Raw genomic sequence first — 57,671 nt, 5'->3', positions numbered from 1 at the left:
GTGAAATCACAAGTCAAAACCATGGATTCGTTGTGTCTCGTTCTAGTGCAGAAGGTAATGACAATATCGAAATTACACATTCGCACTTGAATGATAATACCGTAGCAGGAATTGCTTTGAAAGATAAGTCTGTATTCTCTGTACAATATCACCCAGAATCATCGGCTGGACCACATGATTCTAGGTATCTTTTTGACGATTTCATTGCAAACATGAATTCAAATAAGAAATCTTAAATAATTACTTTTTATAAAACCTATATCATGAGTTATATTGCCAAAATTTTTGCACGTCAGATTCTAGATTCTCGAGGGAATCCAACACTTGAAGTGGATGTTTATTCTAATCAAGGTAGATTGGGAAGAGCTGCTGTTCCTTCTGGAGCATCTACAGGTGTTCACGAAGCTGTTGAATTAAGAGATGGAGACGATGAGCGTTACCTAGGGAAAGGTGTTCAAAATGCTGTTGCTAATGTGAATACAGTCATTAACGACGCTTTGAAGGGAACTTATTTATTTGATCAAAAAGCAATTGATCAAAAGTTGATTGAAATTGATGGTACAGAAAATAAAGGTCGTATTGGTGCAAATGCAATTTTAGGTGTTTCTTTAGCTGCGGCAAAGGCTGCTGCAGCAGATGCTGGTTTGTCATTCTTTAAATATGTTGGTGGATTAGGCGCAAACACAATGCCTGTTCCAATGATGAACATTTTAAATGGTGGTTCTCACGCTGATAATAAAATTGACATTCAAGAATTTATGGTGATGCCTTTTGGTGCAAGTTCTTTTTCAGAAGGATTGAGAATGGGTACTGAAATTTTCCACCACTTGAAAAAAGTATTGCAAGAAAAAGGATACTCTACAAATGTAGGTGATGAAGGAGGTTTTGCTCCAAATCTTGGTTCAAACGAAGAAGCAATCGAATTTGTTTTAGAAGCAATCGAAAAAGCAGGGTATAAACCTGGAGAAAATGTTTGGATTGCCTTAGATGCTGCGAGTTCGGAGTTCTATGACAAAGAAAAACAAAAATATGTTTTTGAATCTACTGGAACAGAAATGAATTCAGAAGAATTTGTTGATTATTGGAAAGAATGGACAAGCAAATATCCAATTATTTCAATTGAAGATGGTTTGGATGAGGACGACTGGAATGGTTGGAAATTATTAAATGATGCTATTGGAGACAAAGTTCAATTGGTAGGTGACGATTTATTTGTGACCAACACAAAACGTCTAAAACGTGGTATTGAAGAAGGTTCTGCTAACTCAATTTTGATCAAAGTTAACCAAATTGGAACTTTAACAGAAACAATTGAAGCAGTTCAAATGGCGACTCAAAACTCTATGACTTCAGTAATGAGTCATAGAAGTGGAGAAACTGAAGATACAACTATTGCTGATTTAGCAGTGGCTTTAGGTTGTGGTCAAATCAAAACAGGTTCAGCTTCTAGAAGTGATAGAACAGCAAAATATAACCAATTAATTCGTATTGAAGAGGAATTAGGAGGAAGTGCTTACTATCCTGGATTAGATTTTAAATATATCACAAAATAATATATTTTAAACTTTAGCATAAATCAAACATAGTTTCACTAGATAGAGTGGCTATGTTTGTTTTATGCTTTTTTTTTGCTAACGCTACTCTTATATCAAAATCACTTTTTAACGTTTTGTTTTTCTCATATAAAGTGATGAATTTAATTAGTTTTGATTCTGATATTTTAATTTCTTGTATTTATTCTTAGATTTAAAGAAAAGAATGGCAACGTTCATTTGTTTCTATTCGTTTAATCAATGAACTATATCGTTTATTAGTTTAAATCTACTTAATATGAAAAATTACACATGCTTATCAACAGTTGTAAAGCTGTTCTCTTTTTTATTTGCTTTTTTACTATCCAATAGTTTGATGGGGCAAATCACCTTAACAAATCCCAATATTACACCTGCTTATGCAGTGAATGATGTTCTACTTGGTGCCGGAGTTACAGCAACAAACATAACCTATAATGGAAGTCCGTTGGATGCACAAAATCCTCAGGCCTCCGTTATTGAATTTGCAAATACTTCTCCTGTTTTTCCATTAGATTCAGGAGTTTTGTTACAAACATCCGGAGCTCCAAATATTATAGACCCCGATTTATCGGCAATTACCACAAATAATGTGACCAACGGAACAATCATCGAATTCGATTTTATTCCAGATGGAGATTCGCTTTCTTTTAATTATATTTTTAGTTCTGTAGAATATCAGGGTTATACATGTTCTAATTATAATGATGTGTTTGGATTCTTTATTTCAGGACCAGGGATTTCTGGACCTTATACCAATAATGCGAAGAATATTGCAGTAGTTCCAGGTACAACCAATATTCCAGTTGGAATTAATTCCGTAAATAGTGGAAGTCCTTCATTTGGTGGGTCAGCAGCAAATTGTGCCGCAGTAGATCCAAATTGGACATCAAATTCAGTTTATTTTACGCAGTCTTATAACACCCTTTTTAGCAATTCATCTTTACCTGGTTTTTCATCTTTTAATGGGAGTACAGTTGAGTTAACAGCTAATACTAGTGTGATTTGTGGTCAAACGTATCATATTAAATTGGCAATTTCCAATGTTATGGATACAGGTTTCGATTCTGGTGTGTTCTTGAAGGCCGGATCTTTTGCTTCTGAACCTGCTTTTCAATTAAGTGCAAGTAATCTAACTTCTACATTCTCTGATTCTGTCATTGTTGAAAGTTGTCATACCGGGACTTTCTGTTTTGATCGTACAGCAGCTCAAAACTCTAATCAGGCTGTCGTTTATTTTCAGACTTCAGGAACAGCCACGAGAGGAGTAGACTATAATTTAACCAATACTCAAAATTCTGGTGATAGTGTAGTTCTAGGTATTGGGGTTAATTCGGTTTGTCTTAACGTCGTTCCAATTGATGATGGAATAACAGAAGGACCAGAAAATGTTGAGATAGTAGCCTATTCAGTGAATCCATGTGGAGACACAACATTTAGTACTGGTGAAATTTGGATTGCGGATAGTCCGGTTGATTTAGTACCAAACGCTGGAAATGATACCGTAATATGTAATGGAGGACAAGGAACACTTAATGGAGCTTCAACAATTTCATCTAATGAAATTCTATGGACCTATAGTGGGCCAGGTAACGTTACTTTTACACCCGATGATCAGACTTTAAATGCCGATGTGGCTTTTGATACACCAGGTCAATATATAATGTATTTAACAGAATCAAATGATAGTTGTAATACACAAGTCATGGATTCAATAATTGTAGATTATGAGGAGGTGACTTTAGGTGTGACAAATGATACTACAATTTGTGAAAACGGAACGGCAACTATGGTGGCAACTGGAAGCGGAAGTAGTTCATTTGTTTATAATTGGAGTCATAGCTCTGATTTAAATGGAACGCAGGTGATTACACCAACAAATCAAGATACTTATTCTGTATTTGCTGAATCTGTTCTTGGTTGTTTAACTGATACCTTGGATATAGAGGTTGATGTACTTCCTGAAATTACACTTGTTACTTCAGACTCCTCAACAATTTGTCCAGGAGAAAATATAAAAATTACGGCCAGTGCCTCGGGTGGTGATGGTGGACCGTATAATTATGTCTGGACTGATGATAATGGAGTGACTGTTGGCAATGGAGATCTTATTGATGTTTCTCCAAGCGTTACAACAACGTATACTGTTGAAGTAACAGATGGATGTGAATCTACTCCTAAATCGTCAACGGTTGAAGTTGTAGTAGCAGGCCTTCCAGATATCGTTTTTGATGTTGTTGATGGAGAAATTTGTACTCCTGCGGAGTTCGTGCTATTTAACCAGACTGCTGATTCATTAGTAAATGAAACTTATTGGAATATTTCTAATGGAATGACATTTATGGACAATGACACAATTGAGGTGAATATTGAAAATCAAGGAACCTACGATGTACAAATGGTGGTAGTCACGCCAGAGGGCTGTGTTGATTCTGCCTCAGTAAATGAAATGCTTAGAGTTTATCCAAAACCATCTGCCGATTTTACTTTCTTCCCAATGCCAGCAACAATATTAAATCCGAATGTTACTTTTCAAAATGAAAGTGTAAATGGATATTCATATGAATGGAATTTTGAAGAAGGAGATCCGATTTTTGCTACCTCAGTAAACCCAACGTCTACTTTCCCAAATGATAAAACAGGTGAATATGAGGTGGAGTTGATTACAACTTCAGAGCATGGATGTAAAGATACAAGTACAAATATTGTGGAAGTTATTCCTGATGTAACAATCTTTGCTCCAAATTCATTCACTCCAAATGGGGATGAGTTAAACCCAACTTGGAAACCTATGATTCAGGGTGTTGATAATATGAATGTAACCATTGAAATCTATAATAGATGGGGTGAAAAAGTTTGGGAATCTCACGATCTTAACGTAGGATGGGATGGAACCTATGGTTCTGGAAATATCATCGTGCCAGCAGGTGTTTATGTGTGGAAAGTTAAAGCAAGTAATATGATCAACGACGATAAGTATGTTTGGGATGGAGTACTTAATGTTATAAAATAAAATTGAATTATAAAAAAATGGGTTCCTTATTGGGAACCCATTTTTTTTAAAAATTATATTGAATTAGTCTTTTGTGATCGATTCAATTCCAGGTAATTCTTTTCCTTCTAAGTATTCTAGCATTGCACCACCACCTGTTGATACATAACTTACTTCATCAGCTAACCCAAGAAGATTGATTGCAGCTACAGAATCACCACCACCAATTAATGTGAAGGCTCCGTTTTTTGTAGCATTTACCAAAGCATTCGCAATGGCTACTGTTCCTCCATTAAATGATTCCATTTCAAAAACACCCATTGGTCCATTCCATAAAATAGATTTAGAAGACTGAATAACTTTATTAAACAATTCAATAGAATCTGTTCCGATATCTAAGCCCATCCATCCTTCAGGAATACTATTGATGTTACAAGTTCTTGAATTCGCATCATTGGCAAATTTATCTGCAATAACAGTGTCTGAAGGTAGATGAATTTGAACTTCTTTGTTTTTAGCCATTTCTAAAACTTTATTGGCAGTTTCAATATAGTCGTCTTCTACAAGAGAGTTTCCTACTGAACCTCCAAGTGCTTTAACAAATGTATAGGCCATTCCTCCTCCAATAATAATTTGATCCACAGAATCCATTAGCTTCTCAATTATTGTAATTTTGGAACTAACCTTAGCACCACCAATAATTGCTGTTGTTGGCGGTTTTGGATCGTGTAATAGAATGTCAATATTCTTGATTTCTTTTTCTAGTAAAACCCCGAAATATTTGTCATTCGGAAAGTAATCAGCAATAATAGCTGTACTTGCGTGAGCTCTATGTGCGGTACCAAAAGCATCATTGATATAAATGTCACCATGTTGAGCTAGTTTTTCAGCAAATTCTTTATCACCTGCTTTTTCTTCATCATAAAAACGTAAATTTTCTAATAATACGACCTCTCCCTTTTTAATATTTTTGGTGTATTCAGTGGATTTTTCACCGATGCAATCTTCTAAAAACATAAGTTCTGAACCAACAAGTTGTTCTAATTCAGGAATAATGTGCTTTAAAGAAAGTTTTTCCTCATATCCACCTTTAGGTCTACCAAGATGTGACATTAATACAACACTACCTCCACCTTCTAAAACTTTTTTAATTGATGGAATGGCAGCTTTGATTCTTGTGTTGTCAGTGACCTCTCTTTTTTCATTTAGGGGCACATTAAAATCTACACGGATTAAAGCACGTTTGTTTTCAAAGTTAACGTCTGCTATAGTTTTCATGATGTTGAATTTTTTTACAAAAATAATACAATCTTTAATATAGGATATTGATTCGTATTCACGGTTATACTTAAAATTATGATTGATTGGACTTTAAATAATTGATGCCGTTTTTTAAGGATAATTCACGCTATTTATAAGGAATCTAAATAAAAGCAAAATAGAAGTGTTTAATAATTTGCAATTGTTTATTTTTTGTATATTTAGGATAGAAAATTAGTTAAATATGTCAGTTTCAGGAGTTTCTGAGTTAAATCTTGCGTTACGTAAGTATTTTGGATATGATCAATTTAGAGGTGATCAAGAATCTATTATTAAAAGTATCTTGGCAAAAAAGAACACTTTTGTAATTATGCCAACAGGCGGTGGAAAATCGATGTGTTATCAACTTCCAGCATTGTTGTCTGAAGGAACAGCAATTGTCGTTTCTCCGCTGATTGCACTAATGAAAAATCAAGTAGACGCCATTAGGAATGTAAGTGAAGATGATTCTGTGGCTCACGTTTTGAATAGTTCTCTATCAAAAACAGAGGCTAATAGGGTGAAAGAAGATATAAAAGCAGGGAAAACAAAATTGCTTTATGTTGCACCTGAATCATTAACAAAGCAAGCGAATATTGATTTTTTTACTTCCGTAAAAATTTCATTTTTTGCCATAGATGAAGCCCATTGTATTTCTGAGTGGGGACATGATTTTCGCCCTGAATATAGACGATTACGTGAGATTTTTGAAGCAATTTCAAATGTTCCAATTATTGCCTTAACCGCAACAGCAACACCAAAAGTTCAACAAGATATTCAGAAAAACTTGAATATGTTGGATGCGCATTTATATAAGGCTTCATTTAATCGAGATAACCTATATTATGAAGTGCGTCCAAAGCAGAATGTTGAAAAGGAAATCATTAAATATATCCGAAATCGGAAAGGGAAATCCGGTATTATCTATTGCCTTTCTCGTAAAAAGGTTGAGCAATTATCCGAGGTATTACGTGTAAACGGAATTAATGCACTTGGATACCATGCTGGAATGGATGCCGCAACACGTGCAAAGCATCAAGATGCCTTTCTTATGGAAGAGGTTGATGTGATTGTTGCAACCATAGCTTTTGGTATGGGAATAGATAAGCCAGATGTGCGTTTTGTAATCCATCATGATATTCCAAAATCCCTTGAAAGTTACTACCAAGAAACAGGTCGTGCTGGTCGAGATGGTGGAGTAGGAGAGTGTGTTGCTTTTTATGCGTATAAAGACATTGAGAAACTAGAGAAGTTTTTACAAGGTAAGCCTGTAGCAGAACAAGAGGTCGGAAGACAACTACTTTTCGAAATTGTTTCTTATGCTGAAACTTCAATTTGTAGAAGAAAATACCTCTTACATTATTTTGGTGAAGAATATGACGATTCAAATTGTGCAGAAATGTGTGATAATTGTCGTAATCCTAAAGAGAAAACAGAAGGAAAACAAGAGGTTACTTACCTCCTTAATGCAGTTCTAGAACTTAAGGAAATGCAAAGAGCAACGCATATTTGTTCTTTCTTAAACGGAGAAGACACCACAGAAATTAATTCATACAAACACAATACGCTTCCGCATTTTGGTATAGGTAAAGAAAATGATAAAGTATTTTGGAATGCTGTAATACGTCAAGCACTTGTTGCAGGATTAATATCTAAAGATATTGAGTCTTATGGTGTAATTAAAATGACCGAAAAAGGACGAGATTTCTTAGAAAACCCGCATTCATTTACTTTGGTGAAAGAGCATGATTATACTAAATTTAGTGATGATACCGATGCTTCGATGGGTGGTGGAATGAAGGATGCTTTTGATGAAGTACTTTACCAGAGTTTATTAGATTTACGTAAACAAATTTCAAGAGATAAAGACATTCCTCCTTTCGTGATTTTCCAAGAAGCAAGTTTGAAAGATATGTCTTTCCAATATCCTATTACAAAAGAAGAATTGACAAATATTCAAGGTGTTGGACAAGGTAAAGCAAGACGTTATGGTGCGCCATTCTTAGCTTTAATTAAAGAATATGTTGAAAGCAATGAAATAGAGCGTCCACAAGATATGGTGGTAAAATCTTTGGTAAATAAATCAGGATTAAAAGTTCAATTGATTCAAAATATTGACCGAAAACTTCCATTAGAGGATATTAGCAGTTCACAAGGAAAATCCATGGATGAAATTATTGATGAAATAGAAATGATAGTTAACTCTGGAACAAGAGTGAATATTAATTATTACATCGATGAAATTTTAGATGATGATAATCAAGAAGAGATTTACGATTATTTTTCAGAAGCAGAAACAGATTCTCTTCAAGAAGCATTTGATGAGTTTGATGGAGATTATACTGAAGAAGAATTGCGTTTAATGAGAATTAAGTTTATGTCAGAGATGGCCAATTAATAATTTCAGTTAGAAATGAAAAAAGCACATTCAAAATAGATGAATGTGCTTTTTTTTGAATCAAATATTGCTTATAAACACGACATAACCATCATCTGCATTCCTGTTTTTAATGCTTCATGATCAATGTCGAATTTGGAATTATGAACTCCGTGAATAATACCTCTTTCTTCATTTCTTACACCTATTCTAAAGAAACACGTAGGAATTTCTTGAGCGTAAAACGAAAAATCTTCAGCCGTTAAACGAATAGGAAGGTCATGAACATTTTCTTCTCCAAGCCAATCATTGGCCTTTGAAACAAAATTTCTGGTTAGGTCTATGTCATTCTCCAAAAAAGGATATCCTTTGCTGATGTTTACCTCTGCTTTGGCACCGTGTGCCTCAGCAATTCTCTCAGACTGATGAATAATTTGCTCCAATGCTTTTGCTCGCCATTCTTCATTCATTGTTCTAAAAGTCCCTTTGATATGAACCTTTTCCGGAACTACATTTGTCGTTCCAATGGCTTCAAAATGACCAAAATTTAGAGCGCAAGGAATTTTTGGGTCACATTTTCTGCTGACAATTTGTTGTAAAGAAGTTACTATTTCTGCGCCAACCAGTATACTGTCAATTGTTTCGTGTGGAGTGGCACCATGTCCACTCTTTCCTGTAATATCAATATATACTTCATCACATGAAGCCATGTATAGTCCTTCTTTTGTCCCAACTTGGCCTACGTTGAAATCCGGGAATACATGTAAAGCATACATTTCTTTCACAGTAGGGTTTTGAAGACATCCTGCTTGAATCATTAAACTTGCTCCTCCAGGGTTTTTTTCTTCGCCTGGTTGAAAAATTAACTTTACAGGATCTTTTAACTCATTTCTCATGCTGAACAGGATTTCTGCAGCACCAAGAAGTACAGATGTATGTACGTCATGACCACATGCGTGCATTACACCCTCGTTTTGTGAAGCATACTCAACATCGTTTTGCTCTTGAATTGGCAATGCATCAATGTCAGCACGTAATCCAATGCAACTTTGCTCTTTCGTATGATGATCTCCCTTAATCATTGCCATAATTCCAGTATCAGCTATACCCGTTTCATGCGGAATACCAATTTTCGTAAGCTGTTCCGAAATAAATTTCATGGTCTCAAATTCTTGGTAAGACAACTCGGGATTTTTGTGTAAATGCTTTCGGTAAGCAACTACTTTTTCAAAAAGCTCCTCTGACTTTGCAATGACTTGATTTTTTATGCTTTTATCCATGAATCTATATTTTTGATGTTGTGAATTTTAATTTTTACTTAAAATCTATACTTTACAATTACAAAGATGCTAATTTTGGAGTTAATTCACTAAAGTTAAAGCGCAACACTTTGTTTGTTGTCATGATTAAAATAGCGTTATGAAAATAGTTAAGTTCACTTTTAACCCGATTCAAGAAAATACCTACTTGGCAATAGATGACAATAAAAACGTTGTAATTATTGATCCAGGTTGTTACTTCGAAGAAGAACGGCAATTACTTAGAGATTATATCAGTAAAAATGAGTTAAATGTCAGAGCATTGCTAAATACGCATGGGCATTTAGATCATATTATGGGTAATGACTTTGTTAAACGTGAATATAATGTTGATTTATATCTACACGAAAAGGATGTCGTCACTCTAGAAATGGGAGAAAGAAGTGCACAAATGTATGGACTAAATCAATTTCAAGCCTCTCCTTTACCAGATGTATATATCAAGGAAGGTGAAACTTTAACTTTTGGAGATATTTCTTTTGAGGTCATATTTTGTCCAGGTCATGCTCCAGGTCATGTCGTTTTTTATAGTGCTAAAGATGAGCTTGTAATTAATGGAGACGTGCTATTTAAAGGAAGTTATGGTAGAGTGGATCTACCAGGAGGAGACTTCAATACATTAAAACATTCTATAACGGAAAAGATGTTTAACCTTCCAGATCAAACACTCGTTTATACGGGACATGGTCCGGAAACAACTATAGGAGAAGAGAAAAAAAGTAATCCTATTCTCTGGTAGTGTATTAAGCTGATTTAGAAAGGTAAATTTCTCTTTTGACAAGTTGAAATGGTTTGTTTTTAACCTTTGATATTAGCCAAACATGAAAATCAAAATAGTCGAACGCTACAGATTCAAAAGGATCTTCTTTTAGCGCTCTAATTTCATCATCAACATTAAGTAATAAGTCTTCGATTTCATATTGACTTTGTGCATTTGAAATTTTAGAAAGCTGCTTTAAAAACAAGGTTTCAAATTTATATGTTCTCTTTCGCTTTGAAAGAAATCTTTTTGTGTTTTTTATCGCATAAGGAAGAAGTTTGGTATTCTTCAACTCAAAATGAATAAGTAAGTTTAATAAATGAGAAAATGATATAATGTCATCTTTTTGATCAAGTTCTTTATCATTAAGAATTAAATTAATCCATTTTAAACTTTCACTGAAGTCTTCATTTCCGAAAAATGCAATGGATATATTGAAGGCAAGATATGCCTTGCGGAAAGGGGTGAGTTCTTCACTGTATTTTGTAATTCCTTCTGAAATTATTGGGGCAAGTGCTGTCGCTTTTTGAAAATTTCCTTCGTGATTTAATATTTTAAGTTCAATACTATTGATACTTGAGAAAAGTTTGATTTTTAAATCTACTGTAAGGTTTGATTTTAATTGACTTGGAAATGCTTTTAATTCATTCAAATGATTATGAATGATTTTTGTATTTCCTTTTTTCGATTCAAGGTGAATGATATTCGTTAGGATAGAAAAGTATTGATTAGGATAGTTTTTAATCTTGTTTTTGTGATCTTTAAAGTGTTGAAGATTTTGTTTGAGAACTTCAAGTGACTTTTCATGTTTAAGCACTGCAAAAGCATAAGCACTTTCAAAATGGTATATCAAATATTGATTTTCAAATGTTAAGTCCTTAGGTTTATCTAATACCTTGAAGGTGTTGTAAATTTCTTCAAATGCTTCTATGTCTGATTGTGACCTTGCTTGACCACTTTTATTGAGTTGAATAAACAACTTGTTTTTAAGCATCCAAACATCATGATGTAATTTATATTGTTTAACTAATTCTGTTACTTCAAGATCATGTTTATTATGTTCATCTGTTTTTGAATTTTGACTACCTTGTGTTTCAATGATTTTCTTTTCCTCGTTTGTGATTTGAAGAAGTATCGCTAACTTATTATGTTTCTTAGCTAATTTTTTAGCTTTTTTCAGCTCCCTTAATGCATGGTCATAAAGTCCCTTTTCGTAAAGTATTTCAATACTGTGAAGCATTTTATACAATTGAGCCAATTGGCTTTTTGAAGAATGAAAAGCATCAAGTGAACTAATGATTTGATCGTATAATCTATTCTTTGTTATCGGAAATTGGTTTAAGAAAGCTTCACCTTTAAAAAAGTCAAATAACTCCTCCTCATTAAACTTGTCTTGTTTATCAATAAAGTCAAATATGCGAATGCCATTATTTTTTTCGCCTATAGTATGTCTAGAAGCGTATATCTTAAAATAACGTTTTTCACTTTTTGTAAGACTTTTTACTAACTCAAATAATGCAGGAGAAGCTGTTTTAGACATGTCTTTTAATATTAGTTCTTTACTAATATACTTCTTATATTTCTAGTTAGTTAGAATAAATTTTGAAACGTCAATTTTGTTTATTGACCTGTTTATTTTAGAGATTATAATTGATTCGTTCTATTTGATATTTTGATTTCGAATTATAAAGAAAAAAGTTGGGGTAAAAAAAAGAGCTACAAATGCAGCTCTTTAAATAATTATATAATTTTATTTTGAGTTATTTTCTCTTAACTTTTCTTTCTTCATCTTCATCGCGATTAGGGTCTGTAATGATGTCGTTTGTGTCTAAGATTTTTTTGGTCACTGTATTACCTCTATTCTTTTCTTCTTCATCGTTACAATTGTTAAGAACGTATTCGCTGTCTACTCTACGTAACTCAGAAGTTTCGCTATTAACATCCTGTTGAGGCTTAATATCTTCTTTGTCACAAGAAACAACTGCGAAGATTAAAAGTCCCATAGTAAATATGTAAATTAAATTTTTCATGTTCTTAAATTTGAAACCCTACAGTCAAATGTATAAATTTTATATTGTTATTCCAAATATTGTTTCATGATTTTGAAAGTAACAACAGTTCCGTTGACTAATCGGTTATTTTCCTTGATTTGATGGGGGCCAACCATTTCTATTGATCGCGCAGATATTTTTTGAAGTAATTCAATTCTTCCTTTAGCAATCATCATTCCTTGAGATTGATGTTCGTGTCCTTCATCCTTTATTTTGAGTGAATTTTCTATTCCAATACCATTGTCTTTTATCTCAATTCGAATGTGGTCGAAATGTTCGCTAATATTGATTGAAATCTCCCCAATTCTATCTTTTACGGGTAAAATACCATGAATTATACTGTTCTCTACGAACGGTTGCAAAAACATTCCAGGAACTTTTAAAACATCTGCTTCCACGGCCTCTTCTACATTAATAGAATAGGTAAATCGATTATTGAAACGCATGGTTTCTAATTCTAAGTAAAGTTTAAGTCTTTCTACTTCTTCTGACAAGGCGACCATTCCATCTTCGTGATATGAACTGTCGAGATTTTTACGAATCAATTTGGCAAAGCGCGATAAATATTTGTTTGCAGATTTATTGTCCGAAGAATTAATGTAATATTGAATAGAATTTAAGGCGTTAAAAATAAAGTGTCTATTCATACTTGCATTTAGTGACTGCTGCTCAAATTTTGATAACTTATTTTGAAATTCCAACTTCACTTGATAATTTTTATTTTCAAGTTTTTTTCTTCTCATTTTATCAATCGTATAAATGATGATCGTAACTATAATGGTGATAATTAAATAGAACCACCATGTATTATAGAATGGAGGAAAAACGATGATTGGTAAATGAAATTCTTCGGATTTAATTTCACTTCCATTATTGACTTGTATTTTGAAAAGGTATTCTCCTGCAGGCAAATTGGTATAGCTAGCTGTTGAATTTTTACTTGGTGGTGACCATTTTGAAGAGAATCCTTCAAGGAAGTAACTATATCGTAAACTACTTGGGTTGGTCATGTAGATGCCATCAAAATTTAAGGTAATATTGTTGTTTTTATAGCTCATGGATAGGGCTAAATCTTTCGATCGATCGTTGAAATGTTCTGTTTGTTTGGAGTTTATTTTTTCATTATTAATGCTTATTCCTGTTAATTGGATTTTTGGCAGAGCTTTCTTCATTAATGAATTCCTATTCTCTAAATCCATTCTCATTAATCCTGATGCCGTTCCAAACCATAAATACCTGTTTTTTTCTAGATAATTTGAATTTAAATTGGTCTCCAAATCTATCAATCCGGAAGTGATTCCATAGTGGTATTTATGCTTCATGGAAACACCAATTTCATAAAGTCCGTTATTTGTTCCTACAAACATGAGTGTATCATATTTTTGGAGGAAATTGACAAATTCCAAATCCTTTTCTTTATCTAAAATATGGCGTATGTATTTGCCATTGCGTTTGATGTATAGTCCGTTTTCTGTACCAATCCATAACTGTTCAGACTGGTCTTTTTCAATACAGTTAATACCCGAATCGAAGTAGTCTTTCTTGATGACAAAATCGTCTCCAAATGAAAAAATTCCGTTGGGAGCTGCTGCATAAATTCTGTCATTTTTTGTGTCAAAATCACGAACTCCTCTTATTACCTTTAGTAATGGATCTCCTTGACGTATTTCTTTACTGTTTTTGTCAAATAAGACACTTCCTTCTGTTGTACTTATTATGTATGTACTATCGTTGAGTTCGTAAACTCCTTTGATTCGGTTTGAAGGCAAATTGTCTTCTTCTTTATAATAGCTTCTAAATTTTTTATAATCGTATACAAATAAACCAAAATTGGAAGCGAAGATGATCATGTTGTCTGCATTTACAATTTGCCAAACAGCACTAGGGATAAAATTGATTTTGTGAATGTCACCTTTATTATCAATTCTAAAAACCCCTTGATCGATGGTTGAAATCCATTTATTTCCATATTTATCCATTTCCAAGGAAATAATTAAATCACTAGGCAAGCCACTGCTTTTATTGTAATAGGTAAAAACTTCATCCGTAAATCGAATAAGTCCTTTTCCATTTGTTCCTAGCCAAATATTGTCTTCGTCATCTTCAAATATTTCATAAATATCATTGGTAGGCAAACCTTTCGATTCAGTGATTTCAATAGTATCGTTTTCTTTCACTAGTAGTATTCCATTTCTTGAATTCAACCAAAAATGATCTTTATGATCAGAAAGGATATTTCTAAACATAAGAAAGTCATTAGAGAAAGTTTCTTCTATTATTAAATCATTGACATTGAATTTGAAAATTATTCCATTAAAAGAGCTGGCATAAATTACATTTCCTTTTCTCTCTAGGCCTGAAAAAGAATAATTTTCTGAGTTTTCAATTGACTTTATTTCATTACCGTCAAAAGTGTGTAATCCCGTTCGTGTTGCTAAATAAATTAGGCCTTTGTGTTCAATAATATCTCGTATTCTTGATGGACTCTTCGGAATAGATATAATTTTTTCGTTTTCTCTGTCAAGTTCATATAATCCTCCACCATTCGTAGAGATATAAATTGTTGAATCAATAACTGAAAAACCAGATATATCATTTAAAACTGAATCTTGTTGATGTGGAATCGATTGGAAAGTATTGTTAGGAGATTTAATAGAAATTCCTTGAGGGTGACCAATGAAAAGTTCTTCATTAATCATTTTTAACTTAGTTATTCTATTGTTTAAAAGTCCGCTGTTTCTCCCGAAATTGGTAAAATTATTTCCATCAAAACGAGCTAATCCACCATATGTACCAACCCAAATATAACCTTTGTAATCTTGCGTTATACTGTTAATCTGAGACTGTGGAAGTCCCTTGTTGGTATTGTATTGGATGAAGGAAAACTTCTGCGCAAAAGAAAATTGAAAACATCCAAAAATCAAAAGCGAAAATATAATCAGCAGCTTCATGCTTTACCTTTGATGGTTTTCAAAAATGCACTCACTCTATTTCTTGCAACAGGAAGTTGAACATCATTTTTTAATTGTATAATATAACCATCTTCGCTGATATATTCTTTAATCATATCTAAATTGATGATGTATGATTTATGGATACGGTAAAACTTATTACTGTTTAAAATTTCTTCGTAAACTTTTAAAGTACGCGTATCTAGATAACGTGTTCCATCTTTGAAATATATCATAGAACAGTTTCCACTTGCTTCGAGGTAAGCGATATTGTCATCTTCAACAATTTTTACACCTTTAGTATGTGAAATGGCAATTCGGTTATTTACCTTGTTATGAACTAGGCGGTCTGCAAGATTCTGTAATGCATTAAAATAGTTGTCGTAATTTTCTGGATGCTTGGTAAAAGTCTCCTTCGTGGCAATTAACTTGTCAACTGCTGTACGAAGATCCTCGTCATCTATCGGTTTTAAAATATAGTGTACAGCATTGGTTTGAAATGCGCGAATGGCATAATCTTTAAATGCAGTAACAAAAACAACAAGGAAATTTCTGTCTTCTAAACGTTCAAGTAAATCGAATCCTTCAGAACCTGAGGGCATGCGAATATCTAAGAATACAACATCAGGTTGCAATTCAATAATCTTCTCTTCGGCTTCATTGATATCACCAGCTTCTCCAACTATATCAATCTCTGGACAATAGTTGTCAAGCATAATTGCTAGGTTTTTTCTAGCTAAATCTTCGTCATCTACAATAATAGCGCGTAGTTCCATAAATATATATTTTGATCTAAATTAATAATAAAAATTTGGCCTGTTAAAATAAAATTAAATTATTCATTTTTTTTGAGTGAAACCAGAATATTAATCAAATGTCATCTTTAATTCAAATTTGAAATATTCTTTGATTTCTAGAAATACGTCTTCCCGAAAAAAGTGAAATTTCAACTTTTAACTCAATAGATATGTTTATTTAAATTTTATTTGAGTTTTGAACACTTATTGCCCCTATATTGTTATGGAATTATAAAATTAATATTATGAAAAAAATAATTACAGTAGTTAAAACAACAGATTTGTGGGTTTTTAATGATAATGGAAGTTGAGTTTATAATTAAATTTTACTTACAAAAGAATTCACTAATCTAGCCACCTCAATTTTATTTTCGTGATGTCCCATGTGACCAATTGACCTTATCAAGTTAAATTCATTTCCATTTTCCTCTGCCAATTTTTCAAGTTTTTGAGCGTCAATTAACGAATCAAACTCTCCTTGAATAATTGAAATTTTATCTTTCCAATCCTCTAATACCTTTACTTTTTCTTCCCTGTCTCTCATAGCAATTAATGTTTGAATTATTGCTTGTTCTGACATTTCATTTGCCTCTTCGATTAACTGATTAATTTTCGTTTCGAAAAATTGTGGTTCGTAATATAAACTAGGTATTGCCTCGTTTAAAAACATCAGTTTATTGTATTCAACGATCTTGGCAACTCTATCTCTATCTCTCTTTTTGTTTTTAGGATCAGCCCAAGGATGGGAGTGAAGTAGGGTAAGGCGGTCTATGTTTAAATTTTTATCCTCTGCAAGATGAAGGGCTACATATCCACCAAGCGAGTGTCCAACGATTGAGAATTGTTCAATATTTAAACTTTTGATGGTTGATTTTACAGAATCAGTAATCGTTTCAAGTTGTAATGGAGTAGACAATAACGGAGATTCTCCATGACCAGGTAGTTCAATACAAATAGCTCGTATTTTTTCTAATTCAGGTAAAAGTGATTTCCACATGGAGTTTGATTCCAAAAAGCCATGTAAAAAAACAACAGGATAGCCATTTCCGACTATCCTGTAATTCAAAATATTTTGATTTTTAATCATTTATTTCTCTTTGATTAACTGTTCATGTAATCTTCTACTTCCTCAATTTCTAAAGGAATTCCAGACATCATGTTTTTGGCAGGTTTTCCATCCTGAATGATTAAATCATCTTCCAATCGAATACCTAGATTTTCTTCTGGAATATAGATTCCTGGCTCACATGTAAATACCATTCCTGCCTCAATAGGTTTGTGGTATAAACCAGAATCATGTGTGTCTAAACCTATAAAGTGAGAAGTTCCGTGCATGAAGTACTTTTTGTATGCTGGCCAATCTGGATTTTGGTTTTTAATGTCTGTTTTGTCAAGTAATTTCAAATTGACCAATTGCTCTTCCATTAATTTACCTACCTCTTGGTGATATTCTGGAATTAAAGTTCCAGGAACAAGCATTTTCTCAGACTCTTTCTTAACATGAAGTACAGCGTTGTATACCTCTTTTTGTCGGTCTGTATATCGTCCACTCACTGGGATGGCTCTTGTTTGGTCGGCAGCGTAATTAGCATATTTCGCTCCAAAGTCCATCAAGATTACATCTCCCTTTTGACATTGTTGATTGTTCTCGATGTAATGCAATACACATGCATTTTTACCCGACGCAATAATTGGAGTGTAAGCAAAACCATTTGAACGATTTCTGATGAATTCATGGATGATTTCAGCTTCAATTTCATGCTCATAAACACCTGGTTCAACAAATTTCAATACACGTTTTACAGCTCCTTCAGTGATGTCACATGCCTTCTGCATTAAGTCTAATTCAATATCTTCTTTTACACTTCTAATGCGGTGTAAAATTGGTGCACTTTTGTGAACTTGATGAGCTGGGTAGTCTTTTTTCCATTGTTTTATAAATCGATCTTCACGTGTTTGTGTTTCTGTATTTGCACGTAAATGTTCATTTGTGTTGATGTAAATCCCTTCTGCTTCAGCCATTAATTGCTTAAGAATTGTATCAAATTCTTGTAACCAATAAACAGTTTTTACTCCTGTAGTTTCAAAAGCCGCTTCTTTCGTTAATTTTTCTCCTTCCCATACAGCAATATGGTCGTTTGTTTCTTTTAAGAATAAAATTTCACGGTGTTTCGGGTTAGACGCATCTGGAAATAACGCCAAAATACTTTCTTCTTGGTCAACTCCAGATAAATAAAACATGTCTCTGTTTTGTTCAAATGGAATAGTACTGTCTGCACTAATTGGATAAATGTCATTTGAGTTGAAAATCGCAACAGTGTTGGCTTTCATTTGTTGCATGAACTTCGTTCTGTTTCTTTCAAATAATCTTTTGTCGATTCTTTCGTATTTCATTGTTTGTATTTTTCTATTGTATTATCGCTTTTATCGCGTGTTGGCAAGATAGGAAAACTCTTGGTTTTTATAAAGTATTTAACGGGAATTTAATGCAGACTATATAAATAAATTCCTGAAGCTCTAGCTAAAAAAAATCACTACGTAAATAGATTACGTTCTAGACTTCTACATTTGTAGTGTAATTAAAAACAAGAGTTATGAAAAACGTATTTAAAAAAATGACAATTCAGCATATTCAAATAGAAGAACGTACAAATCTTGCAGAGGTGGAGGTACAAACAATTCAAGGTAAAATCTTAATTGAAACTGTTTTAGTTCTTGGTCCAACGGATTTAAATCAACTATTGGCAAAATTGAATGCTAAAGGAATTGCCCTTTCTTTGACAGAGGATTTCGAATACTATCCAACAGATGAAGGATTAATCTATACCCTGAATTTTGAGAAAAAAGGATTGGATCATATAGAAATTGAAGAATTTACACCACTTCACCGCGTTAAACAAATCCGTGCTTAAAAGATAGATGTGTGGATTAACTTTTGGTTTTGACCATTGCAATGAGGTCTTTAAAATAGACCAAACCTAAAGCTATCATTAGGACAAAACCGATACCCAAAGTGAGAATAATGTTCCATGAATTTTCAATGTTTTCATGCGCAAAATAAGCTACAGGGATAAAAACTACTGCCAACATTATTAGTTTTAATAAACTATTCCAATGAACTTTAAATTGGAAAACACGCATCACTAAAATAAGTTGTAGAAACGCCGTTAATGATTGTGTGCATAAGGTAGCGACAGCGGCACCTTCGGCTTCAAATCGAGGAATAAGATAGTAGTTCATTCCGAAATTGAGCACTACACCAAATATAGCCATTTGATTCAAAATCCTTAAACTGTGATTTGCAGTAAGTAATGTTCCAAATATATGTGATATTGATAACGGAATAAAACTTAGAATCAACCAGAAAAAAACATTTCCAGCATCTTCAGTATTATTATGGTAAATGGTTTCAATTGTCAAATTTGCATTGAAAGCCATACCAATACCAACGATCAAAGCTACGCCAACAAGAAATTTACCAGCCACTTGTAAAATTGGCCGTACATTTTGTTTTTCTCCAATTAGCCTCGAAAAAATGGGAAGTAATAGTCCAGCAACTAAAAAAGCAAACATATTTACAGCGTCCAATAACCTGAAACCTTGTGCGTAGATTCCTGATTGTGCTTTTCCGTCAGGTAATAATCTTTCAAGCATTACGGCATCCATTCTTGTGTATAAGGACATCAATAAGATTAATATCGCAAATGGTGTACTTTGTTTTAAAATGGCCCATGACAAAACACGATTGGCTTTGGTTTTGATTTTACCGATTTTTCTAATGGTCAAAATTAGTGCTGTCAATAAAGAAACACCGTAGGCAAAGGTTTGTGCATAGATGAACCATTCTATTTTAAAGCTTCCTTCAAATGAAAAACCATAGATTAGAAATGCTGAAATAAGTATTAAGAGTAAACGATCGAGCACTGAGATGATAGCATCGAGTTTAAACATGTGTAAACCAGCAAAATTACTTCTCAAATATTGAATTAACCCAATGAAAACTTGATTGAGAATGAAAAAACTAAGCAGGTACATCTCCTTATCAGAGTAGCCTAATATTAAGGCAAAACCTATTGTAATAATGGAATATAAAATGCCTAGCATTATTTTTAATCCGAAAAAAGAGCCAATGTATTTGCTAACGGTGCTCGGATTTTGGGCGGTGTTTTTAGTGTTGTAATTGGTTATTCCAATGTCTAAAAACATATTGAGTAAAAATGAGAAATTTAGTAAGGTAAAGTATAGTCCATAATCTTCTGCGCCCACAATATTTTGAACCTGTACATCAATTCCAAAAATATAAAATGGCTTGATAAGCAAGTTGAGCAGAACGATGAAAAATAAATTACTGAAAAATTTCTTTTGCATGAAAACTCCTTAGAATAAGTTCATAAATATAGTAAAATGAATGATTATTCTACTCTAAACCCATGAATTGAAAGAATGATAATGGAACAATTTTACTGATTAGTATGTTTGTCATTAAATATTTATACTTTAGAGTATGCAAAGTCAAAATTTACATCAATTAGTCGCAGATCAAAATTCTTTTTTTAATACGAATTCATCTAAAGAAATTGGATTTAGAATTAAACAATTAAAACTGCTGAAATCGATACTGAAAGCAAATGAAGAAGCAATGAATGCTGCTATTTATGCTGATTTTAAAAAGTCGAAGTTTGATACTTTTACCAATGAGTTAGCCTTATTGTATTTAGATATTGATGAAGCCATTTCTAAAGTACGAAAATGGTCGAAGCGTAAACGCGTGCGCACCAATATGATTAATTTTCCTGCAAAAAGTTTTATTTATCCTGAACCTTTAGGAACCTGTTTGGTTATTGGCGCGTGGAATTATCCAATTCAACTTTCTTTTGCGCCAGTTATTGCAGCAATTGCTGCTGGAAATACTGTTGTCTTAAAACCGAGTGAGGTCCCTTCAGCGACAAGTGAAATTATCGCAAAAATGATCAACGATAATTTTGATGCTTCTTTTTTTCATGTTGTTGAAGGTGGAGTAGAGGTAACAACTAATTTGCTCGAATTAAAATGGGATAAAATATTCTTCACAGGAAGTGTCAATGTTGGTAAGATTGTATACAAGGCGGCGGCGCAAAATCTGACTCCAGTTACATTAGAATTAGGTGGGAAGAGTCCTGCTTTTATCACTAAAAGTTGTAATCTAGATGTAGCTGTAAAACGCTTGGTTTGGGGTAAGTTTTTAAATGCAGGTCAAACGTGTATTGCTCCAGATTATGTAATGGTGGATGCCTCGATCAAAGATGAATTTCTTGAAAAGTTAAAGCAACGCATCATTGAGATGGATTTTGCCTTTAAAAATGAAAATTACGTTCAAATCATTAATGATAAAAATTATCAGCGTTTAAAAGAAATGATAGATGAGGAAAAGCTTTATTATCAAGGTGATTTTGATGAAAGCAATCGTTATTTCCCTCCAGTGATCATGCATGATGTGACATTTGAAGATGATGTTATGCAGGAAGAAATCTTCGGTCCAATTTTACCCGTTATCACCTATGATAATATTTCTGAAGCCATTTCAGCAGTGAAAAAATTACCTAAGCCTTTAGCATGTTATGTTTTTACAGGTCAGCGCTCAGTGAAACATAGAATCATTGATGAACTTTCATTTGGTGGAGGAGCTGTTAATGATGCAATAATGCACATTGTGAATAGTAATCTTCCGTTTGGAGGAGTGGGGAATAGTGGAATAGGAAATTACCATGGAAAAGCAGGTTTCGATACATTTAGCCATCAAAAAAGTGTCTTGGACAAAGCAACCTGGCTTGATCCGAGTATAAAATATCCACCTTATTCCTTAAAGAAATTGAAAATTATTCGCTGGATTATGGGAGTTTAACTCTGTAATGGTGTTTTTATGACCAATCTCGATCAGAAATATGTACCGTTCCTTTGAACAAGGAAATGATTTTATCAGCTTGGTTTTTTATTTTAACTTCGTAAATTCCGATGGTTTTACCTCTGTTTAATTCTGTACAGGTAACCATTAATTCATCTCCAATTTTGGCTGGTCGAGTATGGGAAATAGAGGTTTCAATACTCACACATTGTTTCCCGTATGCATTGGCAGCAAAGGCCAAAGCAGAGTCAGATAAACTATAGGAAATTCCGCCGTGCGCAATATTAAAACCATTTACCATTTCCGGAAGAACCGAGGTTTTTAATTGACAAAAACCTGGATTAATTTCAAGGATTTCGATGTTCAACCATTGAGAAAAAGCATCCTTTTCCATCATTTTGTTAACAATCGCCTTGGCTTCCATAATTATTTTAGTCTTTGATAATTGCTCTATTCATCAATGCAATCATTGCAACTCCCACGATAAATACATGAGAAGCAAGATCTTCTTCCATGACAGCTCCGGTTTCGTCTTCACCAGTTATTTCGTGAATTAAGAAAGATACCATCATTGGCTGATTACACATACTTGCAATTAAATCCTGATCATCAGTCTCCATATATTCATCTAAAGTTTGAATATATTCTTCTTGAAAACCATCAATCATTTCTTCGTCAATCTTTTTCATTTTAACACCTTGCATAGAGAATGCTTCTGAAAAAATATTGAAATAATAAATCAAATAATCGAGTAAGGCATCGTTTTCATACTCTACTGCAGATGAAAGTATGTATCCAACAAATACATCTTGTGCCAAGACATGTGCCTCAGAAATTCGTTCTAGACTGTCTTCTGTTAAACCATCAATTTTTAATGTTGCTTCAGTGATGTATTTTTCGGTAATCTGTGTCATTTTTTACTTTGTTTAGTTGTATATCGCCTTTAGGCTTAAGTCCATTGATTTTACAGAATGAGTAAGTGCACCTGAAGAGATATAATTTACCCCAGATTCTGCATAACCAACAATATTGTTTTTATTTATTCCTCCAGAAGCTTCCGTCTCAATGTTCGAAGGGATTTTAGAAAGAACTTCTTTAATTTTTTCAGGCGTAAAGTTATCCAGCATGATTCTATCCACATTTCCAATGGCCAAAACTTCATCTAGTTCCTTTTCATCACGTACTTCAATTTCGATTTTGATGTCAAGATCTTTATCTTGTATATATTGATTAGCTTTAGTTATAGCCGCTTCAATTCCACCAGAATAATCAATGTGATTGTCTTTAATCATGATCATGTCATAAAGTCCAAATCTGTGATTGTGTCCACCACCAATTTTCACCGCCCATTTTTCAATGGCTCTAATTCCAGGTGTTGTTTTTCTTGTGTCTAATAATTTAGCATCTGTATGTTTGATACTGTCAACCACCGATCTTGTTTGTGTTGCAATTGCACTCATTCTTTGCATAAAATTGAGAACAATTCTTTCTGTAGCTAAAATGGATTGTGATTTACCCTCAACTTCAAAAGCAATTTCACCAACTTTTATTGTATCTCCATCTTTCTTAAATGCTGTGATTTTAAGATCGCTATCGTAGTAGTTGAAAATTCTTTCTGCCAATTCCATTCCTGCAAGAACTCCATCTTCTTTTACCAATAGCTTGGCTTTTCCAGTTGCATTTTCTGGAACACAAGACAGTGAAGTATGGTCTCCTTCTTGAATGTCCTCTTCGAATGCAAATTTTATTATTTGATCAATCATGTTGCAAAATTAATGAGATATTTGAAACGTATTATATTTTGACTTTCTCTTTCCATTTGATATCTGTCAAAACTCTATATTCCGGTGTATTGTTTCCTCCAACTACTGTAAATTGAATATAAACGGGTCTGAATTTATATTCATCCAAGTTTTGAAGTAAATCCTCAATAAAAGGCGTCATTTCATCAACACGAACCGCAGTGGTATATCTTTCTTCAGTTTTTGGTTTAGCCTCTCCTAATAATAGATAAAGTTGGTCGGTTTTAATTACACTTATAAAATGCGTTTGGAATTGACCTTCGCCAGATAAAATATTATTGACTTTTTCAATTGAATGGTGTTCCAAACCAATGTCTTTCCATTTTTTTTCTTCAATTTCTATGTATGATTTGGCAGAACGAACTTGTGTTAATACAGGCGCATTGTCTTGATAAATCGTTCTCTTTTCCGTGTACATTGTGTTTAATGAATCAATCCAAGTGTCTTTTTGTTCTTTAAAAGCGATCATATTATTGTCTTCTAAGAAATAATGTCTTTGGCCTTGAGGTTGGAAATTTCCATCAATAAAGTATTCTGTAATTTTCATTGGTTGTCCATCATCATTGATGAAGGCAGCTACTTTTGTAAATTGCGACCCGTTTTTTGTTTGTTTTTCCCAGTACAAAGATTCCACACGATTATTGGGATCAATTCGCTCCTCAATTTCCTTCATTTTTTTTGCATTCGGGTGGTTGGCAAAAAGTTCATCCTCGCTTGTTTTTTTGTATTCAGTAACTAAAGAGTCTTGAAGCTCCGTCGTTGGAGATTCATTAGATTTTTCTTTTTGATCACATGAAAATAATGAAATCATCATTACGAATAATAGTAAGAATTGACTTGTATTTTTCATTCTGTAGGAATTTTATAGTTTACTTTTAAAACAAATAATCGATTGAGAAATTATAGTGTAAGTGTATAACGTTTGATCGTATTTGTTATAGGCACTGAAAGATAAATTACGTCCTTCTTTCGGATAGTCCTTTAACTCATCTCCAGTTTTGTTATACGCATGTATCTTGTTTTGTAGATAATCTAGTACAATTGTAGTTGATTGCGATTCAACAAATTCAAAACTACCAACTTCATTAAACGGTAATTGTTTGCTGTAGATAATATCATGATGGTGGTCAAGCACCTTAAAGTAATTTCCTTTTGAAATGATTAAATGTTGTTCATTAACATCAAATATTTTTCCTTCTTCAATGAGCTTCACTTTTTCGAGTGTTCCGTTTGATTTCGTTTTTTGGCTATATATTTTTCCATCTTTTTCAAAGTAGGAGACTACTTTTCCGTTGTGTTTAATAGCTGTTTGCCCACTAGTTTTGCCTAATCTTTTTGCTTTGGCGGGAGTTTCAAGATAACCTAATAATTGCTCAAGTGAAGCATTTAATCCCCAAACACGTAAATTTCCCTTTATATTTAAGGCAAAAGGTGTCGAAATAATCGCTTCACTTCCAAGTTGTATAATATTTAGTTCTTGTCCTGCACTGTTCAACATTATGATTTCTCCCTTTTCATTTCCAATTAAGAAACGTTTTGTTCCATTCCATACAAAGTCGCTGAAACCAGAAGTTAACACATGTTGTGACTGATATGGAAAACCTCCAACTGTATTTCCATTCAAATCAATTAAGTGAACTTGCTTATTGGTTTTGAAAATGAATTGATGTTTATTATTGTCAAATACATCAATCACTTTTACTTTTCCTTTAATTGGTGTCTTTAAATCACCTTTCCAGATGGTGTTACCATTAGGTCCAATTAATTCATATTTTCCTGATTGATTGTAACTCAAAACAGAGGTTCCTTTACGCAGATGATCTGTTATTGGAACTAAATTGTAGGGTTCGAAATCTGCTGAGGCCGACCAAGTGGTTTTGTCTTTTATGTTCAATTGTTCGTTTGGTGGTTTTGTATTCACCTCAAAAAGTAATTTATTTTTCCATGTTAAACTTGCTTTTTTATCTGTAGAAATGTCTCTTAAGTTTACATGGGAAGGAAGTCCACCAAAAAATTGATCTTGCCTTTCTGGACTTAAAGCTAGGGTTTTTCCCAATTGATAATCAACTAATATTTTTCGGGCCGTATTTTTTGATTCAACCAATAAAACCTTGTCTTCAATTTCTATGACATAAATTCGACTGTTTTTTACGGTTGGAAAGTCTTTGGTGAATTGAAATCCACTAAAAGAATGCATGTCATCCATTACGAATACAGAGTCTTCGTTCTGGGCTTGTTCAATTAAGATTAAACTTGGTTTTTGCTGTGAACGATAATCACTCACAATAACAGGTTTTCCATTGTAATTTAATTTAACAAATCCTTTGTCAACCCAAGCATTCATAGGTCCATTTTTAAAAACACTGTCATTTTCTGCAGCGTAAAATCGTTCCTTAAATGAATAAGTTGAACTTGAATACGGAATTACGGAAGAAAACACAGGAATATCTTGAACAGCCTCTCCATAAATTGCTTCAGGATCACTTGAGCGGTATTCGAAAAATCCTTTGTTTAAATTATAAACGTCTGTTCTTTTCCATTGGTCATTTTCTTTTTTCCAGAAATTAGCGGAGGCTTTTTTATCTCCATCAATTAGGAAATCTATTCTTGAATCATCAGTTTCCTCGTTTTTTTGACATGCTTCGAAGTTTTGTGAAACCATAAAATGACCACCTTTTTTCGTGAAATCAAGTTGTGTTAGCTTGAAATGGCTTTTGATGAGCAGTACTTCTTCATCTTTCCATTTGGTTTCTTTTTCGAAAATAACAATTGGACGATTTCCACTGGCATAAATTTTTAACTCTAATTGACCAATTGAATCTAAATTACTTAAAGAATTGGCAAGTGGATTCTTCTGAATTGCATTAAAATAATTTGCACTTTTTGTTTCATCAAACTTGTTAATCAAGAGAATGGACTCATCTTGATCGCAAAAAACATATTCAGGAGATATGGTATTGTCGGTATTTAACCACAGTTCATAGGTAGAATAGCCAATCCATGCAATGGCAGCGATAACAATGCTAATAAGAAGAAAACGTTTCATTCATCTATTTTTTTCAAAGCTAAAGCTTAAAAATAAATAATTGTAAGGCATTTGTGATTTTTATTAACGATTTATTGTTGTAAGCGCTAATAAATCAATCATTGTAAGTTTATTTTTGATTCGGAAATAATTTAAAGGACTTTCTATGATGTTTGCTAATTCCATTTTGAAGAATGGCTGCTTTATGTGCTTTTGTTGGATAACCTTTGTTTTTTTGCCAATTATAGTGAGGCAATTCAAGATGTAGGTTCCTCATACTGTCGTCTCTTGATTCTTTTGCGAGAATGGAAGCGGCAGCAATACTTTGATAAAGCGTGTCTCCTTTAATAATACATTGATGCTGAATATTGGGGTATGGATTAAATCGATTCCCATCAATTAACAATAATTCGGGGTGTACAACAAGTTGATCAATGGCTCTATGCATAGCCAAAAAGCTGGCATTCAAAATGTTTATTTCATCAATTTCTTGTGGAGTTACATATCCAATACCATACGCAATTGCTTTTTCTTTAATAATAGGTACTAAGGCCTGACGCTTCTTTTCACTTAATTGTTTGGAATCGTTCAGGGCATCAATACCATGATTTAATGGTAGAATAACTGCAGAAGCAACAACTGGTCCAGCGAGACAGCCTCTTCCAGCTTCGTCGCAACCTGCTTCAATGGTATTTGGTGTGTAAAAAGGATGCATATTCTCGTTTTTGCAAAAATGCAAAAAACTCTTGGCATAACATTTGCCTTTTTCTCCTTAAATAAAGTTGATTTGATGAGTAACATTTAAAAAAAAGTAGACTATTTCTTTGTAAAAGCAACTTTTTATAATATTATTAAGTCTTCTTATAAAACATTGAACTATGAAAAAACTAATAATACTATTCGCAATGGCATTTCTAACTAGTTTAGGATTTGCCCAAACAGCAACAGTGGAGGGGACGGCAGCAAATTTGAAAGAGAATTTAGCTGAAGACTTTATCGAATTTACTATGCCAAGTGAAGTTACGACTGAAGATGTTGAAAAATCATCACAATATTATACAGATTACTTTAATGTAAGTTTTGATGATAATACGAATCTTGCTAGAATTGATTTAGTAAATCAAGATCAACAAGCAAAAAGAGTAATTACGAGATTCTTACTTTCAACAGGTGTAAGAACCGTAAACTTTGAAGGAACAGATTATACAATAATGGAGTTTTATTCTAATTTTTTAGAGTAAAATAGACTTAAATAATATTAGAAAAGTTCATCTTCGGATGGACTTTTTTTATGCCTTTAATTTTTTTAAAGTTTCTTTTATGGAATCTGTAGGTGCTTGACATGTGAAGTTTTCGCAGACATAAAACATACTTTCTTTAGAAAAGTTCTTGTCTTCTAAAAAAGGAATGTTCATCTTATTTCCACCTGCAAATATTGCATTTGGAATATATTCTTTCCCAAGTATCGCTCTTTGTTCTTTTGATTTGGAGCCTGTTATCGCTACTTCGTAAAATGGAGTATTCATTGCTAAAGCTAGAATTCCCCAATTAGAATATGCTGAACCGTATTGTGATATTTGACTGTAAATGTTTGATAACATTTGCTTGGCCATTTCTTCATATTTACTCAAATAGTAAAACTTACTTATTTTAAATAAATTTCTTGCCATGATACTGTTCGAAGCCGGAATGACATTGTCATTAATCTCAAGTTTTCGTGTGATTAATTTTGAATCTTTATCTGTAAAAAAGAACATTTTAGAATCTTCATCATAAAAATGCTGAATGGTGAAATCGGTTAGTTTATTTGCAGTTTCTAACCATTTAATGTCAAATGTTGCTTCATATAAAGTGATGAAAGCATCAATTACATTGGCATAATCTTCCAGGAAACCATTGATTTTTGAAACCCCGTCTTTTCTTGTTCGTAACAATTGGCTTGTTTTTTCATCCCATTGATATTCTAAAATCCAATTTGCAGCATCAACCGCCGCTTGAATATAAAACGAATTGTTTAGTGCAAGTCCAGCATCAGCTAATCCTTTTATGGTGATAGCATTCCAGGCAGTTAGTTGTTTGTCATCTAATCCGGGTTTAATTCTTTTTGCTCTAACCTCGTTTAGTTTTTGATGAGCAAGTTTAAGTTTTTCATTAAATTCCTCAAGGGTAATATTGTTTTCCCTACACCATTCTTCCTTCCTGTGGTTTCGAAGAAGTATATATACTTCATTTTCCCAATAACCTTGTGCGTTGACATTGTAAAATTCGGAAAACCATTGAAAATCATCTTTAAGAATTTCTTGAAGTTCAGCTTTTGTCCAGGTATAGTATTTTCCTTCAACACCTTCTGAATCTGCATCAAGTGCCGAGAAAAAACCTTTGTTTTCATGTCGCATTTCACGAAAGAGCCAATCAATTGTTTGTGAGATTACTTCTTTATAGAGCAATTCATTTTGGTGAGTGTAGGCTTTTGCGTAAAGCGATAATAATTGACCATTGTCATACAGCATTTTTTCAAAATGTGGTACTTTCCATTGATGATCAACTGAATAACGTGAAAAACCACCACCAATTTGGTCATAAATTCCACCCAAAGCCATTTTGTGTAAGGTGAAATGGGTGTGTTTAATTAGTGTTCTGTCATCTTTGAGTACACCATAATTCAGTAAAAACTCGTAATTATTCGGCATCGGGAATTTAGGAGCTCTGTCATTTCCTCCATGATCAAAATCAAAATTTTTCTTCCAAATTTGAATCATGTTTTCGAGTTGAATCGGATCAAAATCTTGTTTTACTTCAACGGGTTTTACAAGCTCAGAATTGATGACTCCATCGGTAAGTTTTTCAGCATATTCTAAAACACGTTTTTCGTCTTCTTGAACAGTATTCCAAAGTTGTTGGATAACATTCATCCATTGATCTTTTCTGAAATAAGTACCTCCAAATATTGGTCTTCCATCAGGTAAAGCAAAACAATTTAAAGGCCAACCACCTTGTTGCGTCATGAGTTGAACAGCATTCATGTAAATTTGATCTACATCTGGTCGTTCTTCTCTGTCGACTTTTATACAAACCAAATATTTATTCATTAAAGCTGCGACTTCTTCATTTTCGAAACTTTCGCGTTCCATGACATGACACCAATGACAAGCAGAATAACCTACACTAATCAGTACAAGTTTGTTTTCTTGCTTTGCTTTTTCAAACGCCTTTTCGCTCCATTCAACCCAATTGACAGGGTTATGCGCATGTTGCAATAAATATGGACTACTTGAATTAATTAAATCATTGGTGTGCATTGTCATTTCACTTTTTAGAATCCGATTAAATCTTTTAAATTTATATCTAAATCTTTTGGATTGAGTTCTTTAGTTTGATCTACCTGTTTGCTTACAGGAATCCCAAACGCAGAGGCTTTGAGTTTACCTTCGAGCCTTAGTTTTACATTTCCTCCCATGGCAATTTTGACCAATTTCATCATTATGCCGGGTTCAAGTAATACTTCCACAGGAACATTGTCCAAAGTTGTGGTTTTTCGCTTCATTTTATACTTATCTAGTAAAAATGCTTCTCCAACATATTGGTCATTCAGGTATATATTGAGGGTTGATTTTCTCACCTTTAGATTATACCAATTAGGGTTGTATGCTGAAACATCAACGTTGAAAGCAAGCTTGCCCTGATTGATTTGATCAACTTTGAAGTTTGAAACTCCTTTAAACTCTGGGTTTTCAATACAACCTGTTGTAAGAAACAAAAAGGCAAGAATGGCGAAAATAAACTTTAAGCTTTTCATTATTGTTTTTCAAGTTTTGCAAATTCTTCAAAGAAGTAAGGAATTGTTTCTATCCCTTTATTGAAGTTGAATACACCGTAATGCTCATTTGGAGAATGGATTGCATCACTGTTTAATCCGAATCCCATTAGAACTGTTTTCAATCCTAGCACTTGTTCAAACAGTGCTACAATTGGAATACTTCCACCACTTCTCAATGGAATAGGTTTTTTCCCGAAAGATTTTTCCATAGCGTTACTTGCCGCAATATATCCATTTGAATCAATAGGTGTAACAGCAGGAATAGCACCGTGATGTGGTTTAACTTTTACAGTTACAGAATCAGGTGCGATACTTTCAAAGTATGTTTTAAATTGTTCTGTAATTTCATCTGGATCTTGATGAGGAACCAATCGCATTGAAATTTTAGCAAATGCAGCCGACGGAAGAACAGTTTTCGCTCCTTCACCGATATAGCCACCCCACATTCCATTAACATCTAGTGTTGGTCTGATAGAACCTCTTTCGCGTGTTGAGTATCCTTCTTCTCCTTGTACATCCTTAATGTCTATTGAAGCTTTGTACTCATCTTCGTCGTACGGAGCGCGAGCCATTTCAGCTCTTTCCTCATCAGAAAGAATTTCTACTTTGTCGTAGAATCCTGGAATTGTAATTTTATGTTTATCGTCATGTAACTGGGCAATCATGTTTGAAAGCACATTGATTGGATTAGCCACAGATCCACCGTACAAACCAGAGTGTAGATCGCGATTTGGCCCAACTACTTCAATTTCTACATAGCTCAAACCACGTAATCCTGTTGTGATTGAAGGATGTTCATTAGAGATAATTCCTGTATCAGAAACTAAAATAATATCCGCTGCAAGTTTCTCTTTTTGTTCTTTAATAAAAATACCAAGATTTTCTGAACCAACTTCTTCTTCACCTTCAATCATGAATTTTACATTACAAGGCATTTCACCACTTTTGCTCATGGCTTCGAATGCTTTTATATGCATGAACATTTGACCTTTATCGTCACATGCCCCACGTGCAAAAATTGCTCCTTCAGGATGAATGTCTGTTTTTTTAATTACTGGTTCAAAAGCTGGAGAATCCCACAATTCAATTGGGTCTGCTGGTTGAACATCATAATGACCATAAACGAGAACGGTTGGTAAATCTTTGTCAATGATTTTTTCACCATAAACAATTGGATGACCAGCAGTTTCACAAACTTCTACATTATCAGCTCCAGCTTCAATTAAATGTTGAGCAACTAATTCCGCACCTTTTTTTACATCACCTTTGTGTTCTGGGTCAGCTGAAATCGAAGGAATGCGAAGTAATTCAAATAGTTCATCTAAAAATCGTTGTTGATTTTTTTGTATAAAATCTTGTGTTTTTTTCATAGAATTTCTTTTGCAGTAAAGTTAGAAAATTATCTTGGTTCAGTCAATTGCAAGGTTGTGTTAAAGTTTTGATTTTGCATTATATGGCTTATAATTGTTAATTATTTCATAATAAGATGCAACCATATTAGTTTTCAAAACGTTTTAATGTTAACTTAACAACACGTCTTTAAAACTATTAATTATGATAAAACATTTATTACTCTCTATTATAGTGTTATTCTCCTTTGGGGTTTCTGCACAACAAATGAATTTAATTCAACCAACAATGACACCTGCTCAAGCAGTTGAAGATGTGCTTTTAGGCGCTGGTATAAATGCCTTTAATATTACCTATAACGGAAGTGCAGCTGAAGCAAATCAAACTCAATCAAGTGTAAGAAGATTTTCGAATACTGACCCTGGTTTTCCAATAAGCGGAGGAGTTTTGATGCATACTAATGGAGGTCAAGTCACGAATGATCCCGATTTAGCTGCGATTGGTGGTAATATAACCAATGGTGCAATTATTGAATTTGATTTTGTACCATCAGGTGATACATTGTCCTTTAATTATATTTTCTCTTCAATGGAATATTCTGGTTATACATGTTCTAACTACAACGATGTTTTTGGATTTTTTATTTCAGGACCAGGAATCTCAGGCCCATATACCAATAATGCTGTAAATATAGCCACTGTACCAAATTCCAATAATATCCCTGTAGGGATAAACTCTGTGAATGGAGGTGTGCCAACAGGAGGGGGGACTGCGGCCAACTGTGCGGCAGTAGATCCAAATTGGCAAGCGAATGCTATTTATTTTACAACATCATATAATCCAATTTATTCTGCTGCGGGATTGCCAATGTCAGATTATAATGGGAGTACAGTTCTTTTACCCGCAAATTCAAGTCTAACATGTAGTGATACTTTTCATATTAAGTTGGCGATTTCAAATGTTTTCGATTCAGGACTAGATTCTGGAGTTTTCTTAGAAGCAAATTCATTTTCATCTGCAGTTGTAGATATTAAAATTGAAACAGACCAGAGCTATTCTGATACATTACTTGTTGAAGGATGTATGGAAGCGACTGTTAACCTTGTTAGACCTCAAAATCAATTAGCAGATACCTTAGATGTTGTGTTGACAGTTGGTGGTACTGCTTTAGAAGTCGATGATTATCCTGTTTTTGCTCCTGGTGGTGTTATAACTTTTTTACCCGGAGTAGATACTATTGCCTTAACAATTAGTCCAGTAAATGATGGTGTTGTCGAACCAGATGAAAGTGTTACAATTACAGCTTATTCAATAACACCATGTGGTGATACCGTTTTTTCAGAAGGAACAATATGGATTACTGACAAACCAATTTCAACAGTAACAGCCTCTGATACTTCTTTACTTTGTGCAAATGATAGTGTTCCGATATGGGCATATACCGAAGATGGATTTCCTCCTTACACCTACGAGTGGAGTAATGGAGAAACAGGGGCGAATGCATTTGCGGAAGCACTTAGTAATGGTGAGACTACATATATAGTTACTTCAATTGATTCCTGTGGCTTTAAGTTTACAGATACCACGACTATAAATGTAAACCAAACCTTAAAGATTGATTCTTTAAAACAACAGATGGCAGAATGTGGAATAGATAATGGAATTGTTTTTGGTTATGGAGACCAATCTGGCTATACTGGAACGCCAGTATATAAATGGATAGGTCCAGGTTCAAATAGTACTGATTTTATTAACGGAACTGTTTGGGGGAATAAGCCTTCAGGATGGTATTACTTCTCCATTAAAGATGACGTATGTACTGTAATGGATAGTATTTTCTTAGAGCAAGAACCACCGCCGACAGCTTCTTTTGAGGCTACACCTGAATCTGGTTATGCACCTTTAGATGTTACTTTTGTAAATAATTCTGATCCTGCAACAACTTATTACTGGGACTTTGGAAACGGAGAATCAAATATAGTTGGAGATTTAAGTGACCAGTATTCAACATATTATCAAGAAGGTGTTTATACTGTGACACTTGTGACAGAAAAAGGAAACTGTTCTGATGAAACTTCAAGAACTGTAACTGTAACACTTCCTTTAGGTTATGAAATGCCAAATATATTTACACCAAACGGAGATGGAGTTAATGACTTCTTTACTTTAAATGCAGAAAATGCACAATCTTTGGAAATAGTTATTCTTAACCGTTGGGGGAACGTTGTGTTTGAAAGTACTGATGTAGACTTCAAATGGAATGGACAAAAAGATAATTCAGGAGCTGAGTGTACTGATGGTACTTACTTTTATCAATTTACAATTATTGATTTAAACGGTCAATCAAAATCTGAACAAGGATTTGTTCAATTGGTGAATGAGTAACTAGATTGAAACTTTTGAAACTAAAAAGAGGAGCTAATTGCTCCTCTTTTTTTTTGATATAAAAATGTGTTTATGCTTCTTTTATGAGGTTTTTACCTGTCATTTCTGATGGAATGTCCACTCCCATTCGGTGTAATATTGTAGGGGCTACGTCTGCTAATATTCCGCTCTCTAATGTTACCAAATCTTTGGTGACATATATTACTGGTACAGGATTAAGTGAATGTGCTGTGTTTGGAGAACCATCTGCATTTAAAGCTTTGTCTGCATTTCCATGGTCTGCAATTACGATAAATTCATAACCTTTGTTTAGTCCTGTATTAATTACCTCATTCAAACAGTTATCTACTGTCTCCACCGCTTTAATTATGGCGTTGTAATCACCAGTGTGACCAACCATGTCAGGATTTGCAAAGTTTAAACAAAAGAAGTCAGGTGTATTTGAATTAATTTCATCAGTGATTTCTTTGGTTACTTTTGGAGCACTCATTTCTGGTTGTAAATCGTATGTCGCTACATTTGGTGAGTTGACCAATAATCTTTTTTCATTTTGAAACGGAGCCTCTCTTCCACCAGAAAAGAAGAATGTAACGTGTGGATATTTTTCAGTTTCAGCAATTCTCACCTGTGTTTTATGATGATTGGCTAAAACTTCGCCGATTGTATTATGTAAATTTTCTTTATTGAAAATAACCTCAACATTTTTAAATGTTTCATCGTAAGAGGTCATGGTGTATAGATCCAGATTCAATGGTTCCATCAAATATCCATCAATTTTCTGCTGATTCAAAACAGTAATGATTTCTCTTGGTCTATCAGTTCTGAAATTGAAACTTATAACCAAGTCTCCATCTTCTATACTTGTATTTTCATCGCCATGATCGATTTTCGAAGCACGGATAAATTCGTCCGTAACTTCTTCATTATACCATGTGTCAAAAACGGCATTAGAATTGTCAAAAGTTCGACCAACAACTTTGGTTATTAAGTTATATGCCTCTTCAATTCTTTCCCATCGAGAATCTCTATCCATTGCAAAATAGCGGCCGATAATGCTTGCGAGTTTGATAGGGCTGTCTTTGATATGTTTCTCTAAATTGTTGAAGAAAGCTTTTCCACTTTTAGGATCACAATCACGTCCGTCTGAGAACCCATGGATATACACTTTTTGAAGATCATATTGCATTGCCATGTCACATAAAGCATGAAGATGGCTTTGAGAACTGTGAACACCTCCTTCAGAAACGAGTCCCATGAAGTGAACCTTTTGATTGTTTTGCTTTGCTTTTTCAAAGGCTTTACACAAGGAGTCTAATTTAAAAAAGTCTCCCTCTCTAATTGATTTGTTGATTCTAGTTAATTCTTGGTAAACAATTCTACCAGCACCAATATTGAGGTGTCCAACTTCTGAGTTTCCCATTTGGCCTTCTGGTAAACCAACCATTTCTCCAAACGTTGTGAGTGTGGCGTTTGGGTATTTAAGTGTAAGATTGTCCATGGTTGGCGTGTTGGCGTTGAATACCGCGTCGGCTTTACTCTTGTCTCCAATTCCCCATCCGTCTAGAATAATTAAACCAACCTTGTTATTGTTTTTCATGTATAGTGATTTTAAAATGGGCACCATTTGGCTTATTCATTTCATAAGTTATGGTGTCTCCATGAAATTTGATTAAGTTTTTTACAATATATAGACCTAAACCTGTTCCTTTTTCAGTGCGTGTTTCTTCATTTCCAACACGTACAAATTTCTTGAAAATATCTTTGGCATTTTCAGGATCAATCCCTTTACCATTATCCTTAACTCCCCAAGTGATTAGGTTTTTTTCCTTTTTTAAATAGACTTCAATTTGAGCCTCTTTTCCTGCATATTTTAAGGCATTGTCAAGTAGATTGTTAAGTGTTGTTTCTATGATAAAAAGATCAGCGTGAATGTGAATGTTTTCTTCAATAGATGTACTTACAGGGATTCGAGAAGCCGACCATTTTTGAACATTATTTGAAATAATTTCACTTAGATTACACTCTACTTTGTTTAATTGTAAACGGTGATTGTCAATTCTTGTGGCGGTAAGAATATTGTCTATCATATCCTCCAATCGCTTGTTTTCTTTGATGGCAAAGTTCAGCATTTCTTCTTGTTGCTGTCTTTCAAGTCCTTTTCGTTTAAGTAAGGTTTGAAGGTATAATTTATTGGAGGTTAAAGGTGTTTTTAACTCATGCGTCACAGACAAAAGAAAATTGTTTTGTCTTTTAGATAATTTAATTTCTTTTTGAAAGGAGTGTCTTATTTTCCAAAGACCAAGAATTAAAATAATGAAGAAAACTAAGCCTTCTCCAATGATCATTATGAGTCTTTTGGTTTGGGTATCATTTGAGTTTACTTCCGAAGACAGCTCAATCAAATGATACCCCCACCAAATAAATTGCATGACAGCATATACTCCTAGTAAGTAGAAAAATATTGCTGTTTGCTTTTTCATTTTAATTTTTAATAAGCACGTTCACTAATTCCTTCAATATAGTTCATGTATGCCTTGTTCACAACTTTGTTTCCTCCTGGAGTTGGGTAGTTTCCAGTGAAGTACCAGTCTCCTGTGTTGTTAGGACAAGCCTTGTGAAGGTTTTCTATTGTTTGGTAAACAATTTTTACTTCCGATTTCATATCAACTGGCGTTAATAATTGCGCAATTTTATCTGATATTTCTTGCGGAGTAAATGGTGCGTATATCTCTTTAACGTAATTCTTAATTTGCTCTTTAGGAAGGTTTTGTTGCTCAACACATTTTTTGTAAATGTCATCGATTAAGTAACCTTTTCCATTTTCTTTAAGTAATTCAATGGCTGCCTCAAAAGCAATGAAGTCCCCCATTTTAGCCATATCAATTCCGTAACAATCTGGGTAACGGATTTGAGGAGCAGATGAAACCACTACAATCTTTTTTGGTTCCAAACGATCAAGAATTCTAAGGATACTTTGTTTTAAAGTTGTTCCTCTCACTATAGAGTCGTCAATCACTACAAGATTATCCTCATTGCGTTTAACTGTACCATAAGTAATGTCGTAAACATGAGCAACCATGTCGTCACGTGCATCATCCTGTGTTATGAAAGTTCTAAGTTTTGCATCTTTAATCGCAATTTTCTCAAAACGAGTCTTACGTGTAAGGATTTGCTGAAGTTTTTCGTCTGTTAATTCATTTCCTAAAGCTTTGATCGCATCAATTTTCTCAACATTAAGGTAGTCTTCCAATCCCTTCATCATACCATAAAATGACATTTCTGCCGTGTTCGGAATAAAGGAGAAAACAGCATTGTCCAATTCGTTGTTAATGCTGTCAATGATTTGAGGAACTAGATATTGACCAAGTAATTTACGTTCGTTGTAGATATCAAAATCATTTCCTCTTGAGAAGTAAATTCTCTCAAAAGAACAAGCTGCGTTAGCTGTAGGTTCGTTTATTTTTTCTTCAGAAACTTCTCCTGATTTCTTCAATATTAAAGCATGTCCTGGATTTAATTCCTTTATATCTTCCTTTTTAAGGTTGAATGCTGTTTGAATAACAGGACGTTCAGATGTTACTACAAAAATTTCATCATCTTCATACCAGAATGCTGGACGGATTCCTGCTGGGTCTCTCAATACGAAAGCATCTCCATGACCAAATAATCCAGACATTGTATAACCACCATCCCAATCTTCAGAGGCACGCTTAAGTATTTTTACAATATCAAGGTGTTCTGCAATTTTTGAGGTGATTTCTTTATTGTTGTAGCCTTGAGATTTATATTGTTGGAATAAATCCTCATTTTCTTCGTCTAAGAAATGTCCAATTTTCTCAAGCACTGTAACAGTATCAGATTTTTCTTTCGGATGCTGACCTAAATTTAATAAAACATCAAATAATTCATCAACATTCGTAAGGTTAAAGTTACCTGCAACAACAAGGTTTCTTGTCATCCAGTTGTTTTGACGTAAGAATGGATGGCAACTTTCAATTCCGTTTTTTCCAGAAGTTCCATATCTTAGGTGCCCTAAAAATAGCTCTCCAGTAAACCCAACATTTTTCTTTAAAAAGTCAATGTCTTTTAATTTTTCTGGACTATGCTCGGCAATGTCTTCAAAACGTTGATTGATCGTTGTGAAAATATCTTGAATTGGTTTTTGGTCTACAGACCTCCTACGAGAAATATAACGTTCTCCAGGACTCATGTCTAACTTTATGTTTGCCAATCCAGCACCATCTTGACCTCGATTGTGTTGTTTTTCCATCAATAAATACATCTTGTTTAGACCATAAAAGGCTGAACCGTATTTATCAATATAAAATTCTAATGGTTTTTTTAGTCTTAAAAGTGCTATTCCGCACTCATGCTTAATTGCATCACTCATGGGCTTTGATATTTTTCTTTTGCAAAAATACTTTTAAAATCCCTTTTATCCATATAAAATGGGAAGAGTGTTTTTAAATAGTTTTAAAAAGCAACGATAACCATAAAAGAAGAGTCTTATTATTGGTTGAATTACTGTAATTTAATCCATATTTAATTTTTCATTTATTATATTTGATTAATGACTCGTATAATCCTTTTCTGTATAGTTTTTATCAGTGTTTTTTCGAATGCTTTAGGGCAAGACGGAGAAACTTGGTTTGAGCCAAATAGAGGGCAATGGGATGCGAAAATTCTTTATCGGGTAAATCTTCAAAAAGGTGATTTTTTTATTGAAAAAGACAAGTTTACATACGCCTTGAATAATTTAGGAGATGTTTATCATGCTGCACATCATGGAGATAGCATAGATAAAATTCAATCACATACTGTTCATAGTCATTTTGTAAATTCCTCTTGGAAGGGAAAGGTTAATGAAAAAGACACATCTTCATTTTACAGTAATTATTTTTTAGGTAATGATTCTACTAATTGGCATTCTAAAGTGCGCTCATTTAAGAAGCTTGAAATGTTAGATTTTTACCCAGGAATTGATTTGATATTAGAAATGACTTCAGAGAATATCAAATACTCATTTCATGTTGAACCTGGAGTAGATCCTTCAATTATTCAAATTCGTCATGAAGGAATGGATAAGCTTTCTGTTTCAGATGAGAAAGTAGAGATTTTTACGCGATTCGGACCTATTATTGAAGATGGTTTGAAGGTGTGGACGAAATCTGAATCACGTTTTCAATCTCCAGTAAAATCGGTTTTTAAAAGATCTGAAGATGTAGTTACTTTTGATTTCCCAGAAGGATATGATACCACTTCAACATTGATTATAGATCCTAGTTTAACTTTTTCAACTTTCACGGGGTCTAATGCAGATAATTGGGGATTTACTGCTGCACCTGACGGAAATGCTAATTTATATGCCGGTGGAATTGTTTTTGGTACCGGATATCCATTATCTACTGGTGCTTATGATGAGACATTTAATGGAGGCTATGGACTTTTTAAAATTGATATTGGAATAACTAAGTTTTCAAGTGATGGAACCAGTTTGCTTTATTCAACTTATATTGGTGGGGATGGAAACGAAACGCCAAATTCAATTGTAACGAATGCACAAGGAGAGCTTTATATTTTAGGTTCTACAACATCATCAAATTTCCCTTTGTCATCTAATGCTTATCAAACGACACATAATAGCGGAACTTTAACTTCTCAAATAGCTATAGATTTTAATGGGACAGATCTAATTGTCGCACACTTAAGCTCTGATGGTTCGAATTTGATAGCGAGTACCTTACTTGGAGGATCAGAAAATGATGGATTAAATGTTGGTGCATTAAATTATAATTATGGTGATGTTTTTAGGGGTGAAATAATACTAGATTTAAACGGAGATGTTCTGATTACCAGTTCTACTCAATCGCCAGACTTTCCTATCGTAAATGGATTTTCCTCAACTATTGGAGGGGGGCAAGATGCCATTGTGGCAAAGCTTAGTCCAGGATTAAATAATTTAATTTGGTCTACTTATCTTGGAGGTACAGCGATTGACGCAGGTTATTCATTGCAGGTTTCGAGCACAAATAATATTTATGTCAGTGGTGGTACAAATTCACCAGATATGCCTGTCCAGAATGGATTTAGCAATTCTATTCAAGGAGGAATTGATGGTTATATTTTTGAGTTAGATGGAATCACCTCGAATGTTTTAAGTGGAACCTATATTGGTACGAATGATTATGATCAATCTTTTTTTGTTCAGTTGGACCAGATGGATAGGGTTTATGTTTTTGGACAGTCCGAAGGAAATATGACAGTAACACCAGGTGTTTATAGTAATCCAAATTCTGGTCAGTTTATTCAACAATATTCAACAGATTTATCAACTTTAAATTGGTCAACAATCGTAGGTGGAGGAAATAATACTGTTGAAATTTCACCAACAGCCTTTTTAGTTTCTAACTGCAATGAAATTTATTACACAGGTTGGGGGGGAGTAACCAACCAGTCAGGCCAAGCAACAGGTAGTACTTCTCAAGGTTTTCCTACAACTGCAAATGCCTATCAAACCACAACAAATGGGAGTAATTTTTATATAGGTGTTTTATCAGAAAATGCCCAAGGACTCAACTATGGAACTTTTATGGGGGGAGTAGCGAGTAGTTCAAATCATGTGGACGGTGGGACAAGTCGTTTTGACAAACAAGGACGGATTTATCATGCGGTATGCGGGGCATGTGGAGGTGATGCAAATGGTTTTACGACCACTCCTGGTGCTTATTCTGAAACCAATAATAGTTCAAACTGTAATTTAGCGGCATGGAAGTTTGATTTAGGAGCAATGTATTCTTCTACTTCAGTTCCAGATGTGCTCTATTGTGAGAATGATTCGGTGTATTTTGCGAATAATTCTCAGAATGGAGATACTTACTTTTGGGATTTCGGGGATGGTTCTACAAGTAATGTTGACACACCTGTTCATATGTATGATTCTGCTGGAGTATTTGAGGTGATGTTTGTTGTGATGGATAGTGATGGCTGTTTTGAATCTGATACAAGTTATTTAACCATTGAAATTGGTGGGTTTGAAGGTGCTGTAACTCAACCTACGGATAAGATTTGCCCCGGTGATGACTTTCAATTGGAAGCTTCTGGAGGAAGTAATTATATATGGTCTCCAGCACAATTCTTAGACGATGAAACATTGCCAAACCCCACAGCGACTATTGATACAACCACCACTTTTACTGTAATCGTTTCAGATTCCTGTGGAGCTGATACCCTCACAGTAACTTTAGAAACTTTTGTCGATAGTGCAAGTTCCATTGTTGATTTAGAAACCTGTATTGGTGATACTGTTGCGATTTGGGCAAGTGGTGGAGTTGATTATACTTGGACGTCAAATGAGCCTTCTTCGATGATTGGTCCAGCAACTAATGATACGTTATGGATTTCTCCTACCGTTAATGCGACTTATGATGTAGAGATGATTACTGCTGACGGCTGTACATTAACTGAACAGGTAAATGTAACTGTTTTTCAAGGTCCACCACAACCAGTTGTTCAAGACACAGCGTTTTTATGTGAAGGCGATGTGCTAAACTTGTCGGTATCTCCAGCCCCTACTATTAATTGGTCTCCGAATGTGGATATTAATACCGTAACAGGGCAAAATGTTATCATCAGTACCACAGTTGATCGATGGTATTATGTTGAATTTGTGAATCCTTGTGGTTCAACCTTAGATAGCGTCTATATCGAAGTCATTGAAACTACACCAGAAGCAGGGAATGACACTATAGTATGTCCTGGAGAGCAAGTTTTCCTATGGGCAAGTGGAGGAGTAGGGTATCATTGGGAACCTGCTGCACTTGTATCGTCTCCTAATTCTTCAGTAACTACAGCCTCGCCAAATAATCCAACAACATTTACAGTAACCGTTACTGATGAATATGGTTGTACTGCTAAAGCAGACGTTGAAATATCACATTTTCCAGCTCCAAATGTGCAGACAAATCCAGATTATTACGGCTTTATTGGAGATGAGGTGCAATTGAGTGCACAAGGAAGCGGAGTTGGCGGAAGCTATACATGGTCACCTCCTAGTTACTTATCATGTGTAGATTGCCAAGATCCAATAGCCACGCCGACTGAATCAATCGTTTATAATGTATTGTATGAGGATGAAAATGGATGTAAAGCTACAGATGAAGTAGAGATTCATTATGAGGGAATTATTTATGTTCCAAATTCATTTACGCCAGATGGAGATGGATTTAATGATGGTTTCTTTGTTGTGGCTGGGAATATAGATGACTTCCATTTGTTGATATTTGACAGATGGGGAGAAGTCATTTTCGAAAGTTTTGATATCGATGGTGTGTGGGATGGAACTTATGGTGGTGAAATATGTAAGGATGGAACATATATCTGGAAAATAATGTATGAAGATAGCGAAAATGTTAAAAAGGAATTAACAGGTCATGTTAATCTATTGCGATAATTCATTAATTTTGTTTAAAACAAAAAGCTAATATATGTACGGAAATATCAAAGCACATTTGACAAAAGAATTGAAGGAGATAAAATCTGATGGAGTTTATAAAAATGAGCGAATCATAGTATCTCCTCAAGGAGCAGAAGTGAAAGTGAATAGTGGTGACGACGTGGTAATCATGTGTGCCAATAATTATTTAGGTTTATCCTCTCATCCAGAGGTTGTTCAAGCTTCAAAAGAAGCATTGGATACTCATGGTTTCGGTATGTCATCTGTTCGATTTATCTGTGGAACGCAAGATATTCATAAAGAGTTAGAGCAAAAGATTGCAAATTTCTACGGAAAGGAAGATACTATTTTATATGCAGCTGCTTTTGATGCAAATGGTGGTGTTTTTGAACCATTATTCGGTAAAGAAGATGCAATTATTTCTGATGAATTGAATCATGCTTCTATTATTGATGGAGTTCGTTTGTGTAAAGCACAACGTTACCGTTACAAGCATAGTGACATGGCAGATCTTGAAGAGCAATTGAAAAAGGCACAAGACCAAAGATTTAGAATAATTGTTACTGATGGAGTATTCTCAATGGATGGTGACTTTGCGAAAATGAACGAAATCTGTGATTTAGCAGATAAATATGATGCTTTGGTTATGAGTGATGAGTGTCACTCTGCAGGATTTGTTGGAAAAACAGGTCGAGGAGTTCCAGAATATTATGATGTAATGGACAGAGTAGACATTATCACAGGTACTTTAGGAAAAGCGCTAGGTGGAGCAATGGGTGGATATACTGTTGCTAATCAAGAAGTGATTGATATGTTACGTCAGCGTTCGCGTCCATATTTGTTCTCAAATTCTTTAGCACCTTCAATAGTTGGAGCGGCAATTAAAGTATTTGATATTTTAAGTACAGATACTTCATTAAGAGATCGATTAGAAGAGAATACAGCATATTTTAAGAAAGCAATTATTGAGGCAGGGTTTGACATTGTAAAAGGAGATTCACCGATAGTACCAATAATGCTTTATGATGCAGCATTATCACAAGAGTTTGCTGATAAATTGTTAGAAGAAGGAGTTTATGCAATTGGATTCTTTTATCCTGTTGTTCCTAAAGGGAAGGCAAGAATTCGTACACAAATTTCAGCAGGACACACGAAAGCCCATTTAGATAAAGCGATTGCAGCGTTTATCAAAGTAGGGAAGGAGTTAAAAGTTATTGACTAATTAATTGTATAACTGAGGTAGATATTGAATTTACCTCAGTTATTTTAGATTATGAATAGAAGAACCATTAATGCAGTTATTATAATCGGTGTTTTGTCGATTATCTCCATTTTAATGGTTCAATTTTTTTGGATTGATCGAACCATAAAGGCTCAAAAAGATGCTTTAATTTTACAAGATCGTCAAGATAGCCTGAATGTACGCCAATTTGAAGAATCAGTAAGGGTTGCATTACGTAATGCTGTTGAAGAAATTGGAAATGAACATTTAGATAGTTCTTTTATTTACGGTGCAGTAAAACAAAAGAGTTCGAATTATTACCTTGTTGATATCCATGAAAACTTACACCCCTATTATTTAGAGCAGATATTAAAACGAACTTTTTACGAACATGATATTAATCAAGATTTTCAATATGGAATATACGATTGTTATAATGATAGTATAGTTTATGGAAATCTTATTCGTTTTAGTAAAGACTCGTTATACTCACCAACAAGTGATAGTTCCTTAGGGATCACTTCTCCTGAATTGGTTTGGAAAAGGGATGGACATTATTTTACTGTATATTTTCCTGGATTAATTTCTCAACCCAGCAAGGAGCTAATTGTAGAAAGTTCACCTTGGCTTTATATTACTTTTATTGTCGGTGTACTATTTATCTTTTTTGCTTTTGCCGTTTCTGTTATCATCCGACAGAAACGCTTATCGGAGGTAAAAACAGATTTTGTAAACAATATGACTCATGAATTAAAGACGCCTATTTCAACCATTGGGTTGTCAAGTGAAATGCTCATGAATGGTGATTTTACGAATGAACCAGAACGTTTAAAAAGATATGCTGAGATAATTTATAAGGAGAATAAGCGTTTAAAAGAGCAGGTTGAAAGAGTGTTAAATATGGCCAAATTAGATCGAAATGAGTTGGACCTTCAATTTGAAAATGTAGATATTCATGAGTTGATAGATGAATCGGCAGAGAACTTTAGGTTTAATCAGATTCTTCAAGGTGGAAAGATTGAATTAGATTTAAAGGCGAATAATATTATCGTTAAGGTAGACCTTGTACATATCACAAATATCATTTTTAATTTGTTTGATAATGCGGTGAAATATACGGAAGGAAAGGCAGATGTAAAGGTGACTTCTATTGACAAAGAGGATGGTATACAGATAAGTATTAAGGACAATGGAATAGGAATAGACAAGGAGCATATAAAACAAGTTTTTGAACAATTTTACCGCGTTCCTACTGGAGACAAGCATGATGTAAAAGGTTTTGGACTTGGATTGTATTATGTGAAATTAATAATTGAAAAACACGGTGGGAAAATATCCATTCAGAGTAAAATAGGACAAGGTAGTACGTTTACATTTTGGCTACCCACTCAATAAATTTATAAGCAATGAAACCAAAAATATTATTAGTAGAAGATGATACGAACTTAGGATTTATCATTTCAGATCAATTAAAGTTAGAAGGATATGATGTGTCGTTGGCATCTAATGGAATGGAAGGCTTTAAACGCTTTAACGATGAGGTTTATGACCTATGTATCCTAGATGTGATGATGCCAAAAAAAGATGGATTTAGTTTAGCCGAAGACATTCGAAAGGTAAATAAAAGTATTCCTATAATTTTCTTGACGGCTAAATCAATGACTGATGATAAAGTGAAAGGATTTAATGTAGGTGGAGATGATTATATTACAAAACCATTCAGTACAAAAGAATTAAATGTACGTGTAAAAGCTTTATTGAAAAGGGTAAATATTCACACTGGAGAAGAAGAAAACGATATAGTTCGTATTGGAAGTTATGTTTATGATTTGGCGAATTACACACTGAAAAATGCAACTTTTGAAAAGAAACTAACGAAAAAAGAAGCACAGATTTTGAAAATGCTAACCAAGTTTGAGAATCAAGTTGTTGCGAGAGAAATGGTGTTGAATGCCGTATGGGGAAAAGATGATTATTTCGTTGGACGTTCTTTAGATGTCTTTATTACAAAGTTGAGAAAATACTTATCCGAAGACGAAAATGTTGTCATTGAAAATATTCACGGTATAGGGTTTAAGCTTGTGATTAAGGGATCTTAATCTAAGCACTCATTCTTTCATTCTGATTCCTAACATAATTGATGTATGCAGAAGGAGTTTTTCCTGTTACTTTTTTAAAGTTTACTGTAAATCTACTATGTGAAGAGAAACCAATTTCTTCGGCCAATACACTTATTTTATAGGATAGGTAAATTGGTTCTTTACGTAATAATTGTACAATGTAATTAATTCTTAATTCATTGATGTATGATGCAAAATCAGTTGAGAGATGCTTCTTAATCACATAGGTTAAATACCTTTGATTAACACCAATTATACTTGAAACGGAAGTTAAAGAGACATTGCTATCCAGATATAATTCATCTTTCTCAAACTTTTGTAAGCCTTCTAAAATACTTTGTTCTTTTTCTTTTGAAATATAATTTTTCGAATCACTTGGCTCTTCATCAACATTATTGGTTCCTACAAGAGTTTCATCCTGATTTTTCGAGTTTAATGTATTAATATATTCGTCAAATTTCTTTTGATTTTTCCTCTTTTTGTAGATGTACCATGAAAGTAGAATGATTAAAAAGCCCGTTAATACACATAACCATAGTATGATTCTTGAATTTTTCTGTTCTTTTATTTCTAAGTTCTTTTGTTCAGCATAAAGTGCATCTATAAGTTTATCGGCAATAACTAATCTTGAGTTTTTCTCCATTTCAAGTATGTTATTATACTCTTCTTTGTACATATCAAATTTACTATTTTGACCTGTTTTTTGATAAAGCTCTTTTAAGAGTGGGTAAACTTCCTTTTTAAGTTCGAAAAAATTGGTCTGATCAGCCCACTTTTTTGCTTTTAGAAGGTTTTCTTCGGCCTTTTCAAATTCATCAATGGCTAAATAGGCTTCACCTTTTCCATTATAAATTAATCCAAGCATGGTAGGTTGTGGATAGTTGGATAAATAATGATGCTTCTCTGCCAAATCTAAATAATAAAATGAGGAATCTGTTTCTCCAAGGAGTAGCTTATTCTCAGACATTAAACCAAAGCTATTTGTTAAATGATAGGCGACATCCACTATGGTGGTATCTTTAATCTGATTGAATAAGGAAATAGATTTTCTTATGACATCTATTGATTGGTTGTATTTTTTTTCATTTTTTAAAAGTAAAGCTTTTTCATGTTGAATATTTCCAAGAAATCTAACGCGCACATTATATTCTTCAATTTTCTTACAATAAACGAGTGCTTTTTCAAGAGATTTAAGTTGAGAAGTAGCCAAACCGGATTCTCTATATATTGAAGACCTATAACCATAGATTCTTGTTAATGCAGTATAATCTTTCTCTTTTTGAGCAAATACTTCAGCTTGATTGAAGATGACAACGGCCTCATCATTAATTCCGTATAACATCAGTAAACCTGCTTTTAATAAGAGAGATTTTATTAATTCATCATTGCTTTTTGAAATGTCATAAAGTATATCAACATTTTTTAATGCTTGTTGAGGATCCGTAGTCATTAACTTTTGACCTGTATAACGATAAATACTATCGAAATAGCTTTGCTTTCCAAAGGCTTTAAAACTAAACAGAATGATCAAAATTATGATAATACTTGATTTCATGTTTTCTGTAATTAAATTTTAGTTGGTGATAAACCTTAGCGTATTTCAAATAAAATACGAGTTCGTCAGTTTAATTCTTCACAATTCGTGTAATTGATCTTGTAAAGATAATAAATTTCGAAATAATATGAATATACTTCTTGTTGGCTTAATAGATATGGTAGATTGAATGATAATGGTATGAGCTTGTTTTTTAATTGTTTAATTAAATGTTATTTAGCTTCATAAGTTAGAGATACAGTCCAATATGAGATTGTTGTGATTAGGGAATACTAAAATTAATCTCAACTGATGTTTATTCTAAATAGTAAAGTCTTTGATGCTCTTGCCCATCTGTAAACTCATGTAATCCATTTGCAATATTTTCTTTTAAGAGTTCTTCGTAATCCTTGGTATAGTCACTTTGAGGTACCACATTTACGCCAAATACAATTGATGATTTTTCAGTTTTTTCTAAATTTCCATAGATGTCAATATAGTGCTTTACTTCACCAATATTCTTCGAACTATCATAGTTTAGTATTAGGGTACCTTCTTTTCCTGCAGGAATTGATCGTATAGATGACTTTTTTGGAGCAATACACCCGCATGTGATCAAAAGATCGGAGAGAATAAATGGGTTTTTACCTGTATTTTTAATGGTAAACATAACTTCTAGCTCTTGACCTCTTAAAATAGGATAGTATTGTCGATGATTATCCACAATTTGAATGCTTGTTTTTTTATTCGATACATCTTGACAACTGTTCATCGTTAAAACTATCGTAAGTAAAGCCATGAGTGCATAAAATACTCTTTTCATCATAATTCATTTAAAATTCTTATTTCATCACATCCCACCATACTTTTTGAATAAGGTCTACGAATGAATTCTATTTCTATTGATGTATGTTCTGTAAAATCAAGTTCAACCCTGACTATTAATGAATTTATATTCGTATCATAATTGCCAATACTGATGGTTCTTATTTTTTCTTCTCCATCTGTAAAATTAATTTGAGATGGTGGGTAAAAGCCATGGCGATTATTATTTAAAAACCTTAATTCAATGATTTTTTTCCCGTTGAAACCTTCTGTATGACACTTAAACTTCGTATTGGTATAACTAATGTGCCATCCATGATGATAATCATTTTCATAAGCAGGTAACCCATTGTTTAAATATTTAACACCATTAATATTTCCTACAAGAACATATATTGGTTTTTCTAAAAGTAAAAGATTCTGATATGTCTTTTGTTGAATTATCTCTTCCCAAAAGTGAATATAATCATTTAAGTTTCCACTTGCTTCTTTGTATTTAGATAAATTATCATAGTGAAAATGATTTTTCAATTCCACTAAGAAATGAGAAATCTCAGGTTTAAGGCTTATGCCATCTTTCTTCTTTGCAACGCATCCATATTTCTTAAATGGATGATTATATGCAATCTGTAAGCGAGTAAATGAAAGTGCAGTATATAGCTTATCTAATTTTTTTCGTTCTATTTCGTCAAAGTCAGTTTGTTTTAATTTCGAAGCTAATTTATCATAGAATACAATGAAATCATCAGGATTAAGATATGTTTTCAATATTTCATTAATACCACCATACATATTATACGGTTTTTTTAACGCGGCAAAATCACGTTCCAAGGAGATATAATAATCAGCTAAAAGAGAATGACTCTTTGGGTATTGTTTTTTTAAATAGACTTCTATGAGTGTATCAATATTGGAATTTATATTTTTCATTAATTCCCCAGCTACAAATGTTTTAAGGTCATCAAAAGGCGAATAATCATAACCACTAGCATTCAAAAATATCCCATTTATTCCGTGTTTGTTGTAGAATTTTAATTGTTCTTGTAGGGAATATAAAACAGGAATAGGAGTGAGGTAGTCATCAAAGTTTGATGAATAATCCCATAAATAAATATTTTCAGTTAAATCCTTCCATTTTTTTAGGTTTTCAAGAAATCGTGTAGTTTCAGGTTGGTTTTTGTTAAGATTTACACCTTTTTTTAGGTTGATAGAGCTTAAGAATACCCCAGTGTTTTTACCTAAAAATTCTTTTGGAGGTTCTTGGGTGGTATGATATGCCGATGTGAAAAACTTATGGTGTGGAAATCTATTCGCCATTTCTTTGATGAAAAAGCTTACTGCAGGCGTAGCGTTTTTTTCTGTGTTTCCTAATTTTTTGCAATCATCACAGGTGCACACCAATTGATTGTCTTGGGGCATAATCATAAAGTGGTAACCATGTGAAGAACCATCACCAAAGTTATTGCGTACATATTCATCAAATATTTCTATCAGTTTAGAAGATGAGAATGAAAATTGATTTTTATTTCTTTTTCCATTCACCATCGCATAAATACTGGAATCAGCATTATGAGGAATAATTTTGCTTAAATTATGTCCCCAAAGTCCCCAATCAATGTCCACATTATTATTTCCAAAGATGAGTGAGTTTCCTTCTATTTGATTGGTAGAGTAATGAGGATCTCGATAATTAAAATCAAAAGTATTGCAATTGGATTTTTTGAAGTTTACGGTTGAAGGTAGGAGTTCATCTGCATTGATACGGGAGTCAAACTTACTTAAGTCTTCAGTCAATTGATGAATTATCCAAATGGCTGAATGCTTGCTTTTTATAATGATTGAGAGGGTGTTAGAAGTCTTCGTAATGCAGTAGTCATGTGTAAGGTCTGGATTTACTTCGAAGTGTATTCTTTTATAATCACGATATTTTTCATCAGAATATTTTTGTATGATTGAATGATCATTGGTGTGCTTTTTCAAAATTGAAATTGCTAAAGTACTAAGTTCAACACTTTCGTTATTTGCCGAATGACTAATTACGAAGCCTTTCGCATTTATGGTAGTATGATTTTTTGCAGAACATCCCATACTCGCCACTAGTAAGATGAAATAAAAGTTTATATTTAATTTAAAATGCCACATTTACATTGAGAAATAAGTTGTGATGATTTCTAAAGGTCCCGTCATCAGTTCTGTAATTATGCCATGTTCCTAAAAGACTAAAAGTAATGTTTTTCGTAAACATATATGAGAATCCTCCACCTACCATGGTATTGATTGATGAAATTCCATCATAAATTTGATAGTCTAAAAGTTGAATTGCTGGAGATGAACCAAAGCCAGTTACAGCTGTTAGATAGTGCTTCGGTGACCAGATGCTGTATCTTGCACTAAGTGAAAAATTAAATAAATAATTATAATCTAAAATAAAACTATTGTATTTAGCATATAAACTAAATTCATCAATAACTTTTTTAGCACCTAAAAGTAAGTTATACATAGCTCTGTCGTCTAGGTTTGCACTCGATCCTGTTGTATCAAGATATCTGTATCCCAAACCTATCTCTGCACTAAATTCTTTAAATTTTTGAATATCTCTGGAAAGTAAACCGTTGATGCTTATCCTTGGGAAAAATTGATTGGCAATGGCGGCATCTATTGTTGTTCTCGTTTTCGAGTTCCACTCTCTATTCCAAATTCCCATCAATTGATATCCTTTTCCTGGTGGTCTACCTGCATAATTAACCCTACCAGTGTAGGTGTTTTTATCTTTATACCTAGTGTAGTGTATCCCTGAAATAGGATTAATAACATCTATATCTCCAGGTCGACTTCTAATATGATGAACACCGATTTCATTATCGAGGGTTCTATTATACAAATAATTCATGTATTGTTTGAACTCATGCATCTCCATTGCCGAGGGAACGTAAAAGGATTGATAATAGTATGCTGAATCGTAATTTTTAATTTTCTCATAGGCTTGACCAAGTGTATGCTTTAAAACAATATTTTCGGGAGATCTTCTCACTGCCTCTTTAAGTATTCTTATCGCCTCAGGACTCTTGTTTCCGCGAATTAATTGATGGCCATAATCTTCGGTTGCTTGTGCATGTGCATTAATCAAATCACGATCATATGGGTGTTCATTGAGCTCATTGCTTAGATTATAATAGACAACACTATAATTCTCAGGGTTTTTAGCGCTAATTTCTGCTAATTTTATCTTGAAGAATAAGTTATTTGGAAACTTTTTATTTCCTTCTTCTGCATAAAATTTAGCTTTGTCAGGATTATTGGTTTGATAGGACAAGTTAATAGCATAGCGATATGCAAATTCTTGAGTTGTGTCATTCTCAATCCAACTTTCTGTTATTCTCAAAGCTTGGTCATAATGGTATTGGCTAACGAGATCCTGCACGACTTTTGTGTTTAATGCAGAGTAACCATATAGGTATTTTTGCCTTTCTTTTCCTTTAGCCTTTTCTAAAAGTTTATTATAGGCAAGAATTGCTTGATCATATTTTTTTTGGTTGTAATATAGGTCTGCTCTTTTTAGAAATAAATCATTGTCTTCAGGTCGCTCGGCGATCAATTCATTCAAAACATTTAGTGCTTCAGTGTATTGATTCATTTGATAGTAGGAGTTAAAAATAGATTTTCTTGCCTGATACTCTAATTCAGAATCATTACTCTTGTCTAAAACAATATACCAATCTTTTATCGCTTCAGCATATAACTGCTGACTCATTTTGTCCTTTGCTTCCTCTAACATTATAAGCGCATAGGCGGATTGTACATCATAGTCATTAGGGTAACTTTCATATAATCTTTTGGTTAGTGCCGCACTCCTAGTGTCATTTCCAATCAATTCATAGGTCATGATTTCCCTCATCAATAAATTCTTCGAATTTCCAGTACTTTGTCTATGAATCTTAATAATTCTAAGCGCTTCGTTATATTGATTTGCGGCAATCAAATAGTTATAAAGATTTTCAAAAGCTTCATCATTTCCAGGGTTGTCTTCAAATACTTTTCCGTAAAGAATCTGTGCTTCTTGATTTTTTGAATATCTAGCCGCCTCCAATAAATAATAGTCATATTGTTGGGTTTTACCTTTACTTTTGAGGAAAGGTAATAATTCTGTATATCTATTTTGTTCTGCTAAAATTCCTGATTTTTTATCGATTAAATCCTTGTTGTTCGGAAAGCGAGACAAACCTCTATCGATATAGCCTAACGCAGTATATAAATCTCCAGACTTAATGTAATTGTCCGAAATGATAGTATAGTTTTCAACTTGATCAGGATTCTCTTGTAGCAATTTTTTTCTCACCTTAATTGCGCCATTTATATCCCCTTCTTTACGTTTCTTTCTTGCTTCCAGTTCTAAGGAGTAGAGGTAATCTTTTCTAATCTCTTCGTCCTTAGGGTATATTTGGTTTACTCTTTCTTGTAATCGGTCTGCTTCTACGTGGTTATTTTGTAATCTATATAATTGAATTTTTTTACGCCATAAACCTTTCCAATATGGGTTAACTTCTAACAGTTCATTTACATAACAAATCGCACTTGAATATCGTTTTGTTTCCAACTCAACATTTACAAGAATTTGCTTTGCATCAACATTTTTAGGGTCTATTTGTAATGATTTAACAAGTTCAAATCTTGCTTTGTCATTTTGACCTTTGTAATGATAATATTTACCATTTAACATTCTTAAATCGGAGTCATTTGAGTATTCATTTAATCCTTCATCGATTACCCTTTTTCCTTCTTCCCATTTATTATTTTTAAATAATTCTATAATTCCATCAATATACTCACTTCTGTCTTCAAGATTAGTTTCTTCTTGGGCATAAATAGGATTATACGCACAAAAAGTACCGAAAGAAAGGCAAAATGCTATTGTGTATTTTATTAGGATCTTCATTTATTAGTTATAATCATAATTTTACTTCAGGTCGAATATTTTCATCCGTGGTTTCTGTTTGTTTAAATCCTTGTCTTGTCATATCTCCCCAACTAAAATTCTTACGTGTTAAAAACTGAATATACCCCTGTAAACTAAAAAGAACAATCAAGGGATGATATACTATTGCTTCAAATGAAGAGAATATAATTAGTTTAAGGTATTCTCTATATGTATTGTAATGTTTCTTCGTTAGTATGTCAAAGGAAATAGCAACGAGTGAAATCGTGATTCCTATCAAATATACGAATAATAGCATTAACCAGAAGGTAGAGAAATTCACTTGGTCGTTTACGAGTAAGAAGAAAAGGAAGATTAATCCGATAAATTCGATGATGGGTGCTAAGAACTCAAAAATTAGGGCGTATGGCATCACCCATAATCCCATTCTACCATATTTTCTATTGAATAAAAATTTTCTATGAATTACAAATATTTGTAATAAGCCTCGTCCCCAACGTGAACGTTGTCTTCTGAGTACTTTTAGGTTTGGCGGCCCTTCTGTCCAACAGCAAGTGTCTGGAATTTGAACAATTTTATATTTTTCATTGATATTTCGCATATATGCAATCATCCTTAAGGTCATGTCCATGTCTTCAGCATGAGATAAAGGATCATAACCACCAGCATTAATAACAACAGGTTTGTAGAAAAGGCCGAAACCTCCTGAAACGTTTGGGATGACATTAAACATTGACCATCCCATTTTGGCAAGCAAGTAAGATCGAAGATATTCTGTTTCTTGGAATAAAGGAATCACGCGTTCAGGAGGTCGAACACGTGTGATTTCTCCATGCGTAACCTCACAGCTGTTTACCATTCTCAATGTTGCTCCAACAGCAATTACTCTGGTGTTAGAATCCAGTACTGGGAGGATACATTTTGTAAGTGTGTCTTTGGCAAGTAAACAATCTACATCTGTGTTGATGAAATAGTTGTATTGAGCAACATTTACCCCAGCATTCATCGCATCCGCCTTAGTTCCACCATTTTCTTTGTCAACTACTGTAAGCCTTCTGAATCGTTTAGTGTTTGAGCGGTAAATCTTTTTTATAGGCTTACAAATTACCTTTTGAATGTAAGGATAAGGAATTTCTACTAAATCAAATTCTTCAATCAGTAATTCTAATGTTTTATCTTTACTACCATCATTTACAATAACAACCTCAAAATTAGGGTATTCTAGGTTTAAAAGTGATCTAACATTGTCAATAATAATAACCTCTTCATTATAAGCAGGTGCCACAACAGAAATACCTGGAGCAACTTCAGGAAGTAGATTTAAGTCATCTTCTTCTTTTGATGTATATTTTCTTTTGTTTCTTACTATGTTGATGTACCCAAAAACTGCCAGACTGATGTAGATTACAGTCATGGATAGAGAGTAAATAAAGATGAAATATTGATAGAAAAAAGTTATATTTTCCATTTACTTTTAATCGATTATTACTATTTCCTAACTGAATGACCTTTATCTATGTAATCAAATATTGATTTTTCGAAATCAGTAGATGCTGAGCTTTTAAGCTTATTAAAAGTAGTTTTATTTTTATCAATTAAGTGCAAATTCTGTAATATTTTTATAATTATTTCTTTATTGTGAGTTTCGTAATAAAGCTTACTTAAAAACTCTATTGACTTCTCACCACCAAGTTCTCCAAGTGAAAATAGAATACTACTTTGTGTTTCTGTTGAACCAAAGTCATAACCATCAATGAGTATAGGAATTGCTGGCTCGTATTTTAGTACACCTAAAGTTTCGGCTATTTGTGCTTTAACAACGTCCTCAGTCTTTGGTTCTTGAAACATGTCAATTAATGTGTCAACACTGTCAATTTGTTTGAAAAAACCGATTTCTTTAATTAAAAATGCAATATAGAATTTGTTTTTGGCTGAATGGGCATATCTGATTAATGGAGGTAAAGATTTTGATTTGGATTTATCCTTTAATGAATCATGTATTCGAATAGCGTCTAAAGGATTAAAATCTTCGTCAAAATCATCCTCTAAGAATTTAAAAGCATCATTTGAATCAAACTTCATGAATATACTCTTGGCATGCTTTCTTAAATTCTTGTTTTGGGAAATTGTTTTGTTTGAAATGGCGTTACTAGAAGCTTCCTCACTCATATCGTCTAAAATACGAAGAGCAATACTTTCATCCTTAATATTTTTATTACGTAATTGTTCTTCCCAATATGAAGGAAGATCGAGAGCCTTAAGTGTCTCTTTGTAATTATTTATATTTAAGTCCATTTTTTTACTGATAATTTCGAAAATTAGTTTGGTTAAAAACACTTTACTCCAGTCCTTAAATTCAATTTCGTTAGTAATTAATTCAGATCTTATTGTTGATTGGGTAAGGTTTTTTGGGTTGAATAAGATTTCGGTTAACTTTTGTTCGTAATTTGACCTAATAAGCTTTTTCCGATTTTCTATTTTTTTTCTTCCCTTAGCAATAAAGAGAATATTAATAATCGAAGATATATAAATTAAAACTATTAAAATGGATAATATAATAATGATTTTAATCAAAAATGGGAATCCAACAAATGCTGACTCAAGATAGTAAAGCTGATACATTAATGAACCCAAAATTAATTTCCGTTATATTACATAATCAATCTACTAATGTAACGGAAATTAATAGATTATTGTTCAGTTTTTAATTCGATTTTTTGATTTTGTTTTATCAAATCGATTATTAAGTGAGTGATTTTTGATTTCTCCCATTCTTTCAACTGTCTATTCTTGATGCCTAATTTGTTTCGGACTTCAGTGATAGAAATATTTTCTTTGGTAAACAAAATCTTTTGCAAAGTATTTTCATATCTCTTCTTGATAGTTTCCTCTCTCATTTTGTCAATTTTTTGAGTTCTTGCAATAAGAAAAATTCTCAATAATGAAATCAAGTAAATTATGGATAAAATGGTAATTAATAAAATGGTGATTTTTATTACCATTGGATATCCAATAAATTGAGATTCTAAAAAGTAAAGATTATATTTTAGTGTGTTCATGATAAATTGATGTTTTTAAACATTTCAAATCTACAAATAAATTTTCGTTATACATGTTAATAAATCTTGTTAAGGTCAGTTTTTACGGGCTTTTAGGTGTATAAATTACGTAATATATAAAGCGAAAATTGATGAAATTGCGCAAAAAAATAAAGAAAATAGAAGTGTAAAATTCGACGAATTTACTGTATGATTTTGTAGCAGTAAGGTGTGTAATACACTGATTTTGTTGGGATATATCCAATATTATATTTTTGGAATTAATTACATGAACGCTAAGTTTTTTTCGACAAAACAATGTATTTGTTCGACGAAAAAATATTTGTGAAAAAAATGTGAATTTTTTTTTGTTAATTTTTTTTTCATCTCTTTTTTCACCTCTTTTATGGCGAAAAAATTGTCTTTTATATAAAGAATTGATTTGTTCGTCGATGATATTCTAATATTTTTTTGTGAACCTTTTTTACATTTTTTATAAAATGAAAGAAGATTTCCTTCCCATGGTTCATTAAATTTCTATTTTTGTGTTGACGTTTTTTTGAATGTATTTTAATAGATTATGAAGTACATCTTAAACTAACTTAATTCGATATTTATAGCTTCGTGGCGCAACTGAATCTCTTTAAGAGGTATTTAGTTTCACCACTACGCAAGGCTCCGTGGCGCAACTGAATCTCTTTAAGAGGTATTTAGTTCCACCACTACGCAAGGCTCCGTGGCGCAACTGAATCTCTTTAAGAGGTATTTAGTTTCACCACTACGCAAGGCTCCGTGGCGCAACTGAATAGCGCACTGGATTTCGGCTCCAGCGGTTGCAGGTTTGAATCCTGCCGGGGTCACTAAGAATGAAAAAGCTCAACGCATCGCGTTGAGCTTTTTTGATTCAACAATTTCAGCATCTGAAAACTGGTTTTCAAGTGAGGAAATTGTTGAATCAAAAAATAGCCGCAGAGGAACGATGCGGTGTGTTTTTTATTCGGAATTCGGATCTACAAGGATCTATAATCCTGCATCATTACTTTATTTCAGCATCTGAAAACTGGTTTTCAAGTGAGGAAATTGTTGAATCAAAAAATAGCCGCAGAGGAACGATGCGGTGTGTTTTTTATTCGGAATTCGGATCTACAAGGATCTATAATCCTGCATCAT

General features: G+C 33.4%; 41 protein-coding genes and 1 tRNA gene (1 of these 42 running past the window's edge). 14 read left to right on the top strand and 28 right to left on the bottom strand.

The features are described from left to right. From carA to DXU93_RS08070, 3 genes are all read left to right on the top strand, one after another. On the top strand, nucleotides 1–236 hold the 3' end of the coding sequence (gene carA / locus DXU93_RS08080; protein ID WP_116880776.1) for a glutamine-hydrolyzing carbamoyl-phosphate synthase small subunit. The gene continues 880 nt to the left of window position 1, outside the view; the window shows 236 of its 1,116 coding nt (coding positions 881–1,116); its start codon lies off the left edge, out of view; the stop codon is at nucleotides 234–236. Between the two features lie 27 nt (nucleotides 237–263). Next, complete coding sequence (eno, locus tag DXU93_RS08075) at nucleotides 264–1,553, top strand: phosphopyruvate hydratase (RefSeq protein WP_116880775.1); 1,290 nt, start codon at nucleotides 264–266, stop codon at nucleotides 1,551–1,553. 277 nt (nucleotides 1,554–1,830) lie between these two features. Beyond that, entirely contained in the window at nucleotides 1,831–4,584 is a 2,754-nt protein-coding gene (locus DXU93_RS08070) for a choice-of-anchor L domain-containing protein (protein ID WP_116880774.1), read from the top strand. A 63-nt stretch (nucleotides 4,585–4,647) separates the two neighbouring features. Here the strand turns inward: DXU93_RS08070 and DXU93_RS08065 are convergent, their stop codons facing one another. Beyond that, complete coding sequence (locus tag DXU93_RS08065) at nucleotides 4,648–5,841, bottom strand: phosphoglycerate kinase (RefSeq protein ID WP_116880773.1); 1,194 nt, start codon at nucleotides 5,839–5,841, stop codon at nucleotides 4,648–4,650. 226 nt (nucleotides 5,842–6,067) lie between these two features. Here DXU93_RS08065 and recQ point away from each other — a divergent pair, with 226 nt between their 5' ends. Then, a complete protein-coding gene (gene recQ, locus DXU93_RS08060) occupies nucleotides 6,068–8,260 on the top strand; it encodes a DNA helicase RecQ (protein ID WP_116880772.1) in 2,193 nt (730 codons plus the stop codon). A 71-nt stretch (nucleotides 8,261–8,331) separates the two neighbouring features. On the opposite strand, the gene DXU93_RS08055 is transcribed toward recQ, so the two are convergent. Continuing rightward, on the bottom strand, nucleotides 8,332–9,519 hold the full coding sequence (locus DXU93_RS08055) for a M20 metallopeptidase family protein (protein WP_116880771.1): 1,188 nt from the start codon (nucleotides 9,517–9,519) through the stop codon (nucleotides 8,332–8,334). Nucleotides 9,520–9,658: 139 nt separating this feature from the next. On the opposite strand from DXU93_RS08055, the gene DXU93_RS08050 reads away from it, so the two are divergent. Beyond that, nucleotides 9,659–10,297 carry an MBL fold metallo-hydrolase gene (locus DXU93_RS08050; protein WP_116880770.1) on the top strand — a complete coding sequence of 213 codons (639 nt, stop codon included), beginning with the start codon at nucleotides 9,659–9,661 and terminating at the stop codon, nucleotides 10,295–10,297. A 4-nt stretch (nucleotides 10,298–10,301) separates the two neighbouring features. Here the strand turns inward: DXU93_RS08050 and DXU93_RS08045 are convergent, their stop codons facing one another. The 6 genes from DXU93_RS08045 to DXU93_RS08020 form a co-directional block, all read right to left on the bottom strand. Then, nucleotides 10,302–11,858: a hypothetical protein gene (locus tag DXU93_RS08045; RefSeq protein ID WP_116880769.1), complete on the bottom strand. Its 1,557-nt coding sequence runs from the start codon at nucleotides 11,856–11,858 to the stop codon at nucleotides 10,302–10,304. Nucleotides 11,859–12,078: 220 nt separating this feature from the next. Next, a complete protein-coding gene (locus tag DXU93_RS08040) occupies nucleotides 12,079–12,348 on the bottom strand; it encodes a hypothetical protein (RefSeq protein WP_116880768.1) in 270 nt (89 codons plus the stop codon). 47 nt (nucleotides 12,349–12,395) lie between these two features. Beyond that, the gene (locus tag DXU93_RS08035; RefSeq protein WP_116880767.1) at nucleotides 12,396–15,320 is read right to left on the bottom strand and encodes a histidine kinase; all 2,925 of its coding nucleotides are present in this window, start codon (nucleotides 15,318–15,320) and stop codon (nucleotides 12,396–12,398) included. Further along, entirely contained in the window at nucleotides 15,317–16,096 is a 780-nt protein-coding gene (locus DXU93_RS08030; protein ID WP_116880766.1) for a LytR/AlgR family response regulator transcription factor, read from the bottom strand. The genes DXU93_RS08035 and DXU93_RS08030 overlap by 4 nt, the downstream gene beginning before the upstream one ends. Nucleotides 16,097–16,436: 340 nt before the next feature. Then, the gene (locus DXU93_RS08025) at nucleotides 16,437–17,204 is read right to left on the bottom strand and encodes an alpha/beta fold hydrolase (RefSeq protein WP_116880765.1); all 768 of its coding nucleotides are present in this window, start codon (nucleotides 17,202–17,204) and stop codon (nucleotides 16,437–16,439) included. 14 nt (nucleotides 17,205–17,218) lie between these two features. Next, nucleotides 17,219–18,511 (bottom strand): aminopeptidase P N-terminal domain-containing protein, encoded by a 1,293-nt coding sequence (locus DXU93_RS08020; RefSeq protein WP_116880764.1) that lies wholly within the window; start codon nucleotides 18,509–18,511, stop codon nucleotides 17,219–17,221. A 200-nt stretch (nucleotides 18,512–18,711) separates the two neighbouring features. Here DXU93_RS08020 and DXU93_RS08015 point away from each other — a divergent pair, with 200 nt between their 5' ends. Further along, nucleotides 18,712–19,029 (top strand): hypothetical protein, encoded by a 318-nt coding sequence (locus DXU93_RS08015; RefSeq protein ID WP_116880763.1) that lies wholly within the window; start codon nucleotides 18,712–18,714, stop codon nucleotides 19,027–19,029. Nucleotides 19,030–19,045: 16 nt separating this feature from the next. Here DXU93_RS08015 and DXU93_RS08010 read toward each other — a convergent pair whose 3' ends face one another. Further along, nucleotides 19,046–20,485 (bottom strand): oligosaccharide flippase family protein, encoded by a 1,440-nt coding sequence (locus DXU93_RS08010; protein ID WP_116880762.1) that lies wholly within the window; start codon nucleotides 20,483–20,485, stop codon nucleotides 19,046–19,048. A gap of 136 nt (nucleotides 20,486–20,621) precedes the next feature. On the opposite strand from DXU93_RS08010, the gene DXU93_RS08005 reads away from it, so the two are divergent. Beyond that, entirely contained in the window at nucleotides 20,622–21,998 is a 1,377-nt protein-coding gene (locus DXU93_RS08005) for an aldehyde dehydrogenase (RefSeq protein WP_116880761.1), read from the top strand. A gap of 16 nt (nucleotides 21,999–22,014) precedes the next feature. Here the strand turns inward: DXU93_RS08005 and DXU93_RS08000 are convergent, their stop codons facing one another. The 6 genes from DXU93_RS08000 to DXU93_RS07975 form a co-directional block, all read right to left on the bottom strand. Further along, a complete protein-coding gene (locus DXU93_RS08000) occupies nucleotides 22,015–22,422 on the bottom strand; it encodes a PaaI family thioesterase (RefSeq protein WP_116880760.1) in 408 nt (135 codons plus the stop codon). A 7-nt stretch (nucleotides 22,423–22,429) separates the two neighbouring features. Then, the gene (locus tag DXU93_RS07995; protein ID WP_116880759.1) at nucleotides 22,430–22,912 is read right to left on the bottom strand and encodes a hypothetical protein; all 483 of its coding nucleotides are present in this window, start codon (nucleotides 22,910–22,912) and stop codon (nucleotides 22,430–22,432) included. A gap of 12 nt (nucleotides 22,913–22,924) precedes the next feature. Next, nucleotides 22,925–23,761, bottom strand: coding sequence for a carboxylating nicotinate-nucleotide diphosphorylase (nadC, locus tag DXU93_RS07990; protein WP_116880758.1), 837 nt, complete (start codon nucleotides 23,759–23,761; stop codon nucleotides 22,925–22,927). Nucleotides 23,762–23,792: 31 nt separating this feature from the next. After that, nucleotides 23,793–24,650, bottom strand: a complete 858-nt coding sequence (locus tag DXU93_RS07985; protein ID WP_116880757.1) for a hypothetical protein — start codon at nucleotides 24,648–24,650, stop codon at nucleotides 23,793–23,795. Nucleotides 24,651–24,662: 12 nt separating this feature from the next. Beyond that, nucleotides 24,663–26,846: a hypothetical protein gene (locus DXU93_RS07980; RefSeq protein WP_116880756.1), complete on the bottom strand. Its 2,184-nt coding sequence runs from the start codon at nucleotides 26,844–26,846 to the stop codon at nucleotides 24,663–24,665. A 109-nt stretch (nucleotides 26,847–26,955) separates the two neighbouring features. After that, nucleotides 26,956–27,540 carry a ribonuclease HII gene (locus DXU93_RS07975; RefSeq protein WP_116880755.1) on the bottom strand — a complete coding sequence of 195 codons (585 nt, stop codon included), beginning with the start codon at nucleotides 27,538–27,540 and terminating at the stop codon, nucleotides 26,956–26,958. 163 nt (nucleotides 27,541–27,703) lie between these two features. On the opposite strand from DXU93_RS07975, the gene DXU93_RS07970 reads away from it, so the two are divergent. Continuing rightward, on the top strand, nucleotides 27,704–28,066 hold the full coding sequence (locus tag DXU93_RS07970) for a hypothetical protein (RefSeq protein ID WP_123776089.1): 363 nt from the start codon (nucleotides 27,704–27,706) through the stop codon (nucleotides 28,064–28,066). A gap of 48 nt (nucleotides 28,067–28,114) precedes the next feature. Here DXU93_RS07970 and DXU93_RS07965 read toward each other — a convergent pair whose 3' ends face one another. The 3 genes from DXU93_RS07965 to DXU93_RS07955 are packed head-to-tail and all read right to left on the bottom strand — an operon-like array spanning nucleotide 28,115 to nucleotide 32,012. Next, a complete protein-coding gene (locus tag DXU93_RS07965; RefSeq protein WP_240623440.1) occupies nucleotides 28,115–30,124 on the bottom strand; it encodes a thioredoxin domain-containing protein in 2,010 nt (669 codons plus the stop codon). 14 nt (nucleotides 30,125–30,138) lie between these two features. Further along, entirely contained in the window at nucleotides 30,139–30,621 is a 483-nt protein-coding gene (locus DXU93_RS07960; RefSeq protein WP_116880752.1) for an NDR1/HIN1-like protein, read from the bottom strand. Further along, nucleotides 30,621–32,012, bottom strand: a complete 1,392-nt coding sequence (locus DXU93_RS07955) for a dipeptidase (protein WP_116880751.1) — start codon at nucleotides 32,010–32,012, stop codon at nucleotides 30,621–30,623. Before DXU93_RS07955 ends, DXU93_RS07960 begins: the two co-directional genes overlap by 1 nt. Nucleotides 32,013–32,196: 184 nt before the next feature. On the opposite strand from DXU93_RS07955, the gene DXU93_RS07950 reads away from it, so the two are divergent. Beyond that, nucleotides 32,197–34,377, top strand: coding sequence for a choice-of-anchor L domain-containing protein (locus DXU93_RS07950; protein ID WP_116880750.1), 2,181 nt, complete (start codon nucleotides 32,197–32,199; stop codon nucleotides 34,375–34,377). A 70-nt stretch (nucleotides 34,378–34,447) separates the two neighbouring features. Here DXU93_RS07950 and gpmI read toward each other — a convergent pair whose 3' ends face one another. From gpmI to DXU93_RS07935, 3 genes are read right to left on the bottom strand one after another with little or no spacing between them, the layout of a single operon-like run. Next, nucleotides 34,448–35,974, bottom strand: coding sequence for a 2,3-bisphosphoglycerate-independent phosphoglycerate mutase (gene gpmI / locus DXU93_RS07945; RefSeq protein WP_116880749.1), 1,527 nt, complete (start codon nucleotides 35,972–35,974; stop codon nucleotides 34,448–34,450). Further along, complete coding sequence (locus DXU93_RS07940) at nucleotides 35,961–36,857, bottom strand: sensor histidine kinase (RefSeq protein ID WP_116880748.1); 897 nt, start codon at nucleotides 36,855–36,857, stop codon at nucleotides 35,961–35,963. The genes gpmI and DXU93_RS07940 overlap by 14 nt, the downstream gene beginning before the upstream one ends. An 8-nt stretch (nucleotides 36,858–36,865) precedes the next feature. Continuing rightward, on the bottom strand, nucleotides 36,866–38,767 hold the full coding sequence (locus DXU93_RS07935; RefSeq protein ID WP_116880747.1) for an amidophosphoribosyltransferase: 1,902 nt from the start codon (nucleotides 38,765–38,767) through the stop codon (nucleotides 36,866–36,868). 180 nt (nucleotides 38,768–38,947) lie between these two features. On the opposite strand from DXU93_RS07935, the gene DXU93_RS07930 reads away from it, so the two are divergent. From DXU93_RS07930 to DXU93_RS07915, 4 genes are read left to right on the top strand one after another with little or no spacing between them, the layout of a single operon-like run. Then, a complete protein-coding gene (locus DXU93_RS07930) occupies nucleotides 38,948–42,826 on the top strand; it encodes a DUF7948 domain-containing protein (RefSeq protein ID WP_116880746.1) in 3,879 nt (1,292 codons plus the stop codon). 34 nt (nucleotides 42,827–42,860) lie between these two features. Further along, on the top strand, nucleotides 42,861–44,051 hold the full coding sequence (gene kbl / locus DXU93_RS07925; RefSeq protein ID WP_116880745.1) for a glycine C-acetyltransferase: 1,191 nt from the start codon (nucleotides 42,861–42,863) through the stop codon (nucleotides 44,049–44,051). A 51-nt stretch (nucleotides 44,052–44,102) separates the two neighbouring features. Continuing rightward, complete coding sequence (locus DXU93_RS07920; RefSeq protein ID WP_116880744.1) at nucleotides 44,103–45,446, top strand: sensor histidine kinase; 1,344 nt, start codon at nucleotides 44,103–44,105, stop codon at nucleotides 45,444–45,446. 11 nt (nucleotides 45,447–45,457) lie between these two features. After that, entirely contained in the window at nucleotides 45,458–46,150 is a 693-nt protein-coding gene (locus tag DXU93_RS07915) for a response regulator transcription factor (protein WP_116880743.1), read from the top strand. Between the two features lies 1 nt (nucleotide 46,151). On the opposite strand, the gene DXU93_RS07910 is transcribed toward DXU93_RS07915, so the two are convergent. The 7 genes from DXU93_RS07910 to DXU93_RS07880 form a co-directional block, all read right to left on the bottom strand. Beyond that, complete coding sequence (locus DXU93_RS07910; RefSeq protein ID WP_116880742.1) at nucleotides 46,152–47,726, bottom strand: helix-turn-helix domain-containing protein; 1,575 nt, start codon at nucleotides 47,724–47,726, stop codon at nucleotides 46,152–46,154. 295 nt (nucleotides 47,727–48,021) lie between these two features. Then, nucleotides 48,022–48,528, bottom strand: a complete 507-nt coding sequence (locus DXU93_RS07905) for a DUF1573 domain-containing protein (RefSeq protein WP_240623439.1) — start codon at nucleotides 48,526–48,528, stop codon at nucleotides 48,022–48,024. After that, complete coding sequence (locus DXU93_RS07900) at nucleotides 48,528–50,618, bottom strand: DUF4838 domain-containing protein (RefSeq protein ID WP_165851365.1); 2,091 nt, start codon at nucleotides 50,616–50,618, stop codon at nucleotides 48,528–48,530. The genes DXU93_RS07905 and DXU93_RS07900 overlap by 1 nt, the downstream gene beginning before the upstream one ends. A 40-nt stretch (nucleotides 50,619–50,658) precedes the next feature. Further along, nucleotides 50,659–53,463, bottom strand: coding sequence for a tetratricopeptide repeat protein (locus tag DXU93_RS07895; protein WP_116880740.1), 2,805 nt, complete (start codon nucleotides 53,461–53,463; stop codon nucleotides 50,659–50,661). A 13-nt stretch (nucleotides 53,464–53,476) separates the two neighbouring features. After that, on the bottom strand, nucleotides 53,477–54,931 hold the full coding sequence (locus DXU93_RS07890) for a glycosyltransferase family 2 protein (RefSeq protein WP_116880739.1): 1,455 nt from the start codon (nucleotides 54,929–54,931) through the stop codon (nucleotides 53,477–53,479). A gap of 20 nt (nucleotides 54,932–54,951) precedes the next feature. Then, nucleotides 54,952–56,037, bottom strand: a complete 1,086-nt coding sequence (locus tag DXU93_RS07885) for a HEAT repeat domain-containing protein (protein WP_123776088.1) — start codon at nucleotides 56,035–56,037, stop codon at nucleotides 54,952–54,954. Nucleotides 56,038–56,153: 116 nt separating this feature from the next. After that, nucleotides 56,154–56,522 (bottom strand): hypothetical protein, encoded by a 369-nt coding sequence (locus tag DXU93_RS07880; protein WP_116880737.1) that lies wholly within the window; start codon nucleotides 56,520–56,522, stop codon nucleotides 56,154–56,156. A gap of 765 nt (nucleotides 56,523–57,287) precedes the next feature. On the opposite strand from DXU93_RS07880, the gene DXU93_RS07875 reads away from it, so the two are divergent. Further along, nucleotides 57,288–57,361, top strand: a tRNA-Arg gene (locus tag DXU93_RS07875). The last annotated feature ends 310 nt before the right edge of the window (nucleotides 57,362–57,671 follow it).

Origin of the sequence: Brumimicrobium aurantiacum, from assembly GCF_003402975.1 — a bacterium.
Taxonomy (GTDB): Bacteria; Bacteroidota; Bacteroidia; order Flavobacteriales_D; family Crocinitomicaceae; genus Brumimicrobium; species Brumimicrobium aurantiacum.
This window is presented reverse-complemented; position numbering and strand designations above follow the sequence as displayed.

Bases quoted from the DNA above. Each gene is read 5' to 3' on its own strand.
- DXU93_RS08010 (WP_116880762.1), bottom strand. From the start codon at position 20,485: ATGCAAAAGAAATTTTTCAGTAATTTATTTTTCATCGTTCTGCTCAAC.
- DXU93_RS08020 (WP_116880764.1), bottom strand. From the start codon at position 18,511: ATGAAATACGAAAGAATCGACAAAAGATTATTTGAAAGAAACAGAACG.
- eno (WP_116880775.1), top strand. From the start codon at position 264: ATGAGTTATATTGCCAAAATTTTTGCACGTCAGATTCTAGATTCTCGA.
- DXU93_RS07895 (WP_116880740.1), bottom strand. From the start codon at position 53,463: ATGAAGATCCTAATAAAATACACAATAGCATTTTGCCTTTCTTTCGGT.
- gpmI (WP_116880749.1), bottom strand. From the start codon at position 35,974: ATGAAAAACAATAACAAGGTTGGTTTAATTATTCTAGACGGATGGGGA.
- DXU93_RS08025 (WP_116880765.1), bottom strand. From the start codon at position 17,204: ATGATTAAAAATCAAAATATTTTGAATTACAGGATAGTCGGAAATGGC.
- DXU93_RS07935 (WP_116880747.1), bottom strand. From the start codon at position 38,767: ATGAGTGATGCAATTAAGCATGAGTGCGGAATAGCACTTTTAAGACTA.
- DXU93_RS07880 (WP_116880737.1), bottom strand. From the start codon at position 56,522: ATGAACACACTAAAATATAATCTTTACTTTTTAGAATCTCAATTTATT.
- recQ (WP_116880772.1), top strand. From the start codon at position 6,068: ATGTCAGTTTCAGGAGTTTCTGAGTTAAATCTTGCGTTACGTAAGTAT.
- DXU93_RS08040 (WP_116880768.1), bottom strand. From the start codon at position 12,348: ATGAAAAATTTAATTTACATATTTACTATGGGACTTTTAATCTTCGCA.
- nadC (WP_116880758.1), bottom strand. From the start codon at position 23,761: ATGATTGATCAAATAATAAAATTTGCATTCGAAGAGGACATTCAAGAA.
- DXU93_RS07985 (WP_116880757.1), bottom strand. From the start codon at position 24,650: ATGAAAAATACAAGTCAATTCTTACTATTATTCGTAATGATGATTTCA.
- kbl (WP_116880745.1), top strand. From the start codon at position 42,861: ATGTACGGAAATATCAAAGCACATTTGACAAAAGAATTGAAGGAGATA.
- DXU93_RS07980 (WP_116880756.1), bottom strand. From the start codon at position 26,846: ATGAAACGTTTTCTTCTTATTAGCATTGTTATCGCTGCCATTGCATGG.
- DXU93_RS07960 (WP_116880752.1), bottom strand. From the start codon at position 30,621: ATGAAAAGCTTAAAGTTTATTTTCGCCATTCTTGCCTTTTTGTTTCTT.
- DXU93_RS08005 (WP_116880761.1), top strand. From the start codon at position 20,622: ATGCAAAGTCAAAATTTACATCAATTAGTCGCAGATCAAAATTCTTTT.
- DXU93_RS07950 (WP_116880750.1), top strand. From the start codon at position 32,197: ATGATAAAACATTTATTACTCTCTATTATAGTGTTATTCTCCTTTGGG.
- DXU93_RS07955 (WP_116880751.1), bottom strand. From the start codon at position 32,012: ATGAAAAAAACACAAGATTTTATACAAAAAAATCAACAACGATTTTTA.
- DXU93_RS07940 (WP_116880748.1), bottom strand. From the start codon at position 36,857: ATGAAAAAGCAAACAGCAATATTTTTCTACTTACTAGGAGTATATGCT.
- DXU93_RS07890 (WP_116880739.1), bottom strand. From the start codon at position 54,931: ATGGAAAATATAACTTTTTTCTATCAATATTTCATCTTTATTTACTCT.
- DXU93_RS08045 (WP_116880769.1), bottom strand. From the start codon at position 11,858: ATGTCTAAAACAGCTTCTCCTGCATTATTTGAGTTAGTAAAAAGTCTT.
- DXU93_RS07965 (WP_240623440.1), bottom strand. From the start codon at position 30,124: ATGCACACCAATGATTTAATTAATTCAAGTAGTCCATATTTATTGCAA.
- DXU93_RS07905 (WP_240623439.1), bottom strand. From the start codon at position 48,528: ATGAAAAGAGTATTTTATGCACTCATGGCTTTACTTACGATAGTTTTA.
- DXU93_RS07995 (WP_116880759.1), bottom strand. From the start codon at position 22,912: ATGACACAGATTACCGAAAAATACATCACTGAAGCAACATTAAAAATT.
- DXU93_RS08015 (WP_116880763.1), top strand. From the start codon at position 18,712: ATGAAAAACGTATTTAAAAAAATGACAATTCAGCATATTCAAATAGAA.
- DXU93_RS08030 (WP_116880766.1), bottom strand. From the start codon at position 16,096: ATGGAACTACGCGCTATTATTGTAGATGACGAAGATTTAGCTAGAAAA.
- DXU93_RS07970 (WP_123776089.1), top strand. From the start codon at position 27,704: ATGAAAAAACTAATAATACTATTCGCAATGGCATTTCTAACTAGTTTA.
- DXU93_RS08055 (WP_116880771.1), bottom strand. From the start codon at position 9,519: ATGGATAAAAGCATAAAAAATCAAGTCATTGCAAAGTCAGAGGAGCTT.
- DXU93_RS07910 (WP_116880742.1), bottom strand. From the start codon at position 47,726: ATGAAATCAAGTATTATCATAATTTTGATCATTCTGTTTAGTTTTAAA.
- DXU93_RS07900 (WP_165851365.1), bottom strand. From the start codon at position 50,618: ATGGGATGTTCTGCAAAAAATCATACTACCATAAATGCGAAAGGCTTC.
- DXU93_RS07915 (WP_116880743.1), top strand. From the start codon at position 45,458: ATGAAACCAAAAATATTATTAGTAGAAGATGATACGAACTTAGGATTT.
- DXU93_RS07975 (WP_116880755.1), bottom strand. From the start codon at position 27,540: ATGCATCCTTTTTACACACCAAATACCATTGAAGCAGGTTGCGACGAA.
- DXU93_RS08070 (WP_116880774.1), top strand. From the start codon at position 1,831: ATGAAAAATTACACATGCTTATCAACAGTTGTAAAGCTGTTCTCTTTT.
- DXU93_RS08065 (WP_116880773.1), bottom strand. From the start codon at position 5,841: ATGAAAACTATAGCAGACGTTAACTTTGAAAACAAACGTGCTTTAATC.
- DXU93_RS07920 (WP_116880744.1), top strand. From the start codon at position 44,103: ATGAATAGAAGAACCATTAATGCAGTTATTATAATCGGTGTTTTGTCG.
- DXU93_RS08050 (WP_116880770.1), top strand. From the start codon at position 9,659: ATGAAAATAGTTAAGTTCACTTTTAACCCGATTCAAGAAAATACCTAC.
- DXU93_RS07930 (WP_116880746.1), top strand. From the start codon at position 38,948: ATGACTCGTATAATCCTTTTCTGTATAGTTTTTATCAGTGTTTTTTCG.
- DXU93_RS08000 (WP_116880760.1), bottom strand. From the start codon at position 22,422: ATGGAAGCCAAGGCGATTGTTAACAAAATGATGGAAAAGGATGCTTTT.
- DXU93_RS08035 (WP_116880767.1), bottom strand. From the start codon at position 15,320: ATGAAGCTGCTGATTATATTTTCGCTTTTGATTTTTGGATGTTTTCAA.